Source organism: Pseudomonas serboccidentalis (genome assembly GCF_028830055.1).
Taxonomy (GTDB): domain Bacteria; phylum Pseudomonadota; class Gammaproteobacteria; order Pseudomonadales; family Pseudomonadaceae; genus Aquipseudomonas; species Aquipseudomonas serboccidentalis.
Map to the genome: position 1 here is coordinate 887,803 of NZ_CP101655.1, position 57,671 is coordinate 945,473.

The window sequence follows — 57,671 nt, forward strand, 5'->3', positions numbered from 1 at the left end:
GTTCGCGTCGGTGTTCCAGCAATGCCCGGACATTCTGGTGATCGCGCGGCTGTCCGACGGCTGCCTGCTGGAGGTCAACGAAGCCTTTGAAGAGCAGATCGGCCTCAAGGCCGAGGAAGTCGTCGGCCAGACCGCCACCGAGCTCAACATCTGGGGCATTCCGGGAGTCGGGCCGGGCCTGTTACAGCGCTTGCAGGCCGGCAGTATCCGCAACCTGGAGATGCCCTTTCGCCGCAGCAACGGTCAGGTGTTCACCGGCTTGATCTCTGCCGAGCCGTTCGACCTAGACACCACCCCGGCACTGGTGGTGGTGGTGCGCGACATCACCCAGCTCAAGGAAACCCAGCAGCAACTGCAAACGTCCGAGGAAAAGTTCGCCAAGGCCTTCCACGCCTCGCCGGACGGCTTGCTGCTGTCACGGCAAAGCGATGGCCTGCTGCTGGAGGTCAACGAGGGATTCAGCCGCATCACCGGTTTCAACAGCGCGATGTCGGTGGATCGTTCGGCGCTGGACCTGGGGATATGGGTCAATCTCAACGAACGCAAACAGATGCTCGACCTGCTGCACCGCGACGGCTTCGTACGCGACTTCACCTGCCATATCCGCCGCAGCGACGGGCAGATTCGCCTGTGCGAAGTGTCCAGTCGTCCGTTACCGATCGGCGAAGAAGACTGCATGCTGACCATCGCCCGGGACATCACCGAGCGCCATCTGATGCAGGAAAAACTGCAGCAAGCGGCCACCGTATTCGAGAGCACCGCCGAGGGCGTGCTGATCACCGACACCCAGCAGCACATCAGCGCGGTCAATCGCGCCTTCACCGAAATCACTGGCTACAGCGAAAGCGAAGCCCTCGGCCACACCCCGCGCCTGCTCGCCTCGGGGCTGCACGACAGCGCGTTTTATGCGGCGATGTGGCACCAGTTGACCGACGAGGGTCACTGGCAGGGCGAGATTTCCAACCGGCGCAAGAACGGCGAGCTGTACCCGAGCTGGCTGACCATCAGCGCCGTGCGCAATCGCGACAAGTTCATCACCCACTTCGTCGCGGTGTTTGCCGATATCTCCAGTCTTAAACACGCGCAAGCCAAGCTCGATTATCAGGCGCACCACGACCCGCTCACCGGCCTGCCGAATCGCACGCTGTTTGAAAGTCGTCTGCTCACCGCACTGAACAGCCAGCAGGAAAACGGCGGTCAGGGCGCCGTGCTGTTCCTCGATCTCGACCGTTTCAAGCACATCAACGACAGCCTCGGGCACCCGGTCGGTGACTTGCTGCTCAAAGGCATTGCCGTTCGCCTGAGGGAACAATTGCGCGACATCGATACTGTCGCGCGCCTGGGCGGCGATGAGTTCATTATCCTGCTGCCCGGCCTGCAACAGGCCAGCGACGCCGATCACATTGCCACCAAACTGCTCAACTGCTTCGGCGCGCCGTTCCAGGCCGGCGAACACGAGTTTTTCATCAGCGCCAGCATCGGCACCAGCCTGTATCCCCGCGACGGCTGCGACGTTGCCACGCTGGTGAAAAACGCTGACGCGGCGATGTACCGCTCCAAGGCCAAGGGCCGCAACCGCGTCGAAAGCTACACCCGCGACCTCACCGCCCAGGCCAGCGAGCGCGTAGCGCTGGAACACGAACTGCGCCGGGCCATCGAACGCGATGAATTGTCCCTCTACTACCAACCCAAGATCAGCCTCGACGACCATCGTCTGGTCGGCGCCGAAGCGCTGATTCGCTGGCGCCACCCGACCTTTGGCGAGGTGCCGCCGGAGCACTTCATCCCGCTGGCCGAAGAGAACGGCATGATCCTGCAGATCGGCGACTGGGTGCTCGAGACCGCCTGCCGGCAGATGTTCGAATGGAACCAGATCTACGACAGCCTCGGCCCGCTGTCGGTCAACCTCGCCGGCGCACAACTGCGCCAGCCGAATCTGCTCGGGCGCATCGAACAACTGCTCAGGGAAAATCGTCTGCAGCCGGATTTACTGCAACTGGAAATTACCGAAAACTTCATCATGAGCCAGGCCGAAGAAGCACTGGCGGTGCTGCATCAGCTCAAACACCTGGGTGTGCAACTGGCGATCGACGACTTCGGCACCGGCTATTCCTCGCTCAGCTACCTCAAACGCCTGCCGCTGGACATCCTCAAGATCGACCAGTCGTTCGTCCGCGGCCTGCCCGATGACCCCCACGACGCGGCGATTGTACGGGCGATCATCGCCCTCGGCCGGAGCATGCAATTCACCGTGATTGCCGAAGGCGTGGAAACCCAGGCGCAACAACAATTCCTCGCCGCCGAGGGCTGTGAACAGATCCAGGGCTACATCGTCAGCCTGCCGCTGCCCGCGGAAGAATTCGCCGCAACGTTTCTGCGTATTACCGTATCGGATTATTCGGATAGCACAGCCGAGAAACCGTCGCTATAATCCGCGACCTACTGAGGGCCTATAGCTCAGTTGGTTAGAGCAGAGGACTCATAATCCTTTGGTCCACGGTTCAAGTCCGTGTGGGCCCACCAAATTTGAAAGCCGCGCAATTGCGCGGCTTTTTCGTTTCTGCGTTTAACCCCGACTACGATAAGGGGCTTCCATATCCAGTCGGTTGAGGCTGTAACATGCTCGCCCAAAGACCCGCCCCCATGGAGCCGCCCCTTGCCAGACATCCGCCCACCCGTGCTTGATGAAATCGACCGCCAGTTGATCGCCGCTCTGCAGATCAACGCCCGCGAGAGCGTGGCCATGCTTGCCAGGCAGTTGGGCATTGCGCGCACCACCGTCACGTCGCGGCTGGCGCGGCTGGAAAAGGCCAAAGTCATCACCGGTTATGGCGTGCGTCTGGGGCAGCGGGTGGTTGATGGCGGGTTGCAGGCGTATGTCGGGATCAAGGTGCAGCCGCGTTCCGGCAAAGAAGTGCTGCGCCGCTTGAGTGCAATGGCGCAGGTGCAGCAGTTGTGTGCGGTGAGTGGCGAATTTGATTATGTAGCGTGGTTGCGCACGGATTCGCCGGAGCAACTGGATCAGTTGCTGGATCAGATTGGCAGTGTCGATGGGGTGGAGAAGACCACCACGTCGATTATTTTGAGTAGCAAGATTGATCGGGGGCAGCCGGTTTAAGGTTGTGCCCGGACTTCTCGGGTGGATTACAGGGCCTCTTCGCGAGCAGGCTCGCTCCTACATTTTGGTCGGTGTGTAGTCAACAATCGTCATATTGATCGATTAATTATCAAAACGACGACACTTTGCGTCTTATTAACGTGTTCTACGCTCCCTAGAATGGCTGGCATCTTTTCCTATACTCAGACGCGCATTCGGCGTCGGGTCGCCAGCAAGGTCAGCCATGAACAAGAACAATCGCCATCCTGCAGACGGTAAGAAACCCGTCACCATTTTCGGTCCGGACTTTCCATTCGCTTTCGACGACTGGATCGAACATCCGGCCGGTCTCGGCAGCATTCCTGAGCACCATCACGGCGCTGAAGTGGCGATTGTCGGCGCCGGTATTGCCGGCCTGGTGGCCGCGTACGAACTGATGAAGCTCGGCTTGAAACCGGTGGTTTATGAGGCGTCGAAGCTCGGTGGGCGTCTGCGTTCGCAAACGTTCAATGGCACCGACGGCATCGTCGCGGAACTGGGCGGTATGCGTTTCCCGGTGTCCTCCACCGCGTTCTACCACTACGTCGACAAGCTCGGCCTCGAGACCAAACCTTTCCCGAACCCGCTGACACCGGCCTCCGGCAGCACGGTGATCGATCTGGAAGGCAAAACCCATTACGCACAGAAACTGGCGGATCTTCCTGCATTGTTCCAGGAAGTGGCTGACGCCTGGGCAGATGCGCTGGAGGCCGGTTCGCAGTTTTCCGATATCCAGCAAGCCATTCGCGACCGCGATGTGCCGCGCCTCAAGGAGCTGTGGAACACGCTCGTGCCGCTGTGGGACGACCGCACGTTCTACGATTTCGTTGCCACCTCCAAGGCCTTCGCCAAGCTGTCGTTCCATCACCGCGAAGTGTTCGGTCAGGTCGGTTTCGGCACTGGCGGCTGGGACTCGGACTTCCCCAACTCGATGCTGGAAATCTTCCGCGTGGTGATGACCAACTGCGACGATCACCAGCACCTGGTGGTCGGCGGTGTGGAGCAAGTGCCACAAGGCATCTGGCGGCATGTGCCGGAGCGTTGCGTGCACTGGCCTGAAGGCACCAGCCTGAAATCCCTGCACCGGGGTGCGCCGCGTTCCGGCGTGAAGAAAATCGCCCACGCCCCGGATGGCCGTTTCGCCGTCACCGACAACAACGGCGACACCCGCGAATACGCCGCCGTGCTGACCACCTGCCAGAGCTGGCTGCTGACCACCCAGATCGAATGCGACGAAACCCTGTTCTCGCAGAAGATGTGGATGGCGCTGGACCGCACGCGCTACATGCAATCGTCGAAGACCTTCGTGATGGTCGATCGCCCGTTCTGGAAGGACAAGGATCCGGAAACCGGTCGCGACCTGATGAGCATGACCCTCACCGATCGCCTGACCCGTGGCACCTATCTGTTCGACAACGGCGACGACAAGCCCGGCGTGATCTGCCTGTCGTACTCGTGGATGAGCGACGCGCTGAAGATGCTGCCGCACCCGGTGGAAAAACGTGTGGAACTGGCGTTGAACGCGCTGAAGAAGATCTACCCTAAAGTCGACATCGCTGCGCGGATCATCGGCGACCCGATCACCGTGTCGTGGGAAGCCGACCCGTACTTCCTCGGTGCGTTCAAAGGTGCCCTGCCCGGCCACTATCGCTACAACCAGCGCATGTACGCGCATTTCATGCAGGACGACATGCCAGCCGAACAGCGCGGGATTTTCATCGCCGGTGACGATGTGTCGTGGACGCCGGCGTGGGTCGAAGGCGCAGTGCAGACCTCGCTCAACGCGGTGTGGGGCATCATGAAGCATTTCGGCGGGTCGACACATAAAGAGAACCCGGGCCCGGGTGATGTGTTCAAAGACATCGGCCCTATCGCCCTGCCCGAGTAAGAGGAATCCCCGATGCGTGTAGCCCTTTACCAATGTCCACCGCTGCCCCTGGACCCCGCCGCCAACCTGCACCGCCTGCAACAACTGGCGATGGAGGCCAAGGGCGCTGACCTGCTGGTGCTGCCGGAGATGTTTCTGACCGGCTACAACATCGGCGCCGAGGCAGTCAGTACGTTGGCTGAGGTCTACAACGGCGAATGGGCGCAACAGATCGGTCGAATCGCCAAAGCCGCCGGGCTGGCGATTGTGTATGGTTATCCGGAGCGCACCGCCGACGGGCAGATCTACAACGCCGTGCAGTTGATCGATTCGCACGGCGAACGCTTGTGCAATTACCGCAAGACCCACCTGTTCGGTGATCTGGACCGGTCGATGTTCAGCCCCGGAGAGGATGACTTTCCGTTGGTCGAGCTCAATGGCTGGAAGCTCGGTTTCCTGATCTGCTACGACCTGGAGTTTCCGGAGAACGCGCGGCGTCTGGCCCTGGCCGGCGCCGAGCTGATTCTGGTGCCGACGGCGAACATGATTCCGTTCGATTTCGTCGCCGACGTGACCGTGCGTTCCCGCGCCTTCGAAAACCAGTGCTACGTGGCCTACGCCAATTACTGCGGCCAGGAAGGCGAGATTCACTACTGCGGGCAAAGCAGCATCGCCGCACCGGACGGCAGTCGTATCGCCCAGGCCGGCCTGGATGAAGCGCTGATCGTCGGGGAGCTGGATCGGCAGTTGATGGTCGCTTCCCGCACCGCCAATCGCTACCTCAGTGACCGCCGCCCCGAGCTTTACGACGCACTGAACAAGCGCTGACCCCACGCAATCCGCTAGCATTGGCACTTCACTGTTCTGGAAGTGCCCATGCCTGCGCCGACTCACCCCCGCCCTCACACTGAAACCCTGGCCAACGGCCTGCGCGTGACCCTGCGTCATGTGCCTGGCTTGAAGTGCAGCGCCGCCGCGTTGCGGGTGGCCGCCGGTAGTCATGATGTGCCGCTCGAGTGGCCGGGGCTGGCGCATTTCCTTGAGCATTTGCTGTTTCTCGGCACCGAGCGTTTTCCTACCGATCAGGCGCTGATGGCCTACGTGCAAGGTCATGGCGGCCAGGTGAATGCCAGCACCCGCGAGCGCACCACCGATTTCTTCTTTGAATTGCCGACCGGGACCTTCGGCGCCGGGCTTGAGCGTCTGTCAGACATGCTCGCCCACCCGCGTATGAATCCGGACGATCAGTTGCGCGAACGCGAAGTACTGGACGCAGAATTTGTCGCGTGGTCGCAGGATCCCACGGCACAGCAGGCACTCTCCTTGTACGAGGGTTTGCCGGCGGCGCATCCGTTGCGCGGATTTCATGCAGGCAATCGCGACAGCCTGAAGGTCGAGCAACCGGCGTTTCAACAGGCGTTAAAGGATTTCCATCAGCGTTTTTATCGCAGCGGCCAAATGACCTTGAGCCTGGTCGGGCCGCAAAACCTCGAAGCATTGCGCGCAATGGCGCAGCAGTTCGCCGCAGCGCTGCCGATTGGGGATAACGTTGCGCAGGCAGCAACCCGGCCACTGCAGGTGAAAAGTTATCAACAGGTCGGCGGGCAGCACCGCAATCTGCTGTTTGCGTTCGAAGCGCTGCCCGACGCCTCCATCGAGGCGCTGGCGTTCCTCTGCCACTGGCTGAACAACGCCAAGCCCGGCGGCCTGCTCGCACATCTGCAGCAACAGAACCTCGCGGACAGCCTGAAAGCCACGCCGCTGTACCACTTTGCCGGACAAGCCTTGCTGCATCTGCAATTCACTGCCCCGACGGAATCCATGAACGCCGTTGGCGAACAGGTGCTGGATTGGCTGAGTTTCTTCGCTGCACAGCAGGACTGGGCAGCGTTGCGCGAGGAGTACGCCAAGCTGCTTGAACGTCAGCAGCAGGTCAGCGGCGCACTGCAACTGGCGCGGTTCGACAGTGAACAGCTCGGACACGGCTTGTCGGAAAACGGCGTCGTCGCCCTCAAACAGATCCTGCGCGACATCGGTGTTGTGGATAACTTCAGCGCGCATTGGCACCTGCCTGCCGCCAACCCTTTCCTCGGTTCCAGCGAGCCGCTGGCCAACGCCGGGCTGATTCGCGGTCAAACCAGCGCCCACCGAGGCCTGCGCACGTTCGCTCAGGATCGCTCACGCAGCCGCCGCGAACGCTCGCCGATGCAATTCAGCCAGGCCTTGGCGGACAGCGGTGACGAAGGGGCGATTTACCTGCGCTGGCAGTTGGAAGCAGCGGCAACGGCCGATCTGCACGGGAAGCTGCAACGCAGTCTGCGCGAAACCCGGGAGGACGCACGTCAGGCAGGGGTCGAATTGTCGTTCAGTGCCCGCGGGACTCAATGGCTGCTGAAACTGACCGGCCTGCAGGAGCCGATGCCCAGTGTCCTGGAACATGCGCTGAAATGTCTGACGCAAGTTGACGCCGATTCTGCGAACGCGGAGCCAGAAGCGCCGCTGATCCCGATCCGCCAGTTGCTCAAGGCATTGCCGGAAAGCTGCCTGCCAACGGCGGCAAGTTCGGACGACGCCAAACAGCTGTGGACAACTTCCCGCTGGGACGGACTGGCCCTTGGCCTCAGCGCGCAGACTCAATCCGCCATGGGCCTGGCCCTGAGTCGCATCCCCGGCATCCCGGACAACCTGATCCCCGCACCGTCAGCGAGCAACACTCAACAGGTCTGGAGCCACATCGACACGGCCTCCAGCGAACATGCGCTGCTGCTGTTCTGCCCGACCGCGAGCCGCGAGATCGCCGACGAAGCCGCCTGGCGTCTGCTCGCACAGTTGTGCCAGACACCGTTCTATCAGCGCCTGCGGGTCGAATTGCAATTGGGTTACGCGGTGTTCAGCGCCTTGCGCCAGATGCACGGCCAGACTGGATTGCTGTTTGGCGTGCAGTCACCCGGCGCCGCTCCAGTGGCGTTGCTCGGGCATATCCAGCAGTTCCTCGCCAGCGTTCCCGGGATTATCGAACGCTTGGATGACCCCAGCTTCAACCAGCAGCGCCAGTCACTCGCGGAGCAATTCGACGAGAGCAATCTGTCCGCCAAGGACGCCGCCGAGTTGCTGTGGCAGGCCAAGCTCGCCGGTCACTCGTCGGATTATCTGACGCAACTGCTCGCGGCCATCGCGCAACTGGAGCGCCCGGCACTGCTGGCGGCAGCTCAACGCTTGATCAGCGCCGAGGGCGGCTGGCGCTGTCTGGCCAGCAGCGCGTCACCGGGTGCGCCGTGGCAAGCAGGAAAATGATCATTACTCAGGCTGCAAGGAGCTTTCTCAAAGATTCACGGGCATTCACCTGGAAATTTTGAGTAACATAGCCGCCTAACTATTTGGAACATCCCTGCGCTGCCGTGGACTATAACTATGGACAGCGCTATCCCACCCACCCTGAAGGAGACACCCATGTCCTGGACAAAACCGGCTTACACCGACCTGCGTATCGGCTTTGAAGTCACCATGTACTTCGCCAGCCGCTGAGTTCTGCCTACGCAGACTTGCAGTGCAACGCCTCGGCTCGCCGGGGCGTTTTATTTTCAGCGTTGAAAGATGGGAGCGTTCATGTTCGTCCAGATTCTGGGTTCGGCCGCCGGTGGCGGTTTTCCGCAGTGGAACTGCAACTGCGTCAATTGCGCAGGCTTTCGCGACGGCAGCCTGAATGCCAAGGCCCGCACCCAATCGTCCATCGCAATTTCCGATGACGGCGTGAACTGGGTGCTGTGCAACGCTTCGCCGGACATCCGCGCGCAACTGCAGAGCTTCGCCCCGATGCAACCGGGCCGCGCCCTGCGTGACACCGGCATCAGCGCGATCATCCTGATGGACAGCCAGATCGACCACACCACCGGCCTGCTCAGCCTGCGCGAAGGCTGCCCGCATCAGGTCTGGTGTACGGACATGGTTCACGAAGACCTGAGCACCGGTTTCCCGCTGTTCAAGATGCTCACCCACTGGAACGGCGGCTTGAACTGGAACCGCATCGAACTCGACCAGAGCTTCACCGTGGCTGCCTGCCCGAACCTGCGCTTCACCCCGCTGCCGTTGCGCAGCGCCGCACCGCCCTACTCGCCGCATCGCTTCGACCCGCACCCGGGCGACAACATCGGCCTGATCGTCGAAGACCTCAACACCGGCGGCAAACTGTTCTACGCCCCGGGCCTGGGCAAGGTCGACGCGCCCCTGCTGGAGATCATGGCCGGCAGCGATTGCCTGTTGGTGGACGGCACGCTGTGGGACGACGATGAAATGCAGCGCCGTGGCGTCGGCACCCGCACTGGTCGCGAGATGGGCCACCTGGCGCAGAACGGCCCCGGCGGCATGCTCGAAGTGCTGGAGCAGTTGCCTGAGCAGCGCAAGGTGCTTATCCACATCAACAACACCAACCCGATTCTCGATGAGGATTCGGCTGAGCGTGCGGAGCTGGCGCGGCGCAATGTTGAAGTGGCGTATGACGGCATGAGTATTGTGTTGTAAGCATTTGAGACCGCTGCGCGGTCTATCGCGAGCAGGCTCACTCCTACATTGGAATGCGATCACCTGCAGGAGTGAGCCTGCTCGCGATAAGGCCGGCACAGACACCAGATATTTCTAGGGTTGTTCCCCGGAGAACAGACATGACTGACACGCCAATGTCCCCCACCGAATTCGAAGCGGCTCTGCGCGCCAAGGGCGCTTACTACCACATCTACCACCCGTATCACGTGGCGATGTATGAAGGCCGCGCCACCCGCGAACAGATTCAGGGCTGGGTCGCCAACCGCTTCTATTATCAGGTGAACATCCCCCTGAAAGACGCGGCCATCCTCGCCAATTGCCCGGATCGCGAGATTCGCCGCGAGTGGATTCAACGCCTGCTCGATCACGACGGCGCCCCCGGTGAAGACGGCGGTATCGAAGCCTGGCTGCGCCTCGGTCAAGCGGTCGGCCTCGACCCGGATCAACTGCGCTCTCAGGAACTGGTGCTGCCCGGCGTGCGTTTCGCTGTCGATGCCTACGTCAACTTCGCCCGCCGCGCCAGTTGGCAGGAAGCCGCCAGCAGTTCGCTGACCGAACTGTTCGCGCCGCAGATCCACCAGTCACGCCTCGACAGCTGGCCGCAGCATTACCCGTGGATCGACCCGGCCGGCTACGAATATTTCCGCACCCGCCTCGGCCAGGCGCGGCGGGATGTCGAGCATGGTCTGGCGATCACGCTCGAGCACTACAAGACCCGTGAGGGTCAGGAGCGCATGCTGGAAATTCTCCAGTTCAAACTGGACATTCTTTGGAGCATGCTCGATGCCATGAGCATGGCTTACGAACTGAACCGCCCGCCGTATCACAGCGTCACCGAGCAACGGGTCTGGCACAAAGGAATCACCCTATGAGTTTCGATCGCAGCAAGACCCCGACCTGGCGTCCCGGATACCGTTTCCAGTACGAACCGGCGCAAAAAGGCCACGTGCTGCTCTACCCCGAAGGCATGATCAAACTCAACGACAGCGCCGCGCTGATCGGTGGTTTGATCGACGGTGAACGCGATGTCGCAGCGATCATTGCCAAACTCGATGAGCAGTTCCCCGGCGTGCCTGAACTCGGTGACGACATCGAGCAATTCATGGAGGTTGCCCGTGCGCAGCACTGGATCACCCTTGACTGATCTGCCGCCCAAGCCTGAAGTCGGTCTGCCGCTGTGGCTGCTCGCCGAACTGACCTACCGCTGCCCGCTGCAATGCCCGTACTGCTCCAATCCGCTGGATTTCGCCGAGCAAGGCAAAGAGCTGAGCACCGAGCAGTGGATCAAGGTATTTCGCGAGGCGCGGGAGATGGGCGCCGCGCAACTGGGCTTTTCCGGTGGCGAGCCATTGGTGCGCCAGGACCTTGCCGAACTGATTCGTGAAGCGCGGCAGCTGGGTTTCTACACCAACCTGATCACCTCCGGCATCGGCCTGACCGAGCAGAAGATCAGCGACTTCAAGAAGGCCGGTCTCGATCACATCCAGATCAGTTTCCAGGCCAGCGACGAGCAAGTGAACAACCTGCTCGCCGGCTCGAAAAAGGCCTTCGCGCAGAAGCTGGAAATGGCCCGGGCGGTGAAGGCTCACGGTTATCCGATGGTGCTGAACTTCGTCACCCATCGGCACAACATCGACAAGATCGACCGCATCATCGAGCTGTGCATTGCGCTGGAGGCCGACTTCGTCGAACTCGCCACTTGCCAGTTCTATGGCTGGGCGCAGCTCAACCGCGTCGGCCTGTTGCCGACCAAGGAACAACTGGTGCGCGCCGAGCGCATCACCAACGAATACCGCGCCAAACTGGAGGCCGAAGGGCATCCGTGCAAGCTGATATTCGTGACCCCGGACTACTACGAAGAACGCCCGAAAGCCTGCATGAACGGCTGGGGCAGCCTGTTTCTGACGGTGACGCCGGACGGCACCGCCCTGCCCTGCCATGGTGCCCGACAGCTGCCGGTACAATTTCCCAACGTGCGCGATCACAGCATGCAGCACATCTGGTACGACTCGTTCGGCTTCAACCGTTTTCGCGGTTACGACTGGATGCCCGAGCCGTGCCGCTCCTGCGACGAAAAGGAACAGGATTTCGGCGGCTGCCGCTGTCAGGCGTTCATGCTCACGGGTGACGCGAGCAATGCCGACCCGGTGTGCAGCAAATCCGAACATCACGGCGTGATCCTCAAGGCCCGCGAAGAAGCCGAGCACGCCACCCAGACCATCGAACAACTGGCTTTCCGTAATGAACGAAACTCACGCCTCATCGCCAAGGGCTGAGCCTTTCAGCGCCACCCAAGCCGTCGCCGCCGGTATGGATTTCGCCGAGCTGCAGCTCGGTGCCAACGGTTTGTTCTGGAATGAATATCGCCCGGAAGATGCCGCGTGCCGGATCTGGCAGTGGCGCGATGGCGTGGCGAAATGTCTGACGCCCAATGGCTTCAGTGTCCGCAGTCGGGTGTACGAATATGGCGGTGGTGCGTTTTGTCTGACGCCGGACGGCGTGGTTTTCGTCAATGAGGCAGACCAGCAGCTGTATCGGCAGACGCTGGATGGCGCGCCTGAGGCGCTGACGTCAGGCGAGTGTCGTTATGGCGATCTGCATTTCGCTTTCGGCCAGGTGCTGGCGGTTGAGGAGCAGCAAGATCAACATCGGCTTGTAGCGTTTGATCTGGCTGACAGCACCCGGCATTTGCTGGCTGAAGGTGCGGATTTTTATGCCGCGCCAATCCTCAGCCCGGATGGCCGACGTTTGGCGTGGATCGAGTGGAGCCGGCCGCATCAGCCGTGGACCTCAACGCGGTTGATGGTGGCTGAACGCCTGACCGACGGTGCATTCAGCTCCCCGCGATGCGTGGCTGGCGCCGAGTGTGAAGAGTCCATCCAGCAACCGCGATTCAATGCAGAAAATCGCCTGTACTGCCTGACCGATCGCGCTGGGTTCTGGCAGCCTTGGGCTGAAACCTCCGACGGCTTGCGGCCATTGCCAGCGACCCAGGCAGATCATGCGCCGGCGCCGTGGCAACTGGGCGGCTGCACCTGGCTCCCTGTCGAGGATTGGTTTTTGGCGAGCTGGAGCGAAGGCGGTTTTGGCCGCCTGACGCTCGGCAACGAAGACTTCACTGGCGACTACAGCCGCTTCCGGCATCTGGCGCTGGATCAGCAATTCATCTACTGCATCGCCGCCTCGCCGATCAGCCCTTCGGCGGTAATCGCCATTGATCGCGCCAGTCATGAAGTCAACGTGCTGGCCGGCGGCGTGGCGCCACTGCCCGCCGAACGCATCAGCCGTCCGCAAACCCTGCGTTATCCGAGCGGCTCGGGTGAGGCCCACGGTTTCTTCTACCCGGCAATGAATGACGAAGCCAGACCACCGCTGGTGGTGTTCATTCATGGTGGCCCGACGTCGGCCTGCTACCCGATGCTCGACCCGCGCATCCAGTACTGGACGCAACGCGGTTTCGCCGTCGCCGATCTCAACTACCGGGGCAGCAGCGGTTATGGCCGCGCGTATCGCCAAGCGTTGCACCTGAGCTGGGGCGAGGTGGATGTCGAGGACGCCTGCGCGGTGGTGGCGTACCTGGCCGACCAAGGCCTGATCGACGGCGAGCGCGCCTTCATCCGCGGCGGCAGCGCCGGGGGTTACACCACGTTATGCGCTTTGGCGTTTCAACAGGTGTTCCGCGCGGGTGCCAGTTTGTACGGCGTCAGCGACCCGGTGGCACTGGCCCGGGCAACGCACAAGTTCGAGGGCGATTACCTCGACTGGCTGATCGGCGATCCCGGGCAGGACGCCGAGCGCTACGCCGCCCGCACGCCCTTGCTGCACGCGAGCAACATTCGTGTGCCGGTAATTTTCTTTCAGGGCGAACTGGACGCCGTCGTCGTGCCGCAACAGACCCGCGACATGGTCATCGCGCTGGAGCGCAATGGCATTACGGTCGAGGCGTATTACTACGCTGACGAGCGCCATGGCTTTCGCCGGGCGGTGAATCAGGCGCATGCGCTGGAGCAGGAGTGGACGTTTTATCGGCGGGTAATGGGATTGGCGGACTGAAAAACCGAGTCGCCCCCTTCGCGAGCAAACTCGCTCCCACAGTTTTTTGTGTTGATAGCACGATCAAATGTGGGAGCGAGCTTGCTCGCGAAGGCTATCTAGCTGGCGTCGCAGCACTCAGCGCTTGGCGATGATGTACACCGCATGCACGATCCCAGGAATGTAGCCACACAGCGTGAGCAGAATGTTCAGCCAGAACGCCCCGCCAAACCCGACCTGCAGAAACACACCCAGTGGCGGCAACAGAATGGCGATGATGATACGAATGAAGTCCATGGGTCAGCTCCTGATTGGGGGTTGGCTCACTTGAGCCATACACGCTAATCGACCCGTGCGGTTCGTCAGGGTTCAGTGCCAATCACCAGGTCGGTATCAAATTGATGGCTCAAGCGAGAATTTGCAGCCGTGCGTCTGCACAATACTCAGCAGTTTCAGCGCCATTCCACTGGGGTGCTTGTCTCCCGACTCCCATTGCTTGATTGTCGATGCACTGGTGTTCAAGTAGCGCGCGAATACCGGCTGACTGACGTTATTGCGCTCGCGCAGAGCCTTGATCTGTTCCGCAGGGATCGCATCAGGAACCGTCGCCAGGCAGGACTCATCAAACTCACGCATCGTGGCCTTGTTGATGGCTCCGACAGCGAGCAGAGCCTTGGCCGACTCATGCACCGATTGAAAAACTTCACTTTTGTATTTCTTACTCATGGGCTATCTCCACAAACTCCTTCATTGCCAGCAATCCTTGGATCTGCTCATAAAAGACCACCCGCCCGGCAATACCTCAAGCGCCAAGAAGCACTCGGTAAAACTCGGGCACAAAAAAACGCCTCACGCCAAAAGAATCAGGCGTGAGGCGTGCGTTATACCGCGAGACGGTTCTTGAAATCGGGTAGGAAAGTTCAGCTCAGACGGCAATCCCTTTGCGGCATTGCAGTTGCGCGGTGCGTACCCGCGAGAAGGCTCGGGTCAGGCGCAGGAGCATTTCGTCGATGTTGGCCTTGCTGACAGTGAGTGCCGGGGTGAAACGCAGGCAGCCGGCTTGCGGTGCGTTGAGCAACAAGCCCTCATGCAAGGCGGCATTGACCACGGCATCGGCAGAATCCTCTGACAGCGTCAGCCCCCAGAACAGCCCTTGCCCGCGCAACTCGCCATGACCGTAACGGTGCGCCAGTCTCGCGAGGCCCTCGCGCAGGTACTGGCCGTGGTCGTTGACTTGCTGCAGAAACGCCCGGTCCTGCACGCTGTCGAGCACCACCAGACCGGCCGCGGTCATCAGTGCGTTGCCGTGATGAGTGCCGCCCAGTTCACCCGCATCGAAGCAGCAGGCCTTGCCCCGGGCCAGCAATGCCGCCAGCGGCACGCCGCCACCAAGGCCCTTGCCGAGCACGACGATATCGGCGCGTACGCCGTAGGACTGTTCGGCGAGCAAAGTGCCACAGCGACCGATGCCGGTCTGAACCTCATCGAGGATCAGCAGAATGCCCAGCTCGCGGCACAGCCGCTCGACGCCTTTGAGGTAATGTTCGGTGGCCGGAATCACCCCGGCATCACTCTGGATCGGTTCGAGCATGATCGCCACGGTTTGCGCATCAATAGCCGCATGCAGCGCCGACAAGTCATTGAACGGCACCCGATCGAAACCCGGCAACAACGGTGCGAAACGGTTGTGCAGGTTGCAACTGTCCGACGCCGAAATCGTCGCCAGACTACGGCCGTGGCAGCCGTGTCTGGCAACGATGATCCGCGACGCGCCGCCACGATGCCGCTGGCCCCATTTGCGCGCCAGTTTGATCGCCGCTTCACAGGCTTCGCTACCGCTGTTGAGCAAGTAGGCCTGATCGCTGGAGGTGCTGGCACACAGGCGCTCGGCGAGGCTGAGCATGCCGCGATTGTGCAGATTGAAACCGGGATTGATCAGCGCCTGAGCCTGACCGGCAATCGCTTTGACCAGCGCCGAAGGGCTGTGACCGAGGCTGTTGGCGCCGCCGGCCTGGGCGAAGTCGAGATAAGCGCGATCGTTACTGTCCCACAGCCAGGAGCCCTGGCCGCGAACGAACACCTGTTGCGGGCGTTCGACGCTGGGCATCAGCCGCTCGGCATTCAGGCTTGCGCCTGCATCGGCTGGGTCGGCCTCGAACGCGAGGTCATCAAGACTCGGCGCCTGGCGCAGCAAACTGAACAGATTCATTGACAAAAACCTCGTCTGAGGTTTTTTGAACTGCCTATGCAAACACTGTCGAAGCAAACGCTATTCATCGCGCTTTCTGGCCCTGTAAGCCTTGTGATTGCGGTTAGACTAGGCTCACCGAGGACTTCGGGCCATTTCGATTTATCAGCATTTTCGATAAGAATTACTTATGGATTTCAAACAACTGCGTTATTTCGTCGCGGTCTACGAAGAAGGGCATGTCGGCCGGGCTGCCGAGCGCCTGTCGATCTCGCAACCGGCGCTGTCGCAACAGATTCGCCATCTTGAACAGAACCTCGACGTCACCCTGTTCGAACGCAGCAGCAAACGCCTGCTGCCGACCCTCGCCGCTCACACCCTGTACAACCACGCCCTGCCGCTGCTCGATGGTCTGCAACGGGCGCGTGAGGCGCTGGGTAACTTCAAGGGCCAGGCGTTGCGTACCCTGGCGATTGGCGTGCTGCAAACCGTACACACCAGTCTCGTGCCGCAAATGCTGGAGCGGGTGCGCAAGGCACAGCCACACCTGGTGGTGCAGATCTACGAGCTCAGCGGACTGGAGATCGAGCGCCGTCTGCTCAATGGTTCGCTGGACATCGGCATCAGCTACCTGCCACCGCGACAGCCCGGGCTGCATGGCGTGATGTTGTACGAAGATGAGTTGACGCTGGTGATCCCGGCGGATCATCCGTTGCGGGAATTCAAGAAGGTCTCCATCAGTCAGGCGGCCGAGCTGCCGATGTTACTGCTGGGCGAAGAATTTCAGATTCGCCAGATCTGGCAGGCTCAGCTGACAAGCCTGGGACGACGCCCGCAAGTGCAGGCCGAACTGAACAATATGCTGGGGATTCTCGACAGCCTGCCGCACACCAAGCTGGCGACGGTGCTGCCCGGGCGATCAAAGAAGGAATACGACGATCAGGATCTGTTGTGGAAACCGCTGAGCGAACCGCGGGTGCCGCTGACAGTCGGCCTGGTGTGCCGCGACGTGCAGCGCCAGCAGGCGTCCTTGGCGTTGCTGCGCACCTTGCTGGAAGAGGTGATGCAGCGTGAGGAACAACCGCTCAAAGGTGCGCCGGCGCTGGATCCCTTGAGCTGAAACTTTTCTTCAGGCAAAAGAAAACCCCGCCGAAGCGGGGCTTTGCAGACTGTTTCCCTGACATCCATTTCACTCCGCCACCCTGGCAGAATCCTACGTGTCCGTGTTGTTGCTTTGCGCTTCCTGCGCGACGTCCATGAGTTGTAGATTAGCTGTGGATCCAATCTACGCCTATGGGAGAACAGCAGCACGTCATGTAAGAGAATGCTTACATGACGTTACTTCATCAGAACTGTTCGGCGTTCAGCAGAAACAGCGATTCACTGCCAGCCCTCACCGACGCGCTCAGCGAGTGGATGCGCGGCAACAGACGGGCGAAATAGAAACGCGCGGTGCCCAGCTTGCTGGCGTAGAAATCGTCCTGCGCTTCTTTGCCCAGCGCGGCTTTCGCCATCAATGCCCACATGTAGGCGTAGGCGGTGTAACCAAACGCTTGCAAATACTCGACCGAAGCCGCGCCGATTTCGTTCGGATTGGTTTTCGCCCGATCCAGCAGCCAGGCAGTCAACTCGTCGAGGGTGCCAACGGCATCGTTCAGTGGCTTGGTGAACTCGCCCAGGTCAGCGCTGGCAGTCGCGGTGAAGTGACGGATCTCGTCAGCAAACAGCTGGTAGAACGCGCCACCGCTGCCAACGATCTTGCGCCCGACCAGGTCCAGTGCCTGAATGCCGTTGGTACCTTCGTAGATCTGGGTGATGCGCACGTCACGCACCAGTTGCTCCTGGCCCCACTCGCGGATGTAGCCGTGACCGCCGAAGATCTGCTGGCCGTGGACGGTGGTTTCCAGCCCCAGGTCGGTTAGAAATGCCTTGGCCACTGGCGTCAACAGCGCCACCAGGTCTTCCGCACGCTTGCGGGTGGTGGCGTCTTCGCTGAACTTGGCGGTGTCGAGCTGCATCGCCACGTAGGTGGAGAATGCGCGGCCACCTTCGTTGGAGGCTTTCATGGTCAGCAGCATGCGACGCACGTCCGGGTGGACGATGATCGGGTCTGCGACTTTGTCCTTGTTTTGCGCGCCGGTCGGCGAACGGCTCTGCAGACGATCGCGGGCGTATTCGACGGCGTTCTGGTAGGAACGCTCGCCGCTGGCCAGGCCTTGAATGCCGACACCCAGACGCTCGTAGTTCATCATGGTGAACATCGCCGCCAGGCCCTTGTTCGGCTCGCCGACCAGATAACCCACGGCTTCGTCGAAGTTCATCACGCAGGTCGCGGACGCCTGAATGCCCATCTTGTGCTCGATCGAACCGCAGTTCGCCGGGTTGCGCGCGCCCAGGCTGCCATCGGCATTGACCATGAACTTTGGCACCAGGAATAGCGAAATGCCTTTCGGGCCAGCCGGGGCGTCCGGCAGTTTCGCCAGCACCAGGTGAATGATGTTTTCGGTCAGGTCGTGTTCACCGCCAGTGATGAAGATCTTGGTCCCGCTGACCTTGTAGGAGCCGTCGGCCTGAGGCTCGGCCTTGGTACGGATGATGCCCAGGTCGGTGCCGGCGTGCGGCTCGGTCAGGCACATGGAACCGGCCCAGATGCCGGCGTACATGTTCGGCAGGTACGCCGCTTTCAGCTCTTCGCTGGCGTGGGCATTGATCGACAGGCAAGCGCCGGCAGTCAGCATCGGATACAGACCGAACGACAGGCTGGCGGAGTTGACCATCTCTTCGACCTGAGCCGAAACGGCTTTGGGCATGCCCATGCCGCCATAAGCCGGATCGCCACCGACACCGACCCAGCCGCCTTCAGCGTAAGTCTGATAAGCCTGTGGGAAACCGGCCGGCGTGGTGACAGCACCGTCCTTCCAGTGGCAGCCTTCTTCGTCGGCAGCCCGGCTCAGCGGTGCGATGCTTTTGCTGGTGACCTTGCCGGCCTCTTCGAGAATGGCTTCTACGGTTTCGGCGTCGACGGTCTCGGCCAAGGCCGGCAGTTCGGCCCAGAGTTTGGCGACCTCGAATACTTCATTGAGGACGAAGCGCATATCGCGCAGCGGCGCTTTGTAGTCAGCCATGGCAAACCTCGCAAGATCTAAACAGGTAATTCGTGGAAGGATGGTTTTCTTTGAGGCCGAGTGTACCCCAACAACTTTTGCGACACATAGGGTCAGGCAGTGACTGATTTGTTATTTTTAGTCATCAGTATTCTTGAACAAAAAGAAGCCCGCATCAGCGGGCTCTTTATCAAAACGGGCGGGACTCGATTCAGCCGGCGACGCTATCCATGCGCACCGCCCCGCGCCGGCTCTGCCCGAACGCCATGACGCAGTTACGACCCGCCCCTTTGGCGCTGTACAACGCCTGGTCGGCAGACTTCAGGACTTCTTCCGGGGTGCGCTGCTCCACGCGCTCGGCAACGCCGATACTGACCGTGACCGACACACTGGAGGCACCGGAGCCGCCTCGGCGCTGGCGACCTTGCTGGTCGTCCTGCGGACGGTTCTCCTGATTGCGCAACTGGATGTTGTAAGAGGCAATCGACTCACGAATGACTTCCAGGTGCGGCATGCACTCCTCAAGGGTTTTGCCTGCAAACACCAGAGCGAATTCCTCACCGCCATAGCGATACGCCCTACCGCCACCGCTGATTTTCGACAGTTTGCTGGCGACCAGTCGCAGCACCTGGTCACCCACGTCGTGACCGTGGGTGTCGTTGAATTTCTTGAAGTGATCGACGTCGCTCATCGCCAGCACATAGTTGCGGCCCAGGCGCTGCATGCGCTCATTGAGCGCGCGACGCCCTGGCAGCCCTGTGAGCTCATCACGGAAGGCCATTTGGTAGGCCTCGTGCGCCACTGCTGCAGCAATCATCAGCATCACTTGGCTGCACATGATGTTCAGGGTGAACGGCAAAATGAAGGTTTTCGGCAGCATCCAGAATAAGCCGAGCAGGCCGACCAATTGCGCCGCATGCAGCGGTCGTGGGCTGCGCCAGTATTGCCAAGCCAGCAACAGGAAAGCCGAGAGGAACACCGGGTAAGACATCTGGATCAGGCTCATCCAGGCACCGTGCAGCGCTGGCCAGCGGATCTCCGAGAGCCACATCAACAGCGCTTGAGGATAACTTTGCTCAAGACCGAGGGCGACGCTGCCGAAAGCGAGCAGTACGGCGAACCGCGCGACCATGTCCTGAAACAGATGGGTACGCTCCTGCCACGCGGCAAACAAGCCGAACAACAACGGCAGCAGCAGACAGACCAGGTGGAACACCACAGCAGCGTCTTCGCGCACTTTGCCATTGTCGCGGTAATAGTCAGTCTGGGTGTCGAGCAAAAAGTAGGCGATGTACACCGTGAGCATCAGAAACAGTTCGCGCTGACGTCGGTAAACCGCACAGTAAGCACCGCCCAACAGCAGCACCAGGGTCGGCAACACGTTGAACAGCGAAGTGAAGAACACGTTGAGGTCTTTGACGTACGCAGCCGCCAACCCCGCAAGCAACAACAGCAGTGATGGTAGAAAATGACTGAAACGTACAGCGGAAGAACGCAGCAAGGGTAAAGCTCCGACCCGTCACATCAAAGAGATGGCATTGTGCCTGCAATGTGGCCAGTTAAGCACACACAATGTGATCCAGATCACATGCAGTCTCTTTAACGGCAGAAAAGCCGGGTTTCTGAGCGATTCACAAACAAAAAAACCGCTGCCCCCGAAGGCGCAGCGGTTTCGTCAGACCGCGTTAAGGCTTAGTAACCCAGCGCGAAGTCTTCTTCTTTCATGTCCATCAGGTTGTTGGCGCCCGACAGCATGGTGGCCACGTGGGTACGGGTACGTGGCAGGATGCGCTGGAAGTAGAAGCGCGCGGTTTGCAGCTTGGCGGTGTAGAACGCTGCATCGCCGGTGCCCTCGGCCAGCTTCTCGGCGGCCAGACGTGCCATGTCAGCCCAGAAGTAGGCCAGGCAGGCGTAACCGGAGTACATCAGGTAGTCCACGGAGGCCGCGCCGACTTCTTCGCGATCTTTCATGGCTGCCATACCGACCTTCATGGTCAGCTCGCCCCACTCTTTGTTCAACGCAGCCAGCGGTGCAACGAACTCTTTGACGGCTTCGTTACCTTCGTTGTTCTGGCAGAACTTGTGGACGATCTTGGTGAAGCCTTTCAGAGCCTCGCCTTGGGTCATCAGTACTTTACGGCCCAGCAGGTCGAGAGCCTGGATACCGGTGGTGCCTTCGTACAGCATCGAAATGCGGCTGTCGCGAACGTTCTGCTCCATGCCCCACTCGGCGATGAAGCCGTGGCCGCCGTAGATCTGCACGCCGTGGTTGGCGGATTCGAAACCGACTTCGGTCATGAACGCTTTGGCGATCGGCGTCATGAACGCCAGCAGTGCATCGGCTTTCTTCTTCTCTTCTTCATCGACGCCGTATTTGACGATGTCGACCTGTTTGGCGGTGAAGTACACCATCGCACGGTTGCCTTCGGCGAATGCCTTCATGGTCAACAGCATGCGGCGTACGTCAGGGTGCACGATGATCGGGTCAGCGGCTTTGTCCGGCGCCTTCGGGCCAGTCAGGGAGCGCATTTGCAGACGGTCGCGAGCGTATTTCAGGCCACCCTGGAAGCCGATTTCGGCGTGGGCCAGACCCTGCAGGGCGGTACCCAGACGTGCGGTGTTCATGAAGGTGAACATGCAGTTCAGGCCTTTGTTCGCCGGGCCGATCAGAAAACCGGTGGCGCCGTCGAAGTTCATCACGCAAGTGGCGTTGCCGTGGATGCCCATCTTGTGTTCCAGCGAACCGCAGCTCACTGCGTTGCGCGCACCGATGGTGCCATCGGCGTTCGGCAGGAACTTTGGAACGATGAACAAGGAAATGCCTTTGGTGCCAGCCGGAGCATCCGGCAGTCGGGCCAGTACGATGTGGACGATGTTGTCGGCCATGTCGTGTTCGCCGGCCGAGATGAATATCTTGGTGCCAGAAACTTTGTAGGAGCCATCAGCCTGAGGTTCGGCCTTGGTGCGCAGCATGCCCAGGTCGGTGCCGCAGTGCGGTTCGGTCAGGCACATGGTGCCGGTCCATTCGCCGGAAACCAGCTTGGTCAGATAGGCTTCTTGCTGCTCAGGGGTGCCGTGCTCGGAGATGGTGTTCATCGCGCCGTGCGACAGGCCTGGGTACATGCCCCACGACCAGTTGGCTTCGCCAACCATTTCGCTGACCGCCAGACCCAGCGACTCCGGCAGGCCTTGACCGCCGTGCTCGACATCGTGCGCCAGGCTTGGCCAGCCGCCTTCGACGAATTGCTTGTACGCCTCTTTGAAGCCAGTCGGGGTTTTCACGCCGGACTCGCTCCAGGTGCAGCCTTCGAGGTCGCCCACGCGGTTCAGCGGTGCCAATACCTGCTCACAAAACTTGGCGCCTTCTTCGAGAATGGCGTCAACCATGTCCGGCGTTGCGTCTGCGCAAGCCGGAAGGCTCTGATAGTGCGCTTCGTAGCCGAGCAGTTCGTCACGAACGAAGCGAATATCACGCAAGGGGGCCTTGTAGTCAGGCATAGCGATAAACCTCTGCTGATGTAACCGGGAATGAACGACCGTGTTGAGTTGTTGTGACGGTCAAACAGTTGTTTGAAACATACGTTTACGCCGAAATCTTGTCAAGCGTCGATCTTTTGCCGTTCGTCATCACAGCTTTCAAACGCCGGACACAGCAAACCGCCATGGTCTGCGAAGCGCCACGGGCCATACAAAAAGATTAGTTGAGGGAGAAGGACTTACAACGAAAAACGCCGCGACAAGGCGCGGCGTTCGGCAGACAGCAGGCGAGAAAAATCAGGCAAACGTATCGATGATCGTACCGAGCATTTCATCGGACGCCTTGGCGACTTTGGTGCCCAGCTCCACCTGGAACTTGCCTTGGGCCATCTCGGCCATGGCGCTGCCCGGATCCATTTGCTGGCTGCGGTCGATACCGCGCAGACGATCGACCTGCGCCTCGGAGGACTGGCTGGTGACCGAACGCTCGATGGTGTTGTTGGCAGTCTGGCTGGCCGCCTGATCGACGCGGTTCTGCCCGGTCTGAATGGTGCTCAAACCCGCATAAAAAGCTGTGTTACCGGAGATTTCCATGGGAGTTCTCATCCTTGGGAAGGATCAATGGTTGCCATTGAAGCAGAGGCGTCAGAAAAACACCCGTCAAAAATACTGATGGCACAGTGCCTTGTCATAGGCAAAAGCATCAGTCGAGCAAATCGAGCTGCAAGTGATCAGCCACCGCCTCGGCGCTCAGTGACTTCAATTTCGGCACCCGCCCCAGACACGGCGCCGGAAGCCGTTCGGCCAGCGTCGCCAGATTTTCTTCCAGCCGCGAAGTCTTCGGATCAATGATGTTGGCCACCCAACCGGCCAGTTGCAGACCATCGCGCGCAATCGCCTCGGCCGTCAGCAAGGCGTTACTGATACAGCCCAGCCGTACACCGACAACCAGAATCACCGGCAGCTTCAATGCCATCGCCAGGTCCGAGAGATTGGCCTGATCCGCCAACGGCACGCGCCAGCCACCTGCACCTTCGATGAGGGTGAAATCGGCATTCAGCGCCAGAATCTCGCGCATCGGCGCCAACAACGATTGCACCGTCAGCGCCACGCCGGCCTCGCGCGCCGCCAGATGCGGGGCGATGGCCGGTTCGAACGCCACCGGATTGACCTGTTGATAAGTCAGCGGCACCGAACATTCCGCCAGCAGCGCCAGCGCATCGGCATTGCGCAGCCCCTTGGGCGTCACTTCGCAGCCCGAGGCCACCGGTTTGCCCGCCGCCGTGCTCAGCCCTGCCGACCGAGCTGCATGCAGCAACCCGGCAGCCACGGTGGTCTTGCCGACATCGGTGTCCGTTCCGGTGATGAAATAGGCTGCGCTCATAAGGGCTTCTCCAACACGGCGTAAACCACCTGATAGGTCGCCGGCAATCCCTGTGCCTGACGGTATTGCTCATAAGCCTCGACCAGACCGAGAATCCGCGCCCGCCCGGTCAAGCCACCCGGTCGCCCGGGGTTCAGATTGTGCGCACCCAGCGCCTTGAGCTCATGGGTCAGGCTGCGCACATCCGGGTAATGCAGCACATGCGCCTGATTCTGCAGGCTCAGCGTGCGCAAGCCACTGGCCGTGCACAACTGTTGATAACGGGCGAATTCGCGGAAACGGTTGACGTGCACCAGGCCATCGACCTGACGCCAGCTGTCGCGCAATTCGTACAACGTCCCAACACAGAGACTAGCAAACGCAAAAATCCCGCCGGGTTTCAGCACGCGAAAAGCCTCGCCGAGCACCGCCTCGAAGTCCGCGCACCACTGCACCGCAAGGCTGGAGAAAATCAGCTCGCAGGTCGCATCCTGCAGCGGCAGACGTTCAGCATCACCGGCGATGAAATGCTGCGCCCCGCCCAAGGGCCGCGCGTGCTCGAGCATGCCCTCGGCGATGTCCAGCGCCAGCCCATGCCTCGCAGCAAAGCGCTCGGCCAATGCGCGAGTGAAATAACCGGTACCGCAGCCCAGATCGAGCCAACGCGACGGCACGAAACTCGCCGGCAAGCGCTGCAGCAACTGCGTGCCGACGTCGCGCTGCAACTCGGCGACGCTGTCGTAACTGGCCGCTGCACGGGAAAAAGAGGCCGCGACCTGGCGCTTGTCGGGCAAGCCGCCGGGCAGCGCAACAAGAGACAAATCAGTCATCACCGCACTCATGTAGAAAAGCCTGGATCGCACCCGCCACGCCATGGGGGTCTTCCAGCAGAAACGCATGACTGGCCTGTTCGATCAGGCCAATCTCGATATCCGGCAACAGCGCGAACAATTCGCCTGCCGCCTCCGCAGGCACCAAACCGTCCTGCCCGGCGAACAGGTGCAACTGCGGGCCGCGAAACGCCTGCAACGCACCCCGCGTGTCCAGTTGCGCGAGCAATTCCAGCCCGGCCATCAATGCCGTTGGCGCCGAGTTCGGCGCACCGCCAAGCATCAGCCGCGACAAACCGCGCGGGTCTTGCGCGCCCTGAGCACACAGCAGCGAGAAACGTTTGAGGGTGGTTTTCGGATCGGCCGTGCAGCCGGCGAGAAACGCATCGAACGTCTCGCCCGGCATCGCACTCGGCCATTGCTCGTGAGCAACGAAGGACGGATTGCTCGCCAGCGTCAGCAAACCGCAGCATCGCTCGCCACGCTGTGCTGCTAATTCAGAGGCAAGCATGCCGCCCAGCGACCAGCCGCCCAGCCATACATCCTGAGGAATGCGTTCATCGAGTTCGTCGAGCCAATCCTGCAGATCGCTGGAGTCCAGCGCAGGCAACGGCTCGATCTCGACCTGCAGATGCTCGTCGAGCCCCTGCAACGCCGCCGCCAAGGGCTCCAGTGGAGAAATACCGAGGCCCCAGCCGGGCAGCAGAATCAGGCGATTACGCATGGCTTGGCTCCGGCGGCAGTTGGGCAAAGCAATCGGCCAGTCCCTCTAACAATAGCTGCACCTGCGCCTCGCTGTGGGTGGCGGTCAGGGTCACGCGAAGACGTGCGCTGCCGGCGGGCACGGTCGGTGGGCGGATCGCGGTGACCATCAGTCCGCGTTCACGCAACATCTGCGACAGGCGCATGGCGCGACCGGCATCGCCGATCAGGATCGGCTGAATCGGAGTAAAGCTGTCCATCAGTTGCAAACCGATCTGCTCGGCACCGCGGCGGAACTGACGGATCAGCGTTTGCAAATGTTCGCGACGCCAGTGTTCCGTGCGCAGCAACTCCAGACTTTTCAGCGTCGCACAGGCCAGCGCCGGTGGCTGGCTGGTGGTGTAGATGTACGGCCGGGCGAACTGGATCAGGCTTTCGATCAGCTCTTCGCTGCCGGCGACAAATGCGCCTGCGGTGCCGAACGCCTTGCCGAGGGTGCCGACCAGCACCGGCACGTCATCCTGGCTCAAACCGAAATGCTCGACGATCCCGCCACCATTGGCGCCCAGCGGGCCGAAGCCATGGGCATCGTCGACCATCAGCCATGCACCCTTGGCCTTGGCCTCGCGCGCCAGCGCAGGCAGATCAGCGATGTCGCCGTCCATACTGAATACGCCATCGGTGACCACCAGCGTGTTGCCAGTGGCTTTCTCCAGACGCTTGGCCAGACTGTCGGCGTCGTTGTGCAGGTAACGATTGAAACGTGCACCGGACAGCAAACCCGCATCGAGCAGGGAGGCGTGGTTGAGCCGGTCTTCGAGCACCGTATCACCCTGCCCGACCAGCGCCGTGACCGCGCCGAGGTTGGCCATGTAACCGGTGGTGAACAGCAGCGCACGCGGCCGGCCGGTGAGATCGGCCAACGCTTCTTCGAGTGCGTGGTGCGGGCCGCTGTGGCCGATCACCAGATGCGAAGCGCCACCGCCAACGCCCCAGCGCTCAGCGCCGGCGCGCCAGGCTTCGATCACCTGCGGGTGATTGGCCAGGCCCAGGTAGTCGTTGTTGCAGAACGCCAGCAACGGCTGGCCATCGACCACCACTTCTGGCCCCTGCGGGGATTCGAGCAACGGACGCTGGCGATAGAGATTTTCGGCACGGCGGGCAGCAAGGCGTGCGGCGAGATCGAAAGACATGCAGGCCTCGACAGTCAGAAATAACTTTGTAGGAGCTGTCGCAGGCTGCGATCTTTTGACTTTGACTTTATGAAACAAGATCAAAAGATCGCAGCCTTCGGCAGCTCCCACAGGGGTTTTGCATTTGAATCAGTACGCGCGGTGTTGTGCTCAGACCGCAGCGTTATAGAACTGCTCGCTGCTCTTCTGCTCCACCAGCGCCTGCTCGATCGCGGCCTGATGCACTTCATCGGAATGCTCTTCGCGCGCTTCCGGTTGAATGCCCAGACGGGCGAACAGTTGCATGTCCTTGTCGGCCTGTGGGTTGGCGGTGGTCAGCAGTTTGTCGCCGTAGAAAATCGAGTTGGCACCGGCGAAGAACGCCAGCGCCTGCATCTGTTCGTTCATCGCTTCGCGGCCGGCGGACAGGCGCACGTGGGATTGCGGCATGAGGATGCGCGCCACGGCGAGCATGCGAATGAAGTCGAACGGGTCGACGTCATCAGCGTTTTCCAGCGGCGTACCAGCAACTTTCACCAGCATGTTGATCGGCACCGACTCCGGATGCTCCGGCAGGTTGGCCAACTGGATCAGCAGATTGGCGCGGTCATCCAGCGACTCACCCATGCCGAGGATGCCGCCGGAGCAGATCTTCATCCCCGACTCACGCACGTAGGCCAGAGTCTGCAGGCGCTCGCTGTAGGTGCGGGTGGTGATGATGCTGCCGTAGAACTCCGGCGAGGTGTCGAGGTTGTGGTTGTAGTAATCCAGGCCGGCCTTGGCCAGCGCTGCGGTCTGTTCCTGGTCGAGACGGCCGAGGGTCATGCAGGTTTCCAGGCCCATGGCCTTGACGCCTTCGACCATCTTCAGCACGTACGGCATGTCTTTGGCCGACGGATGTTTCCACGCCGCGCCCATGCAGAAACGCGTGGAGCCGATGGCTTTGGCGCGGGCGGCCTCTTCGAGGACCTTCTGCACTTCCATCAGCTTTTCTTTTTCCAGGCCGGTGTTGTAGTGACCGGACTGCGGACAGTACTTGCAGTCTTCCGGGCAGGCGCCGGTCTTGATCGACAGTAGCGTGGAAACCTGCACGCGGTTGGCGTTGAAATGCGCGCGGTGCACCGTCTGCGCCTGGAACAGCAAGTCGTTGAATGGCTGTACGAAGAGCGCTTTGACTTCGGCTAAAGACCAGTCGTGACGCAGGGTGGCAGAAGTGCTGGCGCTCATGGGCAGTTCCTTGGTTATGCTGGGCTGGCGGCTGCGGGAACGGAATACCCACAGGCGCGACACGGATGTTCGGCATATTTAAGGAAGAGCCATGCGCTGTCAACCACGACACGAACAACAGGTTTACATCTGTTTAAAAAACGTACAGACCTGCTTGCTGTGCGATGAGCCCGCAGAAGCAGAAATGCCAATCTGCGTGGCCTGCGAAACCGATTTGCCCTGGCTCGGCGACCACTGCCAGACCTGCGCCCTGCCACTGCCCGCTGCCGGCCTGACCTGCAGCGAGTGCCTGTTAGAGCCTCCGGCGTTCGAACAGGTCATCGCGCCGTGGCGTTATGACTTCCCGGTGGACAGCCTGATTACGCGCTTTAAACACAACGCAAAATGGCCGTTTGGCCACCTGCTCGCCGACGTTGCCGGACAATACCTGCAGCATCGCTTCGACGAGGGATTACCGCGCCCCGACATGTTGTTGCCGGTGCCGCTGGCGAACAAACGCCTGCGTCAACGCGGGTTCAATCAAGCCGCCATGCTGGGGCGATGGTTGAGCCACCAGCTTGATCTGCCGTTTGAAGAACATGCTCTACGGCGGATACACGACACCCATGCCCAGCAGGACCTCGACGCCAAGGCGCGCAAGCGCAATTTGCGTAACGCCTTCGCACTGGCGATCGCCGCGGATGTGAAAGGTCGGCATCTCGCGTTGATCGATGACGTGCTGACCACCGGCGCTACGGCCCGGGCATTGGCGCGACTGTTGAGGGATGCGGGGGCAGCAAGGGTTGACGTGTACTGCCTGGCCCGCACACCAAAACCCGGAAGTTGAATCGGCTCACGCCTACAAGGGAACTGTGTCTGGCTTGACGGATGCGCTGCAAGCCGCCAACTTCAGTCCCCACCGCCACCGTGAAAAAGCACCCATTTCATGTCCCTGCCCAGCCTGTTGTCCCAGCACATCGTCCGCCGTCCGCAGCGCATTGCCCTGCTGCAACACATTGCCGAACAGGGCTCGATCACCCGCGCCGCGAAAAGCGCCGGACTGAGTTACAAAGCGGCCTGGGATGCGATCGATGAACTGAACAACCTCGCGCAGAAACCGCTGGTGGAACGTGCCGTCGGTGGCAAGGGTGGCGGTGGCGCCAGGTTATCCAGCGAAGGCGAACGGGTGTTGCGCCTGTATCAAAAGTTGCAGGCCTTGCAGGCGCAGGTGCTCGAAGCCGCCGAAGACGCCAGCGATCTGGACCTGCTCGGTCGGCTGATGCTGCGCACCAGCGCTCGCAACCAGTTGCACGGTAAAGTCGTGGCGATCGACGGCCAGGGCCGCAATGACCTGATCCGCCTCGAACTGGCCGAAGGCCTGTGGATCGATGCACAGATCACCCATGACAGCACCGTGCACCTGGAGCTGCAACCGGGCACCGAAGTGGTGGCACTGATCAAGGCGGGCTGGCTTGAATTGCTGGCGCCGGAGCAGGCCGCAACATCTGGACACAATCTTCTGAGCGGCACCATCGAAGCCATTCTCGATGCCGAGGACGGTCCCAGCGAAGTGCGCATCGCCCTGCCCAACGGCCAGATTCTGTGCGCTCTGGCAGAGCCGCTGCAGCTTCGCACCCGCGGGCTGAGTGTCGAGCAACCGGTGCAGGTGCAGTTCTCGCCGTCCAATGTGCTGATCGGCACGCCGCTCTAACAGTCCGCCTGCAACAAAATCTTCATCGCTCCCCATTAAGGTGGCTGCCAAAACCAAGCAGGGAGCCTGATGTGAGCCTATTAGAAGAAAACCAATCCACTGATCTGGAAAAGATGGTCGGCCTCAGCCGTCGCGGTTTCATCAGCGCCGGCGCGCTGTGTGGCGCTGCCATGTTCCTCGGCGGCAACCTGCTCAGCCGCAGCGTACTGGCCTCCAGCGTCAGCGCCGGCAACAGTCGCCTGCTCGGTTTCGAGAGCATCCCCGCCGCGACCACTGACGTCATCAGCCTGCCGAAGGGCTACAAGTCCTCGGTACTGATCAGTTGGGGCCAGCCGTTGCACAAGAACGGCCCGGCCTTCGACCCGAGCGGCAATGGCACCGCCGCCGCACAGGAAGTGCAATTCGGTGACAACAACGACGGCATGAGCCTGTTCGCCTTCCCCGACGACCGCAACCGCGCGTTGATGGCGATCAACAACGAATACACCAACTACCGCTACCTCTACCCGCACGGCGGCATGCCGCAATCGGCCGAAGATGTGCGCAAGGCGCTGGCCTGCGAAGGCGTGTCGGTGATCGAAGTGCAGCGCAAGAACGGTCAATGGCAGTTCGTCCAGGGCTCGCGCTACAACCGCCGGATTCACGGCAATTCGCCGCTGCGCATCAGCGGTCCGGCCGCCGGCCACGACCTGATGAAAACCAGCGCCGACAAACACGGCAAGAAAGTCCTGGGCACGTTCCAGAACTGCGCCAACGGTAAAACCCCTTGGGGCACCTATCTGACCTGCGAAGAGAACTTCACCGACTGCTTCGGCAGCAGCAACGCCCAGCAGCAGTTCGACCCGGCGCAGAAGCGCTACGGTGTGTCGGCGGCCAGTCGCGAGATCAACTGGCACCCGTTCGACCCGCGCTTCGACATGGCCAAGAACCCCAACGAACTCAACCGTCACGGCTGGGTGGTCGAGATCGATCCGTTCGATCCGCAATCGACCCCGGTCAAACGCACCGCACTGGGCCGTTTCAAACATGAAAACGCCGCTCTGGCCGAGACCGACGACGGTCGCGCCGTGGTGTACATGGGCGACGATGAGCGTGGCGAGTTCATCTACAAGTTCGTCAGCCGCGACCGCATCAACCACCGCAACCCGAAAGCCAACCGCGACATCCTCGACCACGGCACCCTGTACGTGGCGAAGTTCGATGCCGGTGACGGTAACCCGGATCATCCGAAAGGCCAGGGCCAGTGGATCGAACTGACCCACGGCAAGAACGGCATCGACGCCAGCAGTGGTTTCGCCGATCAGGCCGAAGTGCTGATCCACGCCCGCCTCGCCGCCAGTGTGGTCGGTGCGACGCGCATGGACCGCCCGGAGTGGATCGTTGTCAGCCCGAAGGACGGCCAGGTCTATTGCACCCTGACCAACAACGCCAAACGTGGCGAAGACGGGCAACCGGTGGGCGGTCCGAACCCGCGTGAGAAGAACGTCTACGGGCAGATCCTGCGCTGGCGCACCGACCGCGACGATCACGCATCGAAGACCTTCGCCTGGGACCTGTTCGTGGTCGCCGGCAACCCGAGCGTGCACGCCGGTACGCCGAAAGGTGGCTCGAAGAACATCACCCCGCAGAACATGTTCAACAGCCCCGACGGCCTGGGGTTCGACAAGGCCGGACGCTTGTGGATTCTCACCGACGGCGATTCGAGCAACGCCGGGGACTTTGCCGGGATGGGCAATAATCAGATGCTTTGCGCCGACCCGGCGACCGGCGAGATTCGTCGGTTCATGGTCGGGCCGATTGGTTGTGAAGTGACCGGGATCAGCTTCTCGCCGGATCAGAAAACGTTGTTTGTCGGGATTCAGCATCCGGGCGAGAACGGTGGGTCGACCTTCCCTGAGCATCTGCCGAATGGCAAGCCGCGGTCTTCGGTGATGGCGATTACTCGTGAAGACGGTGGAATAGTCGGCGCCTGACAGGCCCTCATCGCGAGCAGGCTCACTCCTACAAGGGAATGCGTTCCAAAATGTAGGAGTGAGCCTGCTCGCGATGGCGTCAGCACAGACACCAACCAACTCCCCCGCTGCCATCTGCGCTACCATGCTGGGCCGGACGCGGCAGCCTGCCGCGCGCAGGAGTCAGCATGGCCCACCCGTTTGAAACCCTCACACCCGATCTCGTGCTCGATGCCGTCGAAAGCATCGGCTTCCTGAGCGATGCGCGCATTCTGGCGCTCAACAGCTACGAAAACCGCGTCTACCAGGTCGGCATCGAAGACTCCGAACCACTGATCGCCAAGTTCTACCGCCCGCAGCGCTGGACCAACGAGGCCATCCTCGAAGAACACCAGTTCACCTTCGAACTGGCCGATGTCGAGATTCCCGTGGTGGCGCCGCTGATCCACAACGGCCAGACCCTGCACGAACACGCCGGTTTCCGTTTCACCCTGTTTCCCCGTCGCGGCGGCCGTGCTCCGGAGCCGGGCAACCTCGATCAGCTGTATCGCCTCGGCCAGTTGCTCGGGCGCATTCATGCGGTCGGCGCGACCAAGCCGTTCGAGCACCGCGAAGCGCTGGGCGTGAAAAATTTCGGCCATGACTCGCTGACTACGCTGCTCGAAGGCAACTTCATCCCCAAGAGCCTGTTGCCCGCCTACGAGTCCGTGGCTCGCGACCTGCTCAAGCGCGTGGAAGATGTCTACGCCGCCACGCCGCACCAGAACATTCGCATGCACGGCGACTGCCACCCCGGCAACATGATGTGCCGCGACGAGATGTTCCACATCGTCGACCTCGACGACTGCCGCATGGGCCCGGCGGTGCAGGACATCTGGATGATGCTGGCGGGCGATCGTCAGGAATGCCTCGGGCAACTGTCGGAACTGATGGACGGCTACAACGAATTCCACGACTTCGATCCGCGTGAGCTGGCGCTGATCGAACCGCTGCGCGCCCTGCGCCTGATGCACTACAGCGCCTGGCTGGCGCGACGCTGGGACGACCCGGCGTTCCCGCACAGCTTTCCGTGGTTTGGTACGGAGCGTTATTGGGGCGATCAGGTGTTGGCGTTGCGCGAACAGCTGTCCGCGCTCAACGAAGAACCTTTGAAGCTGTTCTGATTGAAAGATCAAAAGATCGCAGCCTTCGGCAGCTCCTACATGGATCGCATTCCCCTGTAGGAGCTGCCGAAGGCTGCGATCTTTTCGCTTTCTGACACGACACATCTATACAACCTCCTTACAATCCCTGCTTTGATAGCTGCCTAAGCAAGGATTCTGCATGCAAGCCGCCAACCCGCGTCGCGGGTACATTCTGGGCCTGAGTGCCTACATCATCTGGGGCCTGTTCCCGATCTATTTCAAAGCCATCGCCGAAGTTCCGGCCGTCGAAATCATCATTCACCGCGTGCTGTGGTCAGCGCTGTTCGGCGCCTTGTTGCTGATGGTGTGGAAGCACCCCGGCTGGTTGCGCGAGTTGCTGGACAACCCCAAGCGCCTGGCAATCCTGGCCCTGAGCGGCACCCTGATCGCGGCCAACTGGCTGACCTACGTGTGGTCGGTGAACAATGGGCGCATGCTCGAAGCGAGCCTCGGTTACTACATCAACCCGCTGGTCAACGTGCTGTTGGGGATGTTGATTCTCGGCGAACGTCTACGGCGCATGCAGTGGATCGCGGTGGGGCTGGCAGCCGTCGGCGTGGCGCAGCAGGTGTGGCAGGTCGGCAGTCTGCCGTGGGTGTCGCTGGTGCTGGCATTGACCTTCGGTTTTTACGGACTGATCCGTAAACAGGCGCCGGTCAAAGCCTTGCCGGGGCTGGTGGTGGAAACCTGGATGCTGGTGCCGATCGCCGTGGCCTGGCTGTTGTTCAACCAGACCGCGACCAGTGCGCAACCCGAGTTCTGGACCACCTCGCAAGCCTGGTGGCTGGTGGCGGCGGGTCCGGTGACGCTGGTGCCGCTGGTGTGCTTCAACGCTGCCACCCGCCACTTGCCCTACACCACCATCGGCTTCCTGCAATACCTGGCGCCGACCTTGGTGCTGCTGCAAGCGGTGTTGCTGTTCGGCGAGCACTTGTCGTCGAGCACCCTGATCGCGTTCATCTTCATCTGGGCCGGTCTGGCCGTTTATAGCGTCGACGCGGTGATCAGTTTGCGTCGACGCAGCTGATCAAAAAACGCACAAAGCTTCGCAGGCCACGGTTCTCGTGGCCTGCAACGTTCCTTCCCAAGGTTATCCACAGCGTGATCCCCGCCGTTTGTGTGCAAGTCACTGAATGCTGGCGGTTTTTTGATCAATTCGCCGCAAGCCACGGCCGGCCTGAAGCTGCGCCCGGTCTCTACAGGTTATCCACAGGCAGGTGCACGTTAAAACTGGATAACCCGAGCAACGCTTAAACGTCTGTGCGTAACACCAGTTCGACCATCAGATCATCGGCCAGGGTTTCCAGGCGCGACTGCAACACATCCAGCGACAAGGTCAACGGCACCGCCAGAATCGCTTCGGCGTGAAACAGCGGCTCGCTGCTCATCGGCGCCGGTCGCACTTCCGTCACCAGCCGTTCGAGGTTCACCCCCTGCTCGCTGAGCAAGCGGGTGAGGTCGCGCACGATACCCGGGCGGTCATTGCCCACCAGTTCCATGGCGATCGGTTTCCAGGTGCAGGATTGCTCGATACCGCTTTCGGCAATCAGCACACGAATGCCCTGCGCCGACAGCGCTTGTAAGGAATCGACTAATTCGTCGTAAGCCTCCGCCGGTACACCCACCCGCAAAATCCCGGCAAACTGCCCGGCCATCCGTGACATGCGGCTTTCCAGCCAGTTGCCGCCGTGCTCGGCGATGCATTGGGCGATGCGCTCGACCTGCCCGGGCTTGTCCGGGGCAAAGACAGTGAGTACGAGATGGTCCATGGCGCAGCCCTCTTGTCATGACTTTTGTTATAGAAAGGCAAGTATAGGCAAGGGACCCAAATCGGCTTGTAGCACCCTGCACTTGTGGCGAGGGGGCTTGCCCCCTCGCCACCAAAGTGTGCACCGCAAGGGACGCCATAGCAGGCGAGCAGAATTTATGTGTACAACTTTTTATATTTAGCTGGAACAATCTGATGGTTTTTTGAGAACATCCCGTTCCGCGACGTGACCGCAATGCGTCATGAGGTCGCAGAACGACGTAATTAGTCTGATTTTCACAAGCGCAAATCATCATGTAGTATGCCGCTGCGCGCACTACATAACGCTGGATCAATGTCTGCCCAAGGCATGTTCGCAACCTTGAAAGCCCCGTCAGCAAGGCCCCAAGCCGTTGATTGGTCCCAGCCCAGCCGCCAGCAATGGCATGTACTGGTCGGAAGGTTTGTGGTTTAAATGGCCAGAGGCTTCATTGTTAAATTGAAGAGCTGAAAAGCGAAATAGCTGAGCAGAGTGAGGCAAGCAATGACTGAACACGTTCAAGTCGGTGGCCTGCAGGTCGCCAAAGTCCTGTTCGACTTCGTGAACAACGAAGCCATTCCCGGTACCGGCCTCACCGCCGAAAAATTCTGGGAAGGTGCCGACAAGGTCATTCACGACCTGGCACCGAAGAACAAAGCCCTACTCGCCAAACGCGATGACTTCCAGGCTCGCATTGATGCCTGGCATCAGGAACGTGCCGGCCAGGCGCACGACGCCGTGGCCTACAAAGCCTTCCTGCAAGAAATCGGTTATCTGCTGCCAGAAGCGGCTGATTTCCAGGCAACGACGCAAAACGTCGATGATGAAATCGCCCGTACCGCCGGCCCGCAACTCGTCGTGCCGGTGATGAACGCCCGCTTCGCCCTCAATGCCTCGAACGCCCGCTGGGGTTCGCTGTACGACGCCCTCTACGGCACCGACGCCATCAGCGAAGACGGTGGCGCGGAAAAAGGCAAAGGCTACAACAAGGTGCGTGGCGACAAAGTCATCGCCTTCGCCCGTGCCTTCCTCGATGAAGCGGCACCATTGGCTGCCGGCTCCCACGTTGACTCCACCGGTTACAAGATCGTTGACGGCAAACTGCTGGTCTCCCTCAAGGGCGGCAGCAACACCGGCCTGCGCAACGATGCTCAACTGATCGGTTTTCAGGGCCCGGCAGACGCACCGATCGCGATCCTGCTGAAGAACCACGGTCTGCATTTCGAAATCCAGATCGACGCCAGCACCCCGGTCGGCCAGACCGACGCCGCCGGCGTCAAAGACATCCTGATGGAAGCGGCACTGACCACCATCATGGACTGTGAAGACTCCGTGGCTGCCGTCGATGCCGACGACAAAGTGGTGATCTACCGCAACTGGCTCGGCCTGATGAAGGGCGATCTGTCCGAAGAAGTCGCCAAGGGCGGCCAGACCTTCACCCGCACCATGAACCCGGATCGCACTTACACCAAGGTCGATGGCAGTGAACTGACCCTGCACGGTCGCTCGCTGCTGTTCGTGCGTAACGTCGGTCACCTGATGACCATCGACGCGATCCTCGACAAAGACGGCAACGAAGTGCCGGAAGGCATCCTCGACGGCCTGGTGACTTGTCTGGCGGCGATGCACAACCTCAATGGCAACACCTCGCGCAAGAACACCCGCACCGGTTCGGTCTACATCGTCAAACCGAAGATGCACGGGCCGGAAGAAGCGGCGTTCACCAACGAGCTGTTCGGTCGCATCGAAGACGTGCTGGGCTTGAAGCGCAACACGCTGAAAGTCGGGATCATGGACGAGGAGCGCCGTACCACGGTCAACCTCAAGGCCTGCATCAAGGCGGCCAGCGAGCGCGTGGTGTTCATCAACACCGGGTTCCTCGACCGCACCGGCGACGAAATCCACACCTCCATGGAAGCCGGCCCGATGGTACGCAAGGCCGACATGAAGGCCGAGAAGTGGATCGGCGCCTACGAAAACTGGAACGTCGATATCGGTCTGAGCACCGGCCTGCAAGGTCGTGCACAAATCGGTAAAGGCATGTGGGCGATGCCCGACCTGATGGCGGCGATGCTCGAACAGAAAATCGCTCACCCGCTGGCCGGTGCCAACACCGCCTGGGTGCCATCGCCGACCGCCGCTGCGCTGCACGCGTTGCATTACCACAAGGTCGACGTGTTCGCCCGTCAGGCCGAACTGGCCAAACGTGCTCGCGCTTCGGTGGACGACATCCTGACCATCCCGCTGGCGGTCAACCCAAGCTGGACCCCGGAGCAGATCAAGAACGAACTGGACAACAACGCCCAGGGCATTCTCGGTTACGTGGTGCGCTGGATCGATCAGGGCGTGGGTTGCTCGAAGGTGCCGGACATCAATGACGTCGGCCTGATGGAAGACCGTGCAACGCTGCGTATCTCCAGCCAGCACATCGCCAACTGGCTGCGTCACGGTATCGTCACCGAAGCGCAAGTGATGGAAAGCCTCAAGCGCATGGCGCCGGTGGTCGACCGTCAGAACGCCAACGACCCGCTGTACCGTCCGCTGGCACCGAACTTCGACAGCAACATCGCCTTCCAGGCGGCGGTCGAACTGGTGATCGAAGGCACCAAACAGCCTAACGGCTACACCGAGCCGGTGCTGCACCGTCGTCGTCGCGAGTTCAAGAAGGCCAACAGCCTGTAATTTGCGCTGAAGGCCGGACATGAAAAAGCCCTGATCGAAAGATCAGGGCTTTTTTGTGGATGCAGAATCAAAAGATCGCAGCCTTCGGCAGCTCCTACAGGCGAGCTCATGCAGGAGCTGGCGAAAGCTGCGATCGTTTGCTCTTCAAAAAGTCAGGGCTCGATGCCCAATTCGTGTTTGACCAGACCGAGCAACTTGCCCGTATCAATCGGCTTGAGCAGGAAATCCACCACGCTCAGATGCATCGCCGCAATGGCATCCTTCACATCCGCATCGCCCGAAACAATGATGATCGGCAGCGCCGCCCTGACCGATTCGCGCACCTGGCGGACCAGCTCCAGACCATCGATATTGCCCATGCGCAGATCAGTGATCACCAGCCCGATCAAAGGTTTTTCCGCGAGCATTTTCAGTGCGGTTTCGCCGCTGGCCGCGGTCATGCAATGAATGCCATCCAACGCGAGTATCTCCGACAACAGCTCCCGGGCGTCCTTGTCATCATCGACGATCAGTACACGCTGCGGCGGCAAGTCGGGTTCGAGCATTACAGCGCTGAGCGCTTCACGCTCGGCGTCGCTCAAAATATCGTGGTCGGACATGGCATTCTCTACGTTTTCAAATCGATCACCTGGCACAGTCGTCTGACATCGCTAAGCACAGCTTCAATGTGCACTTCGTCGGATTTTTTTCCAATAGGCTGACGGAAGAATTTCCGACTGTTTTTGTAGGGATCTTCCCAAATGTGCCCAACGGCAGCGCCAACCTAGACTTACGTCCAATGGGCACCCTGCGCGCAGGGGCCGACCATGGCTGCAACGAACCGACGAACAACAATTCAAAAAAGACTGCGGTAATGGTTATGAGTAAAGCGGACGCCTTCACCCAGGCAGGGAAAACCGCGGTATTGCAGAACATTCAGGGCACCCTGCAATTTCTCCAGCGCTTCCCGCCCTTCAATCAGATGGAACACGCCCACCTGGCTTATCTGGTGGAGCAATGTCAGCTGCGTTTCTATGCTCAGGGCGAAAGCATCATCAAGCCCGCCGACGGGCCGGTGGAACATTTCTACATCGTCAAACAGGGTCGTGTGATCGGCGAACGTCAGCACATCACCAAACCCGGCACGGAAACCACTTTTGAAATCACTACCGGCGAGTGTTTCCCCCTCGCCGCGCTGATTGGCGAACGGGCAACCCGCACCGAGCATCTGGCGGGCGAAGACACCTTTTGCCTGCAACTGAACAAACCGGCGTTCATCAAACTGTTCGCCTTGTCCAACAGCTTCCGCGACTTCGCCTTGCGCGGGGTCAGCAGCCTGCTCGATCAGGTCAATCAGCAAGTCCAGCAAAAAGCCGTGGAAACCCTCGGCACCCAGTATTCGCTCAACACCCGCCTCGGCGAACTGGCGATGCGTCATCCGGTGACCTGCAGCCCCGACACCCCACTGCGCGAAGCGGTGAAGCTGATGCACGAGCAGCAGGTCGGCAGCATCGTCGCGGTGGATGAACACAAGGCACCGCTGGGGATTTTCACCCTGCGCGACCTGCGTGAAGTGGTCGCCAATGGCAGCGGTGATTTCAGCGAAGCCATCGAACAGCACATGACCCGCGCGCCGTTTTTTCTCTCGCCGGATCACAGCGCCTTCGATGCCGCGATTGCCATGACCGAACGGCACATTGCCCATGTCTGTCTGGTGAAAGAACAGCGCCTGTGCGGCGTTGTCTCCGAGCGTGATCTGTTCTCGCTGCAGCGGGTCGACCTGGTGCACCTGGCCCGGACCATCCGCAGCGCCCAGCGCGTGGAGCAACTGGTGAACCTGCGTGGCGAAATCGGTCAACTGGTCGAACGCATGTTGGCTCACGGTGCATCCTCGACGCAGATCACCCACATCATCACCCTGCTCAACGACCACACGGTGTGCCGTGTGATCGAACTGACCCTCGCCGAAAAAGGCGACCCCGGCGTGCCGTTCAGTTGGCTGTGCTTCGGCAGCGAGGGCCGGCGTGAACAGACCCTGCACACCGATCAGGACAACGGCATCCTGTTCGAAGCGCGGGATGCGGCGCATGCGGCGGAGATTCGCGGCAAGCTGCTGCCGATTGCGCAGCAGATCAACCAGAGCCTGGCGCAGTGCGGTTTCAGCCTGTGCAAAGGCAACATCATGGCCGGCAATCCCGAGCTGTGCCTGTCCCGGGCGGAATGGGCGCGGCGTTTTGCGGCGTTCATCCGCGAGGCAACGCCAGAGAACCTGCTCGGATCGAGCATCTACTTCGACCTGCGGGTGGTCTGGGGCGACGAGAAAGGTTGCGCGCAACTGCGCCGGGGAATCCTCGATCAGGTCGGCGACAACCGTTTGTTCCAGCGCATGATGGCCGAGAACGCCCTGCGCAATCGTCCGCCCGTGGGGCGTTTTCGCGATTTTGTGCTGGCGCGCAAGAACGGCGAGAAAGCCACCCTCGATCTCAAGGTCCAGGGCCTGACGCCCTTCGTCGACGGCGCACGCCTGTTGGCTCTGGCGCATGGCATCGAAACCAACAACACCCTGGAGCGCCTGCGTCAGCTGGTCGAAAAAGAAGTCATCGAACGGCTCGACGGCGCGGCGTATGAAGAGGCTTACCACTTCATCCAGCAGACGCGCATGCAGCAACACCAGATCCAGACCCGCGAGAACCTGCCCTGGTCGAACCGGGTCGACCCGGACAGCCTCAATCATCTGGACCGGCGCATCCTGCGTGAATCCCTGCGCCAGGCCCAGCGCCTGCAAAGCAGCCTGGCCTTGCGGTATCAGCTATGAGCCTGTTCTCGTGGTTGCGCCCGGCCAGCCCGTTGCTGTCGGCGGACTTGCAACAACGTCTGGCGAAGCTGCCTGCGATCCGCGAACTGCATGAATGCAGCCTGCGCGAACAGCGCTGGGTGGTGCTGGATCTGGAAACCACCGGGCTGAACCTGAGCAAGGATCGCGTGCTGTCGATCGGTGCCGTGGTGATCGAAGACGGCGCGATCGATTTCAGTCAGCAGTTCGAACGCACCCTGCAATGTCGAGAGCTGAAGCTCAGCCCGAGTGTGTTGATTCATGGTTTGGGGCCGAATGCGATTGCCGCCGGCAGCGACCCGGCCGAAGCGCTGCTGGAGCTCATGGAGTTTATCGGCGACAGCCCGGTGCTGGCGTTTCATGCGCCCTTCGATCAGCACATGCTCGGACGGGCGCTGAAGGAACACCTGGGCTACAAGCTGCAGAATGTGTTTCTGGATGTCGCGGACATGGCGCCGCTGCTGTGCCCGCAGGCGCATATCCGCGAGGCCGGGCTGGATGAGTGGATCGACTGGTTCAAGCTTGAGGTATTCGAGCGGCATAACGCGAGTGCCGATGCGCTGGCAACGGCGGAGCTGGCGTTGATTCTGTTCAGCCGAGCGCGGCAGCAGCAGATTCACAGTCCGTTGAATCTGCAGCAGCGCTTGAGTCAGTGGAAGCGTCGTCAGCAGGCGCCTTCCTTCTAGATTTCTAGCGCCTGTTCCGGCCCCTTCGCGAGCAAGCTCGCTCACAGTTTTCGTGTCGAACAACATCCCCCAGTAGGAGCTGCCGCAGGCTGCGATCTTTTGATCTTGTTTTTAAAAGCAACATCAAAAGATCGCAGCCTTCGGCAGCTCCTACAGGGCTTACTATTAACTTCACCTGACCAGTGGCCAATTGCTAACCATTCCCACCTCTGCGAGAATCGCGAACAATTCTCGTTGGTTAACATTTCCCAATCGGTGCGTCTGGTGTCGTCAGTCCCAAGCCCTCACAGTGAACTCGTCGGTGCGTTGTATCGCGACCATCGCGGTTGGCTGCTGAGCTGGTTGCGACGCAATGTGGCATGCCCACAGCGAGCCGAAGACCTGAGCCAGGACACCTTCGTGCGTCTGCTCGGCCGCGATGAACTGCTGACACCGCGCGAACCCCGGGCATTTCTGGTGGCGATCGCCAAAGGCCTGCTGTTCGACTACTTCCGTCGCGCCGCGCTGGAACAGGCCTACCTCGCCGAATTGATGCTGATCCCCGAAGGCGAACAACCTTCGGTGGAAGAACAGCAACTGATCCTCGAAGACCTCAAAGCCATCGACCGTCTGCTCGGCAAACTGTCGACCAAGGCCCGCGCCGCTTTCCTTTATAACCGCATCGACGGCCTCGGCCATGCCGAAATCGCCGAGAAGCTCGGCGTCTCGGTGCCGCGAGTGCGGCAGTACCTCGCGCAGGGGATTCGCCAGTGCTACGTCGCCCTCTACGGTGAGCCGACATGAGCCCGGCCAGTTCCAAGCCGGTCTCGGCCCAGGTGCTGGACGCGGCGATTGCCTGGCAGTTGTCGCTGGATTCCGGCAGTCCGCTTGAGCGCGAAGAGTTCGCCAAATGGCATGCAGCCCATGAAGAGCACGCCCGGGCCTGGCGCCAGTTGGGCATGCTCGATCAGCGTTTCAGCGTGGCCAACGGTCCGGCCCGCAGCGCCTTGCTGCAATCACGCGAAGGCATTCGTCGTCGGGTGCGCAAGCTGGGCAGTGGTCTGGCAAGCCTTGTCGCGGTGGTCGGTCTGGCGCTGCTGGTCGGTGATCGCTACCTGCCGCTGGATTACTGGCTCGCCGATCAACGCACCGCGACGGGCGAGCAACGCACAGTGCGTCTGGCCGACGGCACCCTGCTCAACCTCAACACCCACAGCGCAGTGGATGTGCGGTTCGACGCCAGACAACGGCTGATCGTCCTGCAGGAAGGCGAGATTCTGGTAGAGACCGGCCATGGCGATGCACGGCCCTTCATCGTCGAGACCCGCGAAGGCAGCATGCGCGCGCTGGGTACGCGGTTTCTGGTCAAGCGCGAGGAGCAAGGCACACGCCTGAGCGTGTTGCAATCGGCCGTCGCCGCGCATCCGCAAAACCACCCGCAAGAGCAGATCCTGCGCGAAGGCCAGCAAGTGCTGATTCGCAATGACGGCCTCGACAGCGTCGCCACCCTCACGCCCGGCGCCGATGCCTGGACCCGCGGCATGCTGGTGGTGGATAACGCGCGGCTGGAAGACCTGGTGCATGAGCTGGGACGCTACCGCCGCGGGTATCTGGGCGTGGCCCCGGAAGTCGCCGACCTGCGCATTACCGGCAGCTTCCCGCTGCACGACACCGACAAGGCCTTGAGCGCCCTGCTGCCGACCCTGCCAGTGCAGATCGAGCAGCACACGCCGTATTGGGTCACGGTGGCGAAGGCTGATACCAAACCTTAAGAAATTCGTTGTCGGGAATATAGCTATCGCGAGCAGGCTCACTCCTATGGTTGGAATGCGTTCCGCTGTAGGACTGAGCCTGCTCGCGATAGGGCCACCCGCCGCACTCGAAAATCCAGGCGTGCCATCCAAATCGGCCGCCCACTTTCAGTTAATCGAAATTAGTTTCATCCAGCCCTATCACTTTTCAATTCTCGTCCGGCACACAGGCAATTGAGAAATATTTCCATTCAGGAGCCTTCGCATGTCCCGTTCGCTAGACACCTTGTTGCGCCCCAGTCTGTTGGCTGCGGCCATCGCCCTCGGCGCACCGCTGCTCAGCAGCCCGTTGCTCGCTGCTGAACAGGCTTCCAGCGTGCGCGCCTACAACCTGCCGGCTGCTTCGTTGTCGACCACGCTGAACCAGATCGCCAGCCAGGGCGGCCTCGCGTTGTCGCTGAACCCGTCGCTGGCCGCCGGCAAGACCTCGGCGCCGGTCAACGGTCAGTACGACGCCGCTGGCGCTCTGCGCGCGGCGCTGCAAGGCACCGGTCTGCAACTGGAACAAAGCAGCACCGGCACCTACACCCTGGTGGCGGTGCCGGAAGGGACACTGGCGTTGCCGGAAACGGCGGTGATCGGTGTGGAAAATTATGAAACGGCCTGGGGCCCGGTCGAAGGCTACACCGCCACCCGCACCGCCGCCGGCAGCAAGACCGACACCGCGCTGGTCGAAGCCCCGCGCTCGATCTCCGTCGCCACCCGTCAGCAAATGGACGACCGCAGCGTGCACAGCCTTGATGACGCCGTGCGCTACATGCCGGGCATCACCGCCAGCAGCTACGGTAGCGACACCCGCGCCGACTGGCTGCGCGTGCGCGGCTTCGAACCGACCCAGTTCCTCGATGGCCTGCCGCTGCCAAAAGGCGTGTACGCCAACCCGAAACAGGAGACCTGGAACCTCGATCGCCTCGCCCTGCTGCGCGGCCCGGCCTCTTCCGTTTACGGTCAGACCCCGCCGGGCGGCCTGCTGGACATGGTCAGCCGTCGCCCGAGCGCCGACGCCAGCAGCGAAATCCAGCTGCAGTACGGCAGCGACAACCATCGCCAGATCAACTTCGCCAGCACCGGCAAGATCGACGACGCCGGGCAGTTTCTCTACGGCATCAGCGGTGTGGTGCGGGACAGCGACACGCAGATCGATCACATCGAAAACAAGCGCTACAACATCGCGCCGAGCCTGACCTGGAACATCAACGACGACACCAGACTCACCCTGCTGAGCCAGTTCACCCGCGACGATACCGGTGTCACCAGCCAGTTCTACCCGATCCAGGGCACCAAGATCGACATGCCGTTCGGCAAGATTTCCCATCACAAGAATCTGGGCGATCCTGACTACGACTTCTACGACCGCACCTACTACGCGCTCGGCTATGCCTTTGAGCATCGCCTCAACGACGTCTGGCAGTTCAAGCAGAACCTGCGCTACACCAAGTCGGACCTGTCGTTCCAGACCGTGACCGTCAACAGTTACAACCCGTCGTTTGCCGGTTTCACCGTTGACGATCAGGGCAATGTCGGGCGTGGCACCACCAACGTCGATGAAGACATCAGCCAGTTCGCCGTGGACAACAACTTCCAGGCCGACTTCGCCACAGGTGACATTCGCCATACGCTGCTGCTCGGTCTGGATCACCAGCGCAGCAACACTAACTACACGTCGATTTTCGGCACCGCGCCGGACATCAACGTCAACAACCCGATCTACGGCCAGCCGATCACTCGTCCGCCGCGCTCCTCGGCCTTCTACGACTATGACCAGAAGACTTACCAGACCGGCCTGTACGTGCAGGATCAGATGGCCCTCGACCAATGGCGCCTGACCCTGGGCGGTCGTGAAGACTGGGTGCACACCAGTACCCGCTTCATCAACAAGGGCGATGCCACCAACACCCAGCGCGACAAGGCCTTCAGCGGCAATGCAGCGCTCAGCTATGTGTTCGATTCGGGCTTCGTGCCATACCTGTCGTACGCCGAATCCTTCCAGCCCACCGCCGGCGCCGACGCCACGTCCACCGGTTCGCTCAAGCCGACCGAAGGCAAGCAGTGGGAACTGGGCATCAAGTACCAGCCGCCAGGCAGCAAGACCTTGCTGAGCGCCGCGGTGTATGACCTGACCCAGAAGAACGTCTCGATGAACACCATCGTCAACAACGTAACGATCACCAGTCAGGCCGGTGAAGTGAAGGTCAAAGGCCTGGAGCTGGAAGCGGTCTCGGACGTCACCGATAACCTTAAAGTCATCGCCGCCTACACCCTGGCCAAGTCCGAAGTGCAGAAAGGCGTGGACAAGGGCAACCGCCTGCAACTGATGCCCAACCAGCAAGCGTCGCTGTGGACCGACTACACCTGGCACAGCGGCGTACTCGACGGCTTCGGTGTCGGCGGTGGTGTGCGTTACACCGGCAACACTTACGGCGACAAGGCCAACACCTGGCTGGGCAAGGCAGACGCCTACACCGTGTTCGACGCCTCGGTGCATTACGACCTCGGCCGCCTCGATAACAGCCTCAAAGGGGCATCGGTCGCGGTCAACGCCACCAACCTGTTCGACAAGGACTACATCTCCACCTGCGACGGTTTCTACTGCTACTACGGCGACCAGCGCAGTGTCGTCGCCAGCGCCACTTACAAGTGGTAAGCGCGTGAGCTGAAACAAGTCCTGTCACCAGGCCGTCCCCCGTGGGCGGCTTCGGTGTTTTTGAAGGTCATGAAATGAAAAGTAAAACAATCCGCCGCTGGTCGTTCATCCACACCTGGACCAGCCTGATCTGCACCGTGTTTTTGCTGCTGCTGGCATTGACCGGCCTGCCGCTGATCTTCCATCACGAGATCGAGCATCTGCTCGGTGACGCGCCGCAGCTACGCGAGATGCCGGCTGACACGCCGCACCTGAACCTGGCGCAACTGGTGGAGGCCGCAGAAAACCATCGCCCCGGCGACGTGGTGCAGTACTTCGGTTTCGAGGACGACGAGCCCAACGCCGTGCTGACGATCATGGCGAAAACCGCCGGTACCGAACCGAACGCCTCGCACACCTTCATGCTCGACGCGCGCACCGGTGAAGCGCTGGAAACCCCGTCGGCCAATGGCGGCCTGATGCTGTTCATTCTGCGCCTGCACGTCGACATGTTTGCCGGACTGCCGGGCAAGTTGCTGCTGGCGTTCATGGGTTTGCTGTTTGTAGTCGCGATCATCTCGGGCACGGTGCTGTATCTACCGTTCATGCGCCGGTTGCAGTTCGGCACCGTGCGCCAGGACAAGTCCACCCGCCTGCGCTGGCTCGATCTGCACAACCTGATCGGCGTCGTTACGCTGACCTGGGCGCTGGTGGTCGGTGTGACCGGAGTGATCAGCGCCTGCGCCGACCTGATCATCGCCGCGTGGCGCAATGACTCGCTGACCGCGATGGTCGCGCCGTACCGCGATGCGCCACCCCTCACCCAACTGGCCCCCGCTACTCGCCTGCTGGACATCGCCCGGGACGTCGCACCGGGGATGAACCCGGACTTCATCGCCTTCCCCGGTACGCGGTTTTCCAGCGAGCATCATTACGCGGTGTTCATGAAGGGCGGCACCCACCTGACCTCACACCTGCTGACGCCGGTGCTGATCGATGCCAGCACTCTGCAAGTCACCGCTGTGGCCGAGCGCCCGTGGTACATGGACGCCATGGGCCTGTCGCAGCCGCTGCACTTCGGTGACTACGGCGGCATGCCGATGAAAATCCTCTGGGCGACCCTCGACGTGCTGACGATCATCGTGCTCGGCAGTGGCGTGTATCTCTGGGTGGTGCGGCGTAAAGCGGCGAAACCGCTGCCGACGGAGGCTGCTGCATGAAGCCGCGCCAGTCGAATTTCTGGAAGGTCTTCAGCACCCCGCTGGTGATTGCGCTGCTGAGTGTGGCCGGGTTGTTTTCGGCGCTGTTGGGGGATGGGGTGTGGGATGCGTTGAGCTGGGTCGGGCTGGGTGTCCCGGCATTTCTGGCCATAAGAGGTTTGTTGCCGCGAAGCTGAAGATCCCTGTAGGAGCTGCGGAACGCTGCGATCTTTTGACCTTGATGCTTTTTTAAGATCAAGATCAAAAGATCGCAGCGTTCCGCAGCTCCTACGGCTAACCTGCTGTTCTTCGATGACCACCGAGGTTTGACAATGTCCGCCCCCAGCATGACCCTGTTTCACAACACGCTTTCCCCGTTCGTGCGCAAAGTGATGGTGCTGTTGCACGAGACCGGCCAGCAGGATCGCGTCGCCCTGCAAGACTGCGTCCTCACCCCGATCAACCCTCATACGGCACTCAACGCCGACAACCCGCTGGGCAAGATCCCGGCCCTGCGCCTGGCCGACGGCAGCGTCATCCATGACAGCCGCGTGATCCTCGAATACCTCGACCAGCAGCATGTCGGCAACCCGCTGATCCCCCGCGAAGGCTCGGCCCGCTGGCGGCGCCTGACCCTGGCCTCGATGGCCGACGGGATCATGGACGCCTCGGTGACGGTGCGTTACGAACTCGTGCTGCGCGCCCCGGAAAAGCACTGGGACGAGTGGCTCGACGCCCAGCGTGACAAGATCCGGCGCGCCCTGGCCTTTCTGGAAAGTGACGCCATCGCCGAGCTGACCAGTCATTTCGACGTGGCGGCAATCAGCGTGGCGTGCGCGCTGGGTTACATCGATCTGCGCCACCCGGATCTGGACTGGCGCACCGCCAATCCGCAACTGGCCAACTGGTATTTCGAAGTGAGCCAGCGACCGTCCATGGTCGCGACCATGCCCAAGCCTTAGTTTTTTATTGCCTGTTCCGGCCTCTTCGCGAGCAAGCTCGCTCCCACATTGGAATGCGTACTCCTGTGGGAGCGAACTTGCTCGCGAATGCACCCGCTCGGTTTCACTGGCAGAAACCCGATAATCTGCGTCACCAACTCATCCTTCCAGCTCTGATCCTCACGCAACCCCAGCAACCCGCTCATTGCATCGCCCCCACATCAAACTCCAGCGGCTTGGCTGATTTCTGCCCGATCCCATACCAGTCGAGTTTGCGCGTCAGCACCATGAACACACCGAGCAAGCCAAACAGCAGCAGCGAACCCATCAGCAACGCGTAATCCTCAGCGCTCAGCAAGCCATACAGCAGGCCATACAACGCTGCCAATCCCGCAGAAAAACTCAGACCATGGCGCACGCTGTGCAGCACATGGCACACATAAAACCCGATCAGCAATACACAGCCACTGGCCGACAGCAGATACGCCAGGGCAAAACCGATGTGTTCCGACAGCGACAGCAACAACAAGTAGAAGAACGCCAACGCGACACCGACCAGCGCGTATTGCACCGGGTGCACCGCGAGGCTCTTGAGCACTTCGAACAGGAAGAAACCGGCGAACGTCAGGACGATGAACAGCAGTGCATATTTGATTGCCCGATCACTCTTCAGGTACTGATCCACCGGGTCGATGAAACTCACGCCAAAACTGCGTCCGTTGAACGCCTCGCAGTCATTGCCCATGACGCAACGGTTCATGGCTTCTTGCAAGTTGGTGGAGAAAAACGAGGTCTGCCAATCGGCGCTGAAACCCTGATCACTGATCTCGCGCTTGCCCGGCAGAAAGTTGCCGATGAAGCTTGGGTGCGGCCAGTTGGCGGCGAGGCTGACGTGGCTGGTCTTGCCCACCGGCAATACTTGCAACGAACCGGTGCCTTGCAGCCGCAGGTCGAAGCCGAAGGCCAGTTCCGTGGCTTTGCGGGTATCCAGCGCCGGCAGCGTGACTCGCACACCTTCGCCGAGCCAGCCCACCTGAGTACCAGGCACGAAGTCCAGGCGCTGGCCGTCGAGCTCCAGTTTCAGCGCGTTTTCGATGCCGCGAATGTCGCTGATACCCACCGCCAGAAACGGCGCATCAAACTGGTAATCGGCGAAGTCTTCCTTGATGCCCAACTGCGCCGGCAACGAGAAATGCCCAGTGATGCGATTGTCGGCATGGAACAGCCGCGCCTCGTAGATGCCTCGGGCGCGCAGTTCGGTTTGCACTTGCCCGTCGAGCTCAAAGCGCCCCGGCAAAAAATACAGACGACCGCGTTCTTCGCCGAGCTCTTCATAACGCTTATTGGTTTTCTCGTTGGTCTTCCAGGTGCGCACCACCTTGCGATACGGCACCACCATCACCGGCCCGCTCAGTTGCTGGCTGTAGCTGGAACTGCGCGCGATGTCTTCCAGCACGCCGTCGCGCAGTTGCTGGCGCTCGTCGATGATGCCGTCGATCATCAGCAGTGGTATCAGCAACAGCAGGATCAGCAGGGCGATGGCCCCGAGCTTTATGGTCAGATTCTTGTTCATGGGACTCTCCCTGTTTGGATGGGCAGAGTCTGTTTGGGCTGTGTGAGAGGAATATGGGGCGATTGTGGAGTTTGTGTGGAAAGATCAAAAGATCGCAGCCTTCGGCAGCTCCTACATGAGATTGCGTTCCCTTGTAAGAGCTACCGAAGGCTGCGATCTTTCTACGGTATCAAGGCAGGCGCAAAATCACTTCCACGCCGCTCTCGACGTTGCGGATATGCATCGACCCACCATGTAACTTCACCACTTCCTCAACGAAGTTGAGTCCAAGCCCGGTGCTTTTACGCCCACTGTCCGGACGCGGCAGCGAGTAAAACCGCTCACTCAGACGCGGCAAGGCGTACTCGGGAATCGGCGCCGCTTCATTGAACAGGCGGAACTCGACCTGCTCCCCGACACGCTCGGCACTGAAGCGCAGCAGCCCGGCGACCGGGGTGAAATCCAGTGCATTGTCCAGCAGGTTGCCCAGCGCCTGACGCAGCAGAAACGGTTCGCCGATCAGCAACAGATCCGGCGCAATCGTCTGCTCGACCTTAAGCCGTCGGCCTTCGATTCGCGCCGCCTGCGCCCGGAGTAATTCATCGACCAGCGCCGCCAGCGGCACCGCCACACGCTCTTCAAGCCCCTGACGCTGCTCCACCTGCGCCAGGTTCAGCAGCCGCTCGATCAACTGCTGCATCCGCGCGCTTTCACTGTCGATGTTGCCGACGAAGCGCAGGCGCTGGATGGGGGGCATGTCACCCTGCAGCAACTCCGCCGCACCGCGAATCGCCGCCAGCGGACTTTTCAATTCATGGGTCAGGGTGTGCACGTAACGCTCGACGTAGGCCTTGCCCTCCAGTTGGGTGCGCATCTGCTCCACCGCCGTGGCCAGTTGTTCCAGCTCACCGCCACGGTAATGCGGCACTTCGACCCGGCGCCCCTCACTCACGGCCTGGGCGTAGCCGGTCAAACGGTGCAGCGCGCGACTCAGCCACCATGACAACAAGGCGCCGAACAGCAATCCCAGGCCGATCAGCCCGGCGCCGTAAAACAACAAGCGCCGCTCGGTGCGATCGACGTAAGGCTGCAATGAACTGTTGGGCTTGGCCACGGTGACCACGCCGATGATCCGGCCGTTGTCGCGGATCGGTGCACCGACGTGCATCACCGAAGAGTTCGCATCATTCGGATCGCTGCGGCTCGACCGAGCGCCGTACTCACCACGCAGGGTCAGGTAGACATCGTTCCAGCGCGAGTAATCCTGACCGACCGCCACCCCGCTGGAGTCCAGCACCACGATGCCTTTGGCGTCGGTGACGTAGATGCGGTGGTTGACCTGGTTTTTCGGCAATCCCCAGATCGTCGCCTGCGGCTGACGCTCGCCATAGGCACGCAGCAATTCTGGCCAGCGGTTCTCGCTGAGTGTGCCGGCCTTGAAATCATCCCGGAGGATTTCCGCCATCAGGTTGGCGGTGTCGACCAGGGTTTCTTCGGTGGACTGGCGCACACCCGGGCGGATTTCTTCCATCACCGTGTTGAGCACGAAGTAGCCGGTCAGGCCGACAAACAGCACATACACCAGAAAGATCCGCAGCCCCAGCGACATCAGCTGTGCCCCGGGCTGTAGCTGTAGCCGAGGCCGCGATGGGTCTGGATCGGCTCGGCGTCGGCACGCACCAGACGCAGTTTGGCGCGCACGCTTTTGATGTGGCTGTCGATGCTGCGCTCGTAACCGGCGTCGGCGGCAACGCCCAGTGCGTCGAGCAATTGCTCGCGGCTGAACACACGCTGCGGTTGTTCGAGCAGGCATTGCAGCAGACGGAATTCGTGGCGGGTCAGGCTCAGTGGCTGGCCCCGATAGGTGATCAGCACACGCTCGGGATCGATGCGAAACACGGCCGAAGCGGTTTCCACCGCAGGACGCGGGGCCATACGCTTGAGAATTGCCCGCACCCGCGCCGCGACTTCCCGTGGGCTGAACGGCTTGACCACGTAGTCGTCAGCACCGATCTCCAGTCCCACCACCCGGTCGATCTCGGCGTCCCGGGCACTGAGGAACAGCACCGGCACTTCACTGAAGCGCCGCAGCTGTTTGCAGGTTTCGAAACCGCTGATGTCCGGCAGACCGATGTCGAGGATGATCAGATCCGCCGGGGTCTGCCGTTGATGCTCCAGCGCCGCCGCGCCGAGGCTCAGCCACGTGGTGGCGAACCCCTCGCCCTGCAGGGCAAAAATCAGCGTGTCGGCAATCGCCGCTTCGTCTTCGACAATCAGGATATGAGGCATGGCGTCCGAGCCCATGGGTTAAGTGCGCGAACGGTGCCCCAAGCCTGACGTTACGTCAATGAGACCACTAGCAGTCCGGCTTGTCGGCGGTGAAACGCCGCGCCGGGTTTACTGCTGCGCCGAACTCGCGCAAGGCCTTGGCACCGATCAACAGCGGGTAGTTGAAGTTGCTGCGATCGGTCAGGTTGACCTCCACGGTACGCTTGACGTTGCCCAGACACAGCTCCAGATCGACCACCGGGCGCTTGGCGACTTCGCTGCTGTCGCTTTCGTCTTCCTCATCCGAACGGCTCTTGATCTTGCTGATCCGCGCGATCTTGTGTTCGTAGACCTTGTTGCTGGCGTCCTTGGTGGCGAGGCGGAAACGCACCCAGTTTTCACCGTCACGGGTGAAGGTTTCGATGTCCTTGGCCGACAGCGAGGCGGTCAGTGCGCCGGTGTCCATTTTGGCCTTGAGCACTTCACCGCCGATTTCCGGCAGCGCAATGTATTCGTAGCGCCCGTACAGGGTCGGCTCGGCGGCCATGACCGGCAGGGCGACGAGGGCAAACAGTGCAAGGAGAGATTTCACGTAAGGGGCTTCCTTGGAAAATGAGGGCTCAACGCCGAATTCTAGACCGCGAAAAAACACGATAGTTGGTTTACCGCCAACCTTTGTGGCGAGGGAGCTTGCTCCCGCTCGACGACGCAGTCGGCGTAAAAACCAGCCTGCATGTTTCGCCTGACACACCGAGGTGAATGGATTTGGGGCCGCTTCGCAGCCCAGCGGGAGCAAGCTCCCTCGCGTCAGGGTGGTGCGTAATCATTCAAAGCATACCGGCCCAAAAGTGAAACATTCGTCAGCCCCGATTTGGCCTGTCGTCCGAAGCCACTTATCATGGCGCGCCCATCCGCCTTCATAGAGTTGCTTATGCGCCGCCTGCTCACCGGCTGTTTCGTCACCCTGCTGCTGTTGCTCAACACCCTGATCCTGATCGGGCCGTTGATGGTCTTTGCTCTGCTCAAGCTGATCGCGCCCGGGCGCTGGCGCGATTACGCGTCGTGGGCGGTGATGTGGATCGCCGAGACCTGGGCCGAAATCGACAAGCTGATCTTTCGCCTGTGCATCCCCACCCAATGGGACATTCGCGGCGGCGAAGACCTGCGCGGTGACACCTCGTATCTGGTGGTCAGCAACCACCAGTCGTGGGTCGACATCCCGGCGCTGATCCAGACCCTCAACCGGCGCACGCCGTTCTTCAAGTTCTTCCTCAAGAAAGAGCTGATCTGGGTGCCGTTCCTGGGCCTGGCGTGGTGGGCGCTGGATTACCCGTTCATGAAGCGCTACACCAAGGCGTTCCTGGCCAAGCACCCGGAACTGGCGGGCAAGGATCTGGAAATCACCAGACAGGCCTGCGAGTTGTTCAAGCGTCAGCCAGTGACGGTGGTCAACTATCTGGAAGGTACCCGCTACACTGCGGCGAAAAGCGCGCAGCAGCAGTCACCGTTCAAGCACCTGCTCAAGCCCAAGGCTGGCGGCGTGGCATTTGTTCTGGCGGCGATGGGGGAGCAGTTGGACGCCATCCTCGACGTGACCGTGGTTTATCCACAGCAGACGATTCCGGGGTTCTGGGATCTGATCAGCGGTAGCGTGCCGCGGGTGATCGTCGACATCAAGACCCGCGAACTCGACCCGGCGCTGTCACAGGGTGATTACGAGAACGATCCGGTGTTTCGCGAGCAGGTCCAGAGCTGGGTCAACCAGCTCTGGACCGAGAAGGATCAGCGCATCACCGAACTGCGCGGCGAGCGCGGCTGAATCAGCTACCGGTGCCGGCGCCCCAGATGCTGCCCAGGCTCTGCAGCAGCGGGCCGCCGACGCCTTGATCACCCAGATACTTGAGAAGCACCGGAGCAAACTGACCGACCATGCCACTGTCCATGCCCAACGCACCGAAGGCGTTGTTCAGGTCGCTGGTATTTTTGACGTTGCCCAGTGCATTTTCCAGCCCGGCCGACTTGCCCGACGAGCCCAGCAAACCGCTCAACGCAGCCAGATTGCCACTGCCGCCCGACAGCTTGTCGATGCCCGGCACTTCTTTGGCCAACTGCGAATAATCGGTGCTGCTCAATTGGTTCTTGGCCAAACCAAGCATGGCGCTGGTGCCACCGACGGCTTGCTGAGGCGTAACACCGAGACCGGTCACGGCTTGCAGCAAACCGGCGGTTTCCGAGGTCGGCGCAGCAGCGGCAGCCTTGTCGCCGCCCTGCATGCCCGAAACCGCACCGGCGACATCGTTCAAGCTGAAACCGGCGAACACCGGACCGGCCGCCAGAGTCATCAGTGAAGCCAAGGCAATACCGCGTGAAATCTTCATTCAGACATCCTCTTGCGCTGTGGTAACCGCCCTTCAATAGGCGGCGAAACTGCCGGTTTGACCGGGTATCCGCTGGCATGTTCCTCGCCGGCGCATCCATTTTCAGGAAAGCCACGTCTATAAAACGTGAAACCGCGGATAACCCGAGATGAATGGCACAAGCGCTGCCGCTGAACTAGCCTGAGAACAGCCCGAGCAGCGCCCTCGTCGCCCGTCTATTGTCTGGAGAACCGTCATTTCCACCGCCGACACCGATCAGTTGCGCCAGCTGTTGGCCCAGTGTTCACTGGGCGACCGGCGTGCGTTCGAAATCCTCTATCGCAGCGTCGGCCCGCGCTTGCACGGTGTCGCCCTGCGATTCATGGGCCGGGCGGATCTGGCCGAGGAAGTGCTGCAGGAAAGCTTCGTGCGCATCTGGAACAACGCCTCGCGCTACGAAGCTCATTTGTCCGCGCCGCTGACCTGGATGATCACCATCACCCGCCACCAGGCCATCGACCAATTGCGCAAGCATCGCGACCGGCCGCTGACGGAGGTCGAACAGGACGCTCTTGCAGACGAAGGCCCTTCGGCGCTTGAGCTGTTGAACAGCAGCCGTGAGGCCAGCGCGCTGCACCGCTGCCTCGACACCCTCGACGGCCAGCAGCGCCAATCGATCACCGTCGCCTATTTTCAGGGGCTATCCTGCGCGGAACTGGCCGACCACCTAGCCGCACCACTGGGCTCGGTAAAATCATGGATTCGCCGCGGCATGGAACGTCTGCGCAGGTGCCTTGAATCATGAACTACCAGACCCCTGCCCTGCGCCGCGCCCTCGCGGCCGATTACGCCATCGGCCTGATGTCCTCGGCGGCGCGTCGGCGTTTTGAACAGTTGCTGCTGGACGATGCCGCACTTCGCGCGGAACTCGCGCACTGGCAGCACAGCCTCGCCAGCCTGACCGATCCGATACCGGAGCAGCCAGTGCCGGAACACGTCTGGCAAGGCATCACCGCGCGGATCGAACCGCAAGTACTGCATGTCCCCGAAAAACGCCCGTTCTGGAACTGGCTGCGAATCACCGCCGCAGTCTGTTCGATCGTGGTGCTGGTGTTCCTCGGCTCGCTGTACAACCGCGACGACGCCCGCTACCACGCCACCCTGCTGACCGCAGACGCGCAACCAGCGCTGAAGGTCGAGGCGCATGCGGATTATCTGCAAGTCGAGCCGTTGACATTGGCGGCCGTTGATGCGGATCGTAGCCTGGAGTTGTGGGCGATTCCGGCGGATGGCAAACCGATCTCGCTGGGGGTGATTCCGGTGGGAGGCAAAGGCAAGGTTGAGTTGAACGAGGCGCAGCAAGCCTTGATCGGTAAACCGATCGCGCTGGCGGTAAGTCTTGAGCCTAAAGGTGGTTCGCCGACCGGGCAGCCGACAGGGCCGGTTCTCTATCAGGGTGCTTTAGCAGCCCTCTAATGCAAAGATCAAAAGATCGCAGCCTTCGGCAGCTCCTACATAAATCCCGTGTAGGAGCTGCCGAAGGCTGCGATCTTTTAGGTTCTTTAGTTGCAAGCCAGCGAATCGATATTTCGAAATGAACTATAAACCTGTCAGATCTGACAGTAGGAAGTTTTTTGTTGTGCTTGAACAATTGGCACTCCAGAAAATGTAACGGAGTACACAACATGTTGAAGAAACTTACCGCTGGCGCTTTGATTACTTTGGCTCTCTCGACTACTGCCTATGCGAGCACCTGTCCACCTGCCAGTTCTTTCACGAAGAAAAATGATGGCACATTTGAGGTGAGTGGACCGACCAAGAAGCTGACTGTCGACGTTGACCCTGCGAGCACCAGCGAGAGTGCTGCGCAAGCGCTCAAATTTACTGCGGCACGCATCAAGGATAAAGACAGCAATGACGCCAGAGTCGTCTGCCAGTACGAAGACGGCAAAATGAAACCGGATATTGGGGCATCGCTCGTCTGGCCAACGGGAAAACCAACTGCCGGCGACGGTGGCAATTGGCAAGGCGATGATTGCGCCACCAAAGACGGTGACGTTCAAAAGTGCGCGTTCAAATAACGTACGCAAGGTTGAACATCTACAAAAAAAGGCAGCCCATGGCTGCCTTTCCCAAGCTTGAGATCCGGATGGTTGGACACCACCGCGATGTACATCAACAACTGGTCGGTGCGCGGGCGATAGAGCAGGCCGTTGAGGCAGTGATCGGCCAAGGACACCATGCTCACCACGTTCGCCGGTAGTTCGGCGCGGTCATTTCAAAGTCCATGCCGAGCGCCTGTCCTCACTCGACGAGATCGGGTGCAGAAGGTCGTAGGTGACGGTAAGCCTTGAGCCCAAAACAGGATTGCAGACCGGGCATCCGACTAGGCCGGTTCTCTATCAAAGGGCATTGGCCCCTATCTGAATTTTTTAGGCGTTTAACCAATCTATCAAATGGGAATCACGGGCATGGCAAACAGACAAACCGGTACGGTCAAATGGTTTAGCGAAGAAAAAGGCTTTGGTTTCATTACTCCAGCTGGCGGCGGCGATGATCTTTTTGTCCATTTCAAGGCTATTGAGATTGATGGAGACAAAACTCTCGAAGAAGGGCAAACGGTTTCATTCGTAGCCGAGAGGGGACAAAAAGGAATGCAAGCAGCCCAAGTTCGCCCTGAATGATCCCTGGTCATAAAAAACCAAACAGAAACGGCACCTTAGCGGTGCCGTTTTTTCATCTTGGTTAAGCATTACGCCGCACTAAACAACTTATGCGGATCAATCACAAACTTCTTCGGCACACCGGCATCGAACTCGCCGTACCCTTCCGGCGCCTGATCGAGGCTGATCACCTGCACGCCCACCACTTCGGCGATGTTGATGCGGTCCCACATGATGGCCTGCATCAGTTGGCGGTTGTACTTCATCACCGGGGTCTGGCCAGTGTGGAAGCTGTGGGATTTGGCCCAGCCCAGACCGAAGCGGATGCTCAGGCTGCCCATTTTCGCGGCAGCGTCGACAGCGCCCGGGTCTTCGGTCACGTACAGGCCCGGAATACCGATCTTGCCGGCTACGCGCACCACGCCCATCAGCGAGTTGAGCACGGTGGCCGGGGCCTCGGCTTTCACCCCGTCATGGCCGTGACCACGGGCTTCGAAGCCCACGCAGTCCACTGCACAATCGACTTCCGGTTCGCCCAGCAGTGCGGCGATCTGTTCGTGCAGCGGGGTGTCTTGCGACAGGTCGACCACTTCAAAACCCTGGGCCTTGGCGTGAGCCAGGCGGATGGTGTTGACGTCGCCGATGATCACCACCGCCGCGCCCAGCAGACGTGCGGAAGCGGCTGCGGCCAGACCGACCGGGCCGGCGCCCGCGATGTAAACGGTGCTGCCCGGGCCGACGCCTGCAGTGACCGCACCGTGATAGCCGGTCGGCAGAATGTCGGAGAGGCAGGTCAGGTCACGGATTTTCTCCATGGCCTTGTCGCGATCCGGCAGTTTCAGCAGGTTGAAGTCGGCGTACGGCACCAGCACGTACTCGGCCTGGCCGCCGGTCCAGTCGCCCATGTCGACGTAACCGTAGGCACCGCCGGCACGGGCCGGGTTGACGGTCAGGCAGACGCCGGTGTGTTGCTCCTTGCAGGAACGGCAGCGCCCGCAAGCCACGTTGAACGGCACTGAGACCAGGTCGCCGATTTTCAGGTTCTCGACATCGGAACCCTTTTCGATCACTTCGCCGGTGATTTCATGCCCCAGCACCAGACCGGTCTGCGCCGTTGTACGGCCGCGCACCATGTGCTGGTCAGAGCCACAAATGTTGGTGGACACCACACGCAGGATCACACCGTGTTCGATCTTCCTGCCGCGCGGGTCCTGCATTTTCGGATAGTCGATTTTCTGCACTTCGACCTTGCCAGCGCCGAGATACACCACACCACGATTGCCAGACATGCTTTCACCTCGCTGTTGTTTTTATGGAACCGCGTTGCCCAGGCAGGCAGCGCGTTAAGTGCTCGGTAAATCAAAAGATCGCAGCCTTCGGCAGCTCCTGCATAAATCGCATCCCCTGTAGGAGCTGCCGAAGGCTGCGATCTTTTAGCTATCTAAAGAACGACGGTTCTATTGGCGTTCAAAAACACCCTTCTTTCGATGTGATAACCAACGGCCCGGGCCAGCGTCAGGCCCTCGATATCCCGCCCCTTGGCAATCAGATCCTCAGGGTAATGACTGTGATCCACCGCCTCGACGCCCTGGGCGATGATCGGCCCCTCGTCGAGATCGTTGTTGATGTAATGCGCCGTGGCGCCCACCAGTTTCACACCCTTGTTGTAGGCCTGGTGATACGGCTTGGCGCCCTTGAACCCCGGCAGCAGCGAGTGATGGATATTGATCGCCTTGCCATCGAGTTTGCGGCACAGCTCCGGCGACAGCACCTGCATGTAGCGGGCGAGGATCACCAGTTCGGCGCCGGATTCTTCGATCACCTGCCACACCTGACGCTCCTGCGACG

The 57,671-nt window shown here is 60.9% G+C and carries 52 protein-coding genes, 1 tRNA gene and 1 pseudogene (2 of these 54 only partly in view); 32 read left to right on the top strand and 22 right to left on the bottom strand.

Features of this window, described 5'->3' with window-relative positions; translation table 11 throughout:
* From NN484_RS04085 to NN484_RS04140, 12 genes are all read left to right on the top strand, one after another.
* Positions 1-2,431, top strand: partial view of a bifunctional diguanylate cyclase/phosphodiesterase gene (locus tag NN484_RS04085; protein WP_127647793.1) — the 3' portion only. 1,316 nt of this gene lie to the left of the window's left edge; only the last 2,431 of its 3,747 coding nucleotides appear in the window; its start codon lies beyond the left edge, outside the window; its stop codon occupies positions 2,429-2,431.
* Positions 2,432-2,446: 15 nt separating this feature from the next.
* Positions 2,447-2,523, top strand: a tRNA-Ile gene (locus NN484_RS04090).
* A gap of 133 nt (positions 2,524-2,656) precedes the next feature.
* A complete protein-coding gene (locus tag NN484_RS04095; protein ID WP_007910086.1) occupies positions 2,657-3,118 on the top strand; it encodes an Lrp/AsnC family transcriptional regulator in 462 nt (153 codons plus the stop codon).
* Positions 3,119-3,341: 223 nt separating this feature from the next.
* Positions 3,342-5,024 carry a flavin monoamine oxidase family protein gene (locus NN484_RS04100; RefSeq protein WP_127647794.1) on the top strand — a complete coding sequence of 561 codons (1,683 nt, stop codon included), beginning with the start codon at positions 3,342-3,344 and terminating at the stop codon, positions 5,022-5,024.
* Positions 5,025-5,036: 12 nt separating this feature from the next.
* Positions 5,037-5,831 (top strand): carbon-nitrogen hydrolase family protein, encoded by a 795-nt coding sequence (locus NN484_RS04105; RefSeq protein ID WP_274658616.1) that lies wholly within the window; start codon positions 5,037-5,039, stop codon positions 5,829-5,831.
* A 48-nt stretch (positions 5,832-5,879) separates the two neighbouring features.
* On the top strand, positions 5,880-8,297 hold the full coding sequence (gene pqqF / locus NN484_RS04110; protein ID WP_274658617.1) for a pyrroloquinoline quinone biosynthesis protein PqqF: 2,418 nt from the start codon (positions 5,880-5,882) through the stop codon (positions 8,295-8,297).
* Between the two features lie 156 nt (positions 8,298-8,453).
* Positions 8,454-8,528, top strand: coding sequence for a pyrroloquinoline quinone precursor peptide PqqA (pqqA, locus tag NN484_RS04115; protein WP_003422658.1), 75 nt, complete (start codon positions 8,454-8,456; stop codon positions 8,526-8,528).
* An 81-nt stretch (positions 8,529-8,609) separates the two neighbouring features.
* Positions 8,610-9,521 (top strand): pyrroloquinoline quinone biosynthesis protein PqqB, encoded by a 912-nt coding sequence (gene pqqB / locus NN484_RS04120; protein ID WP_003228877.1) that lies wholly within the window; start codon positions 8,610-8,612, stop codon positions 9,519-9,521.
* 140 nt (positions 9,522-9,661) lie between these two features.
* Complete coding sequence (gene pqqC / locus NN484_RS04125) at positions 9,662-10,414, top strand: pyrroloquinoline-quinone synthase PqqC (RefSeq protein ID WP_008085171.1); 753 nt, start codon at positions 9,662-9,664, stop codon at positions 10,412-10,414.
* A complete protein-coding gene (pqqD, locus tag NN484_RS04130; protein WP_025108597.1) occupies positions 10,411-10,686 on the top strand; it encodes a pyrroloquinoline quinone biosynthesis peptide chaperone PqqD in 276 nt (91 codons plus the stop codon). Before pqqC ends, pqqD begins: the two co-directional genes overlap by 4 nt.
* On the top strand, positions 10,679-11,818 hold the full coding sequence (pqqE, locus tag NN484_RS04135; RefSeq protein WP_169844049.1) for a pyrroloquinoline quinone biosynthesis protein PqqE: 1,140 nt from the start codon (positions 10,679-10,681) through the stop codon (positions 11,816-11,818). The genes pqqD and pqqE overlap by 8 nt, the downstream gene beginning before the upstream one ends.
* Positions 11,784-13,595: an alpha/beta hydrolase family protein gene (locus NN484_RS04140; protein WP_274658618.1), complete on the top strand. Its 1,812-nt coding sequence runs from the start codon at positions 11,784-11,786 to the stop codon at positions 13,593-13,595. The genes pqqE and NN484_RS04140 overlap by 35 nt, the downstream gene beginning before the upstream one ends.
* Positions 13,596-13,712: 117 nt before the next feature.
* Here NN484_RS04140 and NN484_RS04145 read toward each other — a convergent pair whose 3' ends face one another.
* From NN484_RS04145 to NN484_RS04155, 3 genes are all read right to left on the bottom strand, one after another.
* On the bottom strand, positions 13,713-13,871 hold the full coding sequence (locus NN484_RS04145) for a YqaE/Pmp3 family membrane protein (RefSeq protein WP_003228885.1): 159 nt from the start codon (positions 13,869-13,871) through the stop codon (positions 13,713-13,715).
* Positions 13,872-13,967: 96 nt separating this feature from the next.
* Positions 13,968-14,300 (bottom strand): helix-turn-helix domain-containing protein, encoded by a 333-nt coding sequence (locus NN484_RS04150; RefSeq protein ID WP_274658619.1) that lies wholly within the window; start codon positions 14,298-14,300, stop codon positions 13,968-13,970.
* A 199-nt stretch (positions 14,301-14,499) separates the two neighbouring features.
* Positions 14,500-15,783, bottom strand: coding sequence for an aspartate aminotransferase family protein (locus tag NN484_RS04155; protein WP_274658620.1), 1,284 nt, complete (start codon positions 15,781-15,783; stop codon positions 14,500-14,502).
* A 169-nt stretch (positions 15,784-15,952) separates the two neighbouring features.
* On the opposite strand from NN484_RS04155, the gene NN484_RS04160 reads away from it, so the two are divergent.
* The gene (locus NN484_RS04160) at positions 15,953-16,882 is read left to right on the top strand and encodes a LysR family transcriptional regulator (protein WP_274658621.1); all 930 of its coding nucleotides are present in this window, start codon (positions 15,953-15,955) and stop codon (positions 16,880-16,882) included.
* A gap of 226 nt (positions 16,883-17,108) precedes the next feature.
* On the opposite strand, the gene NN484_RS04165 is transcribed toward NN484_RS04160, so the two are convergent.
* The 9 genes from NN484_RS04165 to bioB form a co-directional block, all read right to left on the bottom strand.
* Entirely contained in the window at positions 17,109-18,887 is a 1,779-nt protein-coding gene (locus tag NN484_RS04165; RefSeq protein ID WP_127647801.1) for an acyl-CoA dehydrogenase C-terminal domain-containing protein, read from the bottom strand.
* A gap of 190 nt (positions 18,888-19,077) precedes the next feature.
* Positions 19,078-20,367 (bottom strand): GGDEF domain-containing protein, encoded by a 1,290-nt coding sequence (locus NN484_RS04170; RefSeq protein WP_274658622.1) that lies wholly within the window; start codon positions 20,365-20,367, stop codon positions 19,078-19,080.
* Between the two features lie 191 nt (positions 20,368-20,558).
* The gene (locus NN484_RS04175) at positions 20,559-22,364 is read right to left on the bottom strand and encodes a phenylacyl-CoA dehydrogenase (RefSeq protein WP_127647803.1); all 1,806 of its coding nucleotides are present in this window, start codon (positions 22,362-22,364) and stop codon (positions 20,559-20,561) included.
* A 276-nt stretch (positions 22,365-22,640) separates the two neighbouring features.
* Positions 22,641-22,937: a pyrroloquinoline quinone biosynthesis protein PqqE gene (locus tag NN484_RS04180; protein WP_274658623.1), complete on the bottom strand. Its 297-nt coding sequence runs from the start codon at positions 22,935-22,937 to the stop codon at positions 22,641-22,643.
* A 109-nt stretch (positions 22,938-23,046) separates the two neighbouring features.
* Entirely contained in the window at positions 23,047-23,727 is a 681-nt protein-coding gene (bioD, locus tag NN484_RS04185) for a dethiobiotin synthase (protein WP_274658624.1), read from the bottom strand.
* A complete protein-coding gene (gene bioC / locus NN484_RS04190) occupies positions 23,724-24,536 on the bottom strand; it encodes a malonyl-ACP O-methyltransferase BioC (protein ID WP_274658625.1) in 813 nt (270 codons plus the stop codon). The genes bioD and bioC overlap by 4 nt, the downstream gene beginning before the upstream one ends.
* Positions 24,529-25,260, bottom strand: coding sequence for an alpha/beta fold hydrolase (locus NN484_RS04195; RefSeq protein ID WP_274658626.1), 732 nt, complete (start codon positions 25,258-25,260; stop codon positions 24,529-24,531). The genes bioC and NN484_RS04195 overlap by 8 nt, the downstream gene beginning before the upstream one ends.
* A complete protein-coding gene (gene bioF / locus NN484_RS04200) occupies positions 25,253-26,431 on the bottom strand; it encodes an 8-amino-7-oxononanoate synthase (RefSeq protein WP_274658627.1) in 1,179 nt (392 codons plus the stop codon). Before bioF ends, NN484_RS04195 begins: the two co-directional genes overlap by 8 nt.
* Before the next feature lie 150 nt (positions 26,432-26,581).
* Complete coding sequence (gene bioB / locus NN484_RS04205) at positions 26,582-27,637, bottom strand: biotin synthase BioB (protein WP_064589529.1); 1,056 nt, start codon at positions 27,635-27,637, stop codon at positions 26,582-26,584.
* Positions 27,638-27,728: 91 nt separating this feature from the next.
* On the opposite strand from bioB, the gene NN484_RS04210 reads away from it, so the two are divergent.
* The 5 genes from NN484_RS04210 (at position 27,729) to rarD (ending at position 33,490) form a co-directional block, all read left to right on the top strand.
* Positions 27,729-28,463: a ComFC family protein gene (locus tag NN484_RS04210; protein WP_274658628.1), complete on the top strand. Its 735-nt coding sequence runs from the start codon at positions 27,729-27,731 to the stop codon at positions 28,461-28,463.
* A gap of 99 nt (positions 28,464-28,562) precedes the next feature.
* Positions 28,563-29,327: a TOBE domain-containing protein gene (locus tag NN484_RS04215; protein ID WP_274658629.1), complete on the top strand. Its 765-nt coding sequence runs from the start codon at positions 28,563-28,565 to the stop codon at positions 29,325-29,327.
* 71 nt (positions 29,328-29,398) lie between these two features.
* Positions 29,399-31,300 (top strand): PhoX family protein, encoded by a 1,902-nt coding sequence (locus NN484_RS04220; RefSeq protein WP_127647810.1) that lies wholly within the window; start codon positions 29,399-29,401, stop codon positions 31,298-31,300.
* Between the two features lie 167 nt (positions 31,301-31,467).
* Positions 31,468-32,442, top strand: coding sequence for a serine/threonine protein kinase (locus NN484_RS04225; protein ID WP_274658630.1), 975 nt, complete (start codon positions 31,468-31,470; stop codon positions 32,440-32,442).
* A gap of 160 nt (positions 32,443-32,602) precedes the next feature.
* A complete protein-coding gene (gene rarD / locus NN484_RS04230; RefSeq protein WP_215500717.1) occupies positions 32,603-33,490 on the top strand; it encodes an EamA family transporter RarD in 888 nt (295 codons plus the stop codon).
* A gap of 223 nt (positions 33,491-33,713) precedes the next feature.
* Here the strand turns inward: rarD and NN484_RS04235 are convergent, their stop codons facing one another.
* Complete coding sequence (locus tag NN484_RS04235; RefSeq protein ID WP_274658631.1) at positions 33,714-34,232, bottom strand: glycine cleavage system transcriptional repressor; 519 nt, start codon at positions 34,230-34,232, stop codon at positions 33,714-33,716.
* 522 nt (positions 34,233-34,754) lie between these two features.
* Between NN484_RS04235 and NN484_RS04240 the strand changes: the two genes are divergently transcribed.
* A complete protein-coding gene (locus NN484_RS04240) occupies positions 34,755-36,932 on the top strand; it encodes a malate synthase G (RefSeq protein WP_127647813.1) in 2,178 nt (725 codons plus the stop codon).
* A 152-nt stretch (positions 36,933-37,084) separates the two neighbouring features.
* Here the strand turns inward: NN484_RS04240 and NN484_RS04245 are convergent, their stop codons facing one another.
* Entirely contained in the window at positions 37,085-37,531 is a 447-nt protein-coding gene (locus NN484_RS04245) for a response regulator (RefSeq protein ID WP_127647814.1), read from the bottom strand.
* Between the two features lie 260 nt (positions 37,532-37,791).
* Here NN484_RS04245 and NN484_RS04250 point away from each other — a divergent pair, with 260 nt between their 5' ends.
* From NN484_RS04250 to NN484_RS04285, 8 genes are all read left to right on the top strand, one after another.
* Positions 37,792-39,726 (top strand): putative nucleotidyltransferase substrate binding domain-containing protein, encoded by a 1,935-nt coding sequence (locus NN484_RS04250; protein WP_343228794.1) that lies wholly within the window; start codon positions 37,792-37,794, stop codon positions 39,724-39,726.
* Positions 39,723-40,430 (top strand): 3'-5' exonuclease, encoded by a 708-nt coding sequence (locus tag NN484_RS04255; protein ID WP_127647816.1) that lies wholly within the window; start codon positions 39,723-39,725, stop codon positions 40,428-40,430. Before NN484_RS04250 ends, NN484_RS04255 begins: the two co-directional genes overlap by 4 nt.
* Before the next feature lie 264 nt (positions 40,431-40,694).
* Positions 40,695-41,213, top strand: a complete 519-nt coding sequence (locus tag NN484_RS04260; protein WP_215500777.1) for an RNA polymerase sigma factor — start codon at positions 40,695-40,697, stop codon at positions 41,211-41,213.
* Entirely contained in the window at positions 41,210-42,181 is a 972-nt protein-coding gene (locus NN484_RS04265) for a FecR domain-containing protein (protein WP_274658632.1), read from the top strand. Before NN484_RS04260 ends, NN484_RS04265 begins: the two co-directional genes overlap by 4 nt.
* A 244-nt stretch (positions 42,182-42,425) precedes the next feature.
* Positions 42,426-44,864: a TonB-dependent siderophore receptor gene (locus tag NN484_RS04270; protein WP_215500712.1), complete on the top strand. Its 2,439-nt coding sequence runs from the start codon at positions 42,426-42,428 to the stop codon at positions 44,862-44,864.
* 74 nt (positions 44,865-44,938) lie between these two features.
* Positions 44,939-46,063 (top strand): PepSY-associated TM helix domain-containing protein, encoded by a 1,125-nt coding sequence (locus NN484_RS04275; RefSeq protein ID WP_274658633.1) that lies wholly within the window; start codon positions 44,939-44,941, stop codon positions 46,061-46,063.
* Complete coding sequence (locus tag NN484_RS04280) at positions 46,060-46,239, top strand: hypothetical protein (RefSeq protein WP_274658634.1); 180 nt, start codon at positions 46,060-46,062, stop codon at positions 46,237-46,239. The genes NN484_RS04275 and NN484_RS04280 overlap by 4 nt, the downstream gene beginning before the upstream one ends.
* A 135-nt stretch (positions 46,240-46,374) precedes the next feature.
* Positions 46,375-47,004, top strand: a complete 630-nt coding sequence (locus NN484_RS04285) for a glutathione S-transferase (protein WP_274658635.1) — start codon at positions 46,375-46,377, stop codon at positions 47,002-47,004.
* 181 nt (positions 47,005-47,185) lie between these two features.
* Here the strand turns inward: NN484_RS04285 and creD are convergent, their stop codons facing one another.
* The 4 genes from creD to rloA2 all read right to left on the bottom strand — a co-directional run bounded on the left by creD (position 47,186) and on the right by rloA2 (position 51,395).
* Entirely contained in the window at positions 47,186-48,556 is a 1,371-nt protein-coding gene (creD, locus tag NN484_RS04290) for a cell envelope integrity protein CreD (protein ID WP_215500709.1), read from the bottom strand.
* 169 nt (positions 48,557-48,725) lie between these two features.
* On the bottom strand, positions 48,726-50,144 hold the full coding sequence (creC, locus tag NN484_RS04295) for a two-component system sensor histidine kinase CreC (protein ID WP_274658636.1): 1,419 nt from the start codon (positions 50,142-50,144) through the stop codon (positions 48,726-48,728).
* Entirely contained in the window at positions 50,144-50,824 is a 681-nt protein-coding gene (gene creB / locus NN484_RS04300) for a two-component system response regulator CreB (protein WP_127647825.1), read from the bottom strand. Before creB ends, creC begins: the two co-directional genes overlap by 1 nt.
* 67 nt (positions 50,825-50,891) lie before the next feature.
* Positions 50,892-51,395, bottom strand: coding sequence for a retropepsin-like aspartic peptidase RloA2 (gene rloA2, locus NN484_RS04305; RefSeq protein ID WP_274658637.1), 504 nt, complete (start codon positions 51,393-51,395; stop codon positions 50,892-50,894).
* A gap of 339 nt (positions 51,396-51,734) precedes the next feature.
* Between rloA2 and NN484_RS04310 the strand changes: the two genes are divergently transcribed.
* Positions 51,735-52,622: a 1-acylglycerol-3-phosphate O-acyltransferase, YihG family gene (locus NN484_RS04310; protein ID WP_215500705.1), complete on the top strand. Its 888-nt coding sequence runs from the start codon at positions 51,735-51,737 to the stop codon at positions 52,620-52,622.
* Between the two features lies 1 nt (position 52,623).
* Here the strand turns inward: NN484_RS04310 and NN484_RS04315 are convergent, their stop codons facing one another.
* Complete coding sequence (locus NN484_RS04315) at positions 52,624-53,181, bottom strand: DUF2780 domain-containing protein (protein WP_127647828.1); 558 nt, start codon at positions 53,179-53,181, stop codon at positions 52,624-52,626.
* A gap of 217 nt (positions 53,182-53,398) precedes the next feature.
* Between NN484_RS04315 and NN484_RS04320 the strand changes: the two genes are divergently transcribed.
* From NN484_RS04320 to NN484_RS04330, 3 genes are all read left to right on the top strand, one after another.
* On the top strand, positions 53,399-53,965 hold the full coding sequence (locus tag NN484_RS04320) for an RNA polymerase sigma factor (protein ID WP_274659275.1): 567 nt from the start codon (positions 53,399-53,401) through the stop codon (positions 53,963-53,965).
* A complete protein-coding gene (locus tag NN484_RS04325; protein WP_215500704.1) occupies positions 53,962-54,636 on the top strand; it encodes an anti-sigma factor in 675 nt (224 codons plus the stop codon). The genes NN484_RS04320 and NN484_RS04325 overlap by 4 nt, the downstream gene beginning before the upstream one ends.
* Before the next feature lie 209 nt (positions 54,637-54,845).
* Entirely contained in the window at positions 54,846-55,241 is a 396-nt protein-coding gene (locus tag NN484_RS04330; RefSeq protein WP_274658638.1) for a hypothetical protein, read from the top strand.
* Positions 55,242-55,264: 23 nt separating this feature from the next.
* Here NN484_RS04330 and NN484_RS04335 read toward each other — a convergent pair.
* Positions 55,265-55,464, bottom strand: a pseudogene (locus tag NN484_RS04335) (formyltetrahydrofolate deformylase); the annotation flags it as partial.
* A gap of 167 nt (positions 55,465-55,631) precedes the next feature.
* Here NN484_RS04335 and NN484_RS04340 point away from each other — a divergent pair.
* Positions 55,632-55,844: a cold-shock protein gene (locus tag NN484_RS04340; RefSeq protein WP_127647832.1), complete on the top strand. Its 213-nt coding sequence runs from the start codon at positions 55,632-55,634 to the stop codon at positions 55,842-55,844.
* A gap of 68 nt (positions 55,845-55,912) precedes the next feature.
* Here the strand turns inward: NN484_RS04340 and fdhA are convergent, their stop codons facing one another.
* Both fdhA and purU read right to left on the bottom strand, forming a co-directional pair.
* On the bottom strand, positions 55,913-57,112 hold the full coding sequence (gene fdhA / locus NN484_RS04345) for a formaldehyde dehydrogenase, glutathione-independent (protein WP_215500701.1): 1,200 nt from the start codon (positions 57,110-57,112) through the stop codon (positions 55,913-55,915).
* 152 nt (positions 57,113-57,264) lie between these two features.
* Positions 57,265-57,671, bottom strand: the 3' portion of a protein-coding gene (gene purU / locus NN484_RS04350; RefSeq protein WP_064589552.1) for a formyltetrahydrofolate deformylase. The gene runs 451 nt beyond the window's last position; 407 of the gene's 858 nt are visible here — the last part of the coding sequence; its start codon lies off the right edge, out of view; its stop codon occupies positions 57,265-57,267.

Bases quoted from the DNA above. Each gene is read 5' to 3' on its own strand.
- NN484_RS04285 (WP_274658635.1), top strand. From the start codon at position 46,375: ATGTCCGCCCCCAGCATGACCCTGTTTCACAACACGCTTTCCCCGTTC.
- NN484_RS04325 (WP_215500704.1), top strand. From the start codon at position 53,962: ATGAACTACCAGACCCCTGCCCTGCGCCGCGCCCTCGCGGCCGATTAC.
- NN484_RS04180 (WP_274658623.1), bottom strand. From the start codon at position 22,937: ATGGAAATCTCCGGTAACACAGCTTTTTATGCGGGTTTGAGCACCATT.
- NN484_RS04275 (WP_274658633.1), top strand. From the start codon at position 44,939: ATGAAAAGTAAAACAATCCGCCGCTGGTCGTTCATCCACACCTGGACC.
- pqqB (WP_003228877.1), top strand. From the start codon at position 8,610: ATGTTCGTCCAGATTCTGGGTTCGGCCGCCGGTGGCGGTTTTCCGCAG.
- NN484_RS04175 (WP_127647803.1), bottom strand. From the start codon at position 22,364: ATGCCTGACTACAAGGCCCCCTTGCGTGATATTCGCTTCGTTCGTGAC.
- NN484_RS04280 (WP_274658634.1), top strand. From the start codon at position 46,060: ATGAAGCCGCGCCAGTCGAATTTCTGGAAGGTCTTCAGCACCCCGCTG.
- NN484_RS04165 (WP_127647801.1), bottom strand. From the start codon at position 18,887: ATGGCTGACTACAAAGCGCCGCTGCGCGATATGCGCTTCGTCCTCAAT.
- bioB (WP_064589529.1), bottom strand. From the start codon at position 27,637: ATGAGCGCCAGCACTTCTGCCACCCTGCGTCACGACTGGTCTTTAGCC.
- NN484_RS04250 (WP_343228794.1), top strand. From the start codon at position 37,792: ATGAGTAAAGCGGACGCCTTCACCCAGGCAGGGAAAACCGCGGTATTG.
- NN484_RS04225 (WP_274658630.1), top strand. From the start codon at position 31,468: ATGGCCCACCCGTTTGAAACCCTCACACCCGATCTCGTGCTCGATGCC.
- pqqC (WP_008085171.1), top strand. From the start codon at position 9,662: ATGACTGACACGCCAATGTCCCCCACCGAATTCGAAGCGGCTCTGCGC.
- NN484_RS04105 (WP_274658616.1), top strand. From the start codon at position 5,037: ATGCGTGTAGCCCTTTACCAATGTCCACCGCTGCCCCTGGACCCCGCC.
- NN484_RS04245 (WP_127647814.1), bottom strand. From the start codon at position 37,531: ATGTCCGACCACGATATTTTGAGCGACGCCGAGCGTGAAGCGCTCAGC.
- NN484_RS04160 (WP_274658621.1), top strand. From the start codon at position 15,953: ATGGATTTCAAACAACTGCGTTATTTCGTCGCGGTCTACGAAGAAGGG.
- NN484_RS04210 (WP_274658628.1), top strand. From the start codon at position 27,729: ATGCGCTGTCAACCACGACACGAACAACAGGTTTACATCTGTTTAAAA.
- NN484_RS04340 (WP_127647832.1), top strand. From the start codon at position 55,632: ATGGCAAACAGACAAACCGGTACGGTCAAATGGTTTAGCGAAGAAAAA.
- NN484_RS04150 (WP_274658619.1), bottom strand. From the start codon at position 14,300: ATGAGTAAGAAATACAAAAGTGAAGTTTTTCAATCGGTGCATGAGTCG.
- NN484_RS04235 (WP_274658631.1), bottom strand. From the start codon at position 34,232: ATGGACCATCTCGTACTCACTGTCTTTGCCCCGGACAAGCCCGGGCAG.
- fdhA (WP_215500701.1), bottom strand. From the start codon at position 57,112: ATGTCTGGCAATCGTGGTGTGGTGTATCTCGGCGCTGGCAAGGTCGAA.
- NN484_RS04240 (WP_127647813.1), top strand. From the start codon at position 34,755: ATGACTGAACACGTTCAAGTCGGTGGCCTGCAGGTCGCCAAAGTCCTG.
- NN484_RS04315 (WP_127647828.1), bottom strand. From the start codon at position 53,181: ATGAAGATTTCACGCGGTATTGCCTTGGCTTCACTGATGACTCTGGCG.
- NN484_RS04310 (WP_215500705.1), top strand. From the start codon at position 51,735: ATGCGCCGCCTGCTCACCGGCTGTTTCGTCACCCTGCTGCTGTTGCTC.
- NN484_RS04195 (WP_274658626.1), bottom strand. From the start codon at position 25,260: ATGCGTAATCGCCTGATTCTGCTGCCCGGCTGGGGCCTCGGTATTTCT.
- NN484_RS04330 (WP_274658638.1), top strand. From the start codon at position 54,846: ATGTTGAAGAAACTTACCGCTGGCGCTTTGATTACTTTGGCTCTCTCG.
- creC (WP_274658636.1), bottom strand. From the start codon at position 50,144: ATGTCGCTGGGGCTGCGGATCTTTCTGGTGTATGTGCTGTTTGTCGGC.
- NN484_RS04100 (WP_127647794.1), top strand. From the start codon at position 3,342: ATGAACAAGAACAATCGCCATCCTGCAGACGGTAAGAAACCCGTCACC.
- pqqD (WP_025108597.1), top strand. From the start codon at position 10,411: ATGAGTTTCGATCGCAGCAAGACCCCGACCTGGCGTCCCGGATACCGT.
- NN484_RS04145 (WP_003228885.1), bottom strand. From the start codon at position 13,871: ATGGACTTCATTCGTATCATCATCGCCATTCTGTTGCCGCCACTGGGT.
- creB (WP_127647825.1), bottom strand. From the start codon at position 50,824: ATGCCTCATATCCTGATTGTCGAAGACGAAGCGGCGATTGCCGACACG.
- pqqF (WP_274658617.1), top strand. From the start codon at position 5,880: ATGCCTGCGCCGACTCACCCCCGCCCTCACACTGAAACCCTGGCCAAC.
- NN484_RS04215 (WP_274658629.1), top strand. From the start codon at position 28,563: ATGTCCCTGCCCAGCCTGTTGTCCCAGCACATCGTCCGCCGTCCGCAG.
- rarD (WP_215500717.1), top strand. From the start codon at position 32,603: ATGCAAGCCGCCAACCCGCGTCGCGGGTACATTCTGGGCCTGAGTGCC.
- NN484_RS04255 (WP_127647816.1), top strand. From the start codon at position 39,723: ATGAGCCTGTTCTCGTGGTTGCGCCCGGCCAGCCCGTTGCTGTCGGCG.
- bioD (WP_274658624.1), bottom strand. From the start codon at position 23,727: ATGAGCGCAGCCTATTTCATCACCGGAACGGACACCGATGTCGGCAAG.
- NN484_RS04270 (WP_215500712.1), top strand. From the start codon at position 42,426: ATGTCCCGTTCGCTAGACACCTTGTTGCGCCCCAGTCTGTTGGCTGCG.
- bioF (WP_274658627.1), bottom strand. From the start codon at position 26,431: ATGTCTTTCGATCTCGCCGCACGCCTTGCTGCCCGCCGTGCCGAAAAT.
- NN484_RS04265 (WP_274658632.1), top strand. From the start codon at position 41,210: ATGAGCCCGGCCAGTTCCAAGCCGGTCTCGGCCCAGGTGCTGGACGCG.
- NN484_RS04155 (WP_274658620.1), bottom strand. From the start codon at position 15,783: ATGAATCTGTTCAGTTTGCTGCGCCAGGCGCCGAGTCTTGATGACCTC.
- bioC (WP_274658625.1), bottom strand. From the start codon at position 24,536: ATGACTGATTTGTCTCTTGTTGCGCTGCCCGGCGGCTTGCCCGACAAG.
- NN484_RS04140 (WP_274658618.1), top strand. From the start codon at position 11,784: ATGAACGAAACTCACGCCTCATCGCCAAGGGCTGAGCCTTTCAGCGCC.
- creD (WP_215500709.1), bottom strand. From the start codon at position 48,556: ATGAACAAGAATCTGACCATAAAGCTCGGGGCCATCGCCCTGCTGATC.